Annotated in this window: 49 protein-coding genes and 1 pseudogene (1 of these 50 running past the window's edge); 21 read left to right on the top strand and 29 right to left on the bottom strand. The window is 62.0% G+C overall.

The annotated features are described in order from the left end of the window. The 7 genes from EYW45_RS15380 to EYW45_RS15350 form a co-directional block, all read right to left on the bottom strand. On the bottom strand, positions 1–639 hold the 5' portion of the coding sequence (locus EYW45_RS15380; RefSeq protein ID WP_161136326.1) for a branched-chain amino acid ABC transporter substrate-binding protein. Its footprint begins 516 nt before the window's first position; the window shows 639 of its 1,155 coding nt (coding positions 1–639); the start codon lies at positions 637–639; its stop codon lies beyond the left edge, outside the window. Between the two features lie 285 nt (positions 640–924). After that, positions 925–1,251, bottom strand: a complete 327-nt coding sequence (locus tag EYW45_RS15375) for a YegP family protein (protein ID WP_161136325.1) — start codon at positions 1,249–1,251, stop codon at positions 925–927. Positions 1,252–1,413: 162 nt separating this feature from the next. Beyond that, positions 1,414–2,124, bottom strand: coding sequence for a ribonuclease activity regulator RraA (locus EYW45_RS15370; RefSeq protein WP_161136324.1), 711 nt, complete (start codon positions 2,122–2,124; stop codon positions 1,414–1,416). Positions 2,125–2,287: 163 nt separating this feature from the next. Beyond that, the gene (araD, locus tag EYW45_RS15365; RefSeq protein ID WP_161136323.1) at positions 2,288–4,027 is read right to left on the bottom strand and encodes an L-arabinonate dehydratase; all 1,740 of its coding nucleotides are present in this window, start codon (positions 4,025–4,027) and stop codon (positions 2,288–2,290) included. A 9-nt stretch (positions 4,028–4,036) separates the two neighbouring features. Further along, the gene (locus EYW45_RS15360; RefSeq protein WP_407924938.1) at positions 4,037–4,885 is read right to left on the bottom strand and encodes an ABC transporter permease; all 849 of its coding nucleotides are present in this window, start codon (positions 4,883–4,885) and stop codon (positions 4,037–4,039) included. 17 nt (positions 4,886–4,902) lie between these two features. After that, complete coding sequence (locus tag EYW45_RS15355; RefSeq protein ID WP_161136321.1) at positions 4,903–5,673, bottom strand: ABC transporter ATP-binding protein; 771 nt, start codon at positions 5,671–5,673, stop codon at positions 4,903–4,905. Between the two features lie 25 nt (positions 5,674–5,698). After that, on the bottom strand, positions 5,699–6,712 hold the full coding sequence (locus tag EYW45_RS15350; RefSeq protein WP_161136320.1) for an ABC transporter substrate-binding protein: 1,014 nt from the start codon (positions 6,710–6,712) through the stop codon (positions 5,699–5,701). A 167-nt stretch (positions 6,713–6,879) separates the two neighbouring features. Here EYW45_RS15350 and EYW45_RS15345 point away from each other — a divergent pair, with 167 nt between their 5' ends. After that, positions 6,880–7,566, top strand: coding sequence for a GntR family transcriptional regulator (locus tag EYW45_RS15345; RefSeq protein WP_161136319.1), 687 nt, complete (start codon positions 6,880–6,882; stop codon positions 7,564–7,566). On the opposite strand, the gene EYW45_RS15340 is transcribed toward EYW45_RS15345, so the two are convergent. From EYW45_RS15340 to EYW45_RS15310, 7 genes are all read right to left on the bottom strand, one after another. Continuing rightward, positions 7,563–8,846 (bottom strand): TRAP transporter large permease, encoded by a 1,284-nt coding sequence (locus tag EYW45_RS15340; RefSeq protein ID WP_161136318.1) that lies wholly within the window; start codon positions 8,844–8,846, stop codon positions 7,563–7,565. The genes EYW45_RS15345 and EYW45_RS15340 overlap by 4 nt on opposite strands. Continuing rightward, a complete protein-coding gene (locus EYW45_RS15335) occupies positions 8,837–9,409 on the bottom strand; it encodes a TRAP transporter small permease (protein ID WP_407924928.1) in 573 nt (190 codons plus the stop codon). The genes EYW45_RS15340 and EYW45_RS15335 overlap by 10 nt, the downstream gene beginning before the upstream one ends. Positions 9,410–9,419: 10 nt before the next feature. Next, entirely contained in the window at positions 9,420–10,394 is a 975-nt protein-coding gene (locus EYW45_RS15330; protein ID WP_161136317.1) for a TRAP transporter substrate-binding protein, read from the bottom strand. 175 nt (positions 10,395–10,569) lie between these two features. Next, complete coding sequence (locus tag EYW45_RS15325; RefSeq protein ID WP_235939121.1) at positions 10,570–11,430, bottom strand: SMP-30/gluconolactonase/LRE family protein; 861 nt, start codon at positions 11,428–11,430, stop codon at positions 10,570–10,572. 74 nt (positions 11,431–11,504) lie between these two features. Beyond that, the gene (locus EYW45_RS15320) at positions 11,505–12,341 is read right to left on the bottom strand and encodes an NAD-dependent epimerase/dehydratase family protein (protein ID WP_161136315.1); all 837 of its coding nucleotides are present in this window, start codon (positions 12,339–12,341) and stop codon (positions 11,505–11,507) included. A gap of 289 nt (positions 12,342–12,630) precedes the next feature. Beyond that, the gene (locus EYW45_RS15315) at positions 12,631–13,518 is read right to left on the bottom strand and encodes a fructose bisphosphate aldolase (protein ID WP_161136314.1); all 888 of its coding nucleotides are present in this window, start codon (positions 13,516–13,518) and stop codon (positions 12,631–12,633) included. Between the two features lie 419 nt (positions 13,519–13,937). After that, on the bottom strand, positions 13,938–14,636 hold the full coding sequence (locus tag EYW45_RS15310; protein ID WP_161136313.1) for a glutathione S-transferase family protein: 699 nt from the start codon (positions 14,634–14,636) through the stop codon (positions 13,938–13,940). Between the two features lie 105 nt (positions 14,637–14,741). Between EYW45_RS15310 and EYW45_RS15305 the strand changes: the two genes are divergently transcribed. From EYW45_RS15305 to EYW45_RS15295, 3 genes are all read left to right on the top strand, one after another. Then, positions 14,742–19,052: a DEAD/DEAH box helicase gene (locus tag EYW45_RS15305; protein ID WP_161136312.1), complete on the top strand. Its 4,311-nt coding sequence runs from the start codon at positions 14,742–14,744 to the stop codon at positions 19,050–19,052. A gap of 96 nt (positions 19,053–19,148) precedes the next feature. After that, the gene (locus EYW45_RS15300; protein WP_161136311.1) at positions 19,149–20,081 is read left to right on the top strand and encodes an aldo/keto reductase; all 933 of its coding nucleotides are present in this window, start codon (positions 19,149–19,151) and stop codon (positions 20,079–20,081) included. 4 nt (positions 20,082–20,085) lie between these two features. Further along, on the top strand, positions 20,086–21,447 hold the full coding sequence (locus EYW45_RS15295; RefSeq protein ID WP_161136310.1) for an NTP/NDP exchange transporter: 1,362 nt from the start codon (positions 20,086–20,088) through the stop codon (positions 21,445–21,447). On the opposite strand, the gene fusA is transcribed toward EYW45_RS15295, so the two are convergent. The 8 genes from fusA to EYW45_RS15255 all read right to left on the bottom strand — a co-directional run bounded on the left by fusA (position 21,428) and on the right by EYW45_RS15255 (position 30,850). Further along, positions 21,428–23,533 (bottom strand): elongation factor G, encoded by a 2,106-nt coding sequence (fusA, locus tag EYW45_RS15290; protein WP_161136309.1) that lies wholly within the window; start codon positions 23,531–23,533, stop codon positions 21,428–21,430. The two genes, EYW45_RS15295 and fusA, sit on opposite strands and share 20 nt — an antisense overlap. A 231-nt stretch (positions 23,534–23,764) precedes the next feature. After that, on the bottom strand, positions 23,765–24,760 hold the full coding sequence (gene denD, locus EYW45_RS15285) for a D-erythronate dehydrogenase (protein WP_161136308.1): 996 nt from the start codon (positions 24,758–24,760) through the stop codon (positions 23,765–23,767). Positions 24,761–24,772: 12 nt separating this feature from the next. Next, positions 24,773–26,077 (bottom strand): MFS transporter, encoded by a 1,305-nt coding sequence (locus EYW45_RS15280; RefSeq protein ID WP_161136307.1) that lies wholly within the window; start codon positions 26,075–26,077, stop codon positions 24,773–24,775. A gap of 126 nt (positions 26,078–26,203) precedes the next feature. Continuing rightward, on the bottom strand, positions 26,204–26,992 hold the full coding sequence (otnI, locus tag EYW45_RS15275) for a 2-oxo-tetronate isomerase (RefSeq protein ID WP_161136306.1): 789 nt from the start codon (positions 26,990–26,992) through the stop codon (positions 26,204–26,206). 117 nt (positions 26,993–27,109) lie between these two features. Next, a complete protein-coding gene (locus EYW45_RS15270) occupies positions 27,110–27,763 on the bottom strand; it encodes a class II aldolase/adducin family protein (RefSeq protein ID WP_161137047.1) in 654 nt (217 codons plus the stop codon). A 14-nt stretch (positions 27,764–27,777) separates the two neighbouring features. Continuing rightward, positions 27,778–29,100, bottom strand: a complete 1,323-nt coding sequence (gene otnK, locus EYW45_RS15265; RefSeq protein ID WP_161136305.1) for a 3-oxo-tetronate kinase — start codon at positions 29,098–29,100, stop codon at positions 27,778–27,780. Next, on the bottom strand, positions 29,097–30,023 hold the full coding sequence (ltnD, locus tag EYW45_RS15260; protein WP_161136304.1) for an L-threonate dehydrogenase: 927 nt from the start codon (positions 30,021–30,023) through the stop codon (positions 29,097–29,099). The genes otnK and ltnD overlap by 4 nt, the downstream gene beginning before the upstream one ends. Continuing rightward, complete coding sequence (locus EYW45_RS15255) at positions 30,020–30,850, bottom strand: FadR/GntR family transcriptional regulator (protein WP_161136303.1); 831 nt, start codon at positions 30,848–30,850, stop codon at positions 30,020–30,022. The genes ltnD and EYW45_RS15255 overlap by 4 nt, the downstream gene beginning before the upstream one ends. Positions 30,851–31,028: 178 nt before the next feature. Here EYW45_RS15255 and EYW45_RS15250 point away from each other — a divergent pair, with 178 nt between their 5' ends. Together EYW45_RS15250 and EYW45_RS15245 are read left to right on the top strand one after the other, a co-directional pair. Then, entirely contained in the window at positions 31,029–31,595 is a 567-nt protein-coding gene (locus EYW45_RS15250) for a helix-turn-helix domain-containing protein (RefSeq protein ID WP_161136302.1), read from the top strand. A gap of 76 nt (positions 31,596–31,671) precedes the next feature. Beyond that, complete coding sequence (locus EYW45_RS15245; RefSeq protein ID WP_235939089.1) at positions 31,672–32,223, top strand: GNAT family N-acetyltransferase; 552 nt, start codon at positions 31,672–31,674, stop codon at positions 32,221–32,223. A gap of 157 nt (positions 32,224–32,380) precedes the next feature. Here EYW45_RS15245 and EYW45_RS15240 read toward each other — a convergent pair whose 3' ends face one another. Beyond that, on the bottom strand, positions 32,381–33,586 hold the full coding sequence (locus EYW45_RS15240) for a DesA family fatty acid desaturase (protein ID WP_161136301.1): 1,206 nt from the start codon (positions 33,584–33,586) through the stop codon (positions 32,381–32,383). Positions 33,587–33,680: 94 nt separating this feature from the next. After that, positions 33,681–34,472 (bottom strand): dioxygenase family protein, encoded by a 792-nt coding sequence (locus EYW45_RS15235; protein WP_161136300.1) that lies wholly within the window; start codon positions 34,470–34,472, stop codon positions 33,681–33,683. 174 nt (positions 34,473–34,646) lie between these two features. Between EYW45_RS15235 and EYW45_RS15230 the strand changes: the two genes are divergently transcribed. Further along, complete coding sequence (locus EYW45_RS15230) at positions 34,647–35,546, top strand: LysR family transcriptional regulator (RefSeq protein WP_161136299.1); 900 nt, start codon at positions 34,647–34,649, stop codon at positions 35,544–35,546. A gap of 266 nt (positions 35,547–35,812) precedes the next feature. Here the strand turns inward: EYW45_RS15230 and EYW45_RS15225 are convergent, their stop codons facing one another. Beyond that, positions 35,813–37,141, bottom strand: coding sequence for an MFS transporter (locus EYW45_RS15225; RefSeq protein WP_161136298.1), 1,329 nt, complete (start codon positions 37,139–37,141; stop codon positions 35,813–35,815). Between the two features lie 164 nt (positions 37,142–37,305). Between EYW45_RS15225 and cyoA the strand changes: the two genes are divergently transcribed. From cyoA to EYW45_RS15165, 12 genes and pseudogenes are all read left to right on the top strand, one after another. After that, positions 37,306–38,376: a ubiquinol oxidase subunit II gene (gene cyoA / locus EYW45_RS15220; RefSeq protein WP_161136297.1), complete on the top strand. Its 1,071-nt coding sequence runs from the start codon at positions 37,306–37,308 to the stop codon at positions 38,374–38,376. A 51-nt stretch (positions 38,377–38,427) separates the two neighbouring features. Then, complete coding sequence (cyoB, locus tag EYW45_RS15215) at positions 38,428–40,431, top strand: cytochrome o ubiquinol oxidase subunit I (RefSeq protein ID WP_161136296.1); 2,004 nt, start codon at positions 38,428–38,430, stop codon at positions 40,429–40,431. Further along, positions 40,424–41,065, top strand: a complete 642-nt coding sequence (gene cyoC / locus EYW45_RS15210; protein WP_161136295.1) for a cytochrome o ubiquinol oxidase subunit III — start codon at positions 40,424–40,426, stop codon at positions 41,063–41,065. The genes cyoB and cyoC overlap by 8 nt, the downstream gene beginning before the upstream one ends. Beyond that, a complete protein-coding gene (cyoD, locus tag EYW45_RS15205) occupies positions 41,062–41,508 on the top strand; it encodes a cytochrome o ubiquinol oxidase subunit IV (RefSeq protein ID WP_161136294.1) in 447 nt (148 codons plus the stop codon). Before cyoC ends, cyoD begins: the two co-directional genes overlap by 4 nt. A gap of 79 nt (positions 41,509–41,587) precedes the next feature. Then, positions 41,588–42,634, top strand: coding sequence for an SURF1 family protein (locus EYW45_RS15200; RefSeq protein WP_161136293.1), 1,047 nt, complete (start codon positions 41,588–41,590; stop codon positions 42,632–42,634). A gap of 12 nt (positions 42,635–42,646) precedes the next feature. Beyond that, complete coding sequence (locus EYW45_RS15195; protein WP_161136292.1) at positions 42,647–43,999, top strand: ATP-binding protein; 1,353 nt, start codon at positions 42,647–42,649, stop codon at positions 43,997–43,999. Continuing rightward, positions 43,992–44,576, top strand: coding sequence for a response regulator transcription factor (locus EYW45_RS15190; protein WP_161136291.1), 585 nt, complete (start codon positions 43,992–43,994; stop codon positions 44,574–44,576). The genes EYW45_RS15195 and EYW45_RS15190 overlap by 8 nt, the downstream gene beginning before the upstream one ends. Before the next feature lie 84 nt (positions 44,577–44,660). Next, complete coding sequence (locus EYW45_RS15185) at positions 44,661–47,177, top strand: membrane-bound PQQ-dependent dehydrogenase, glucose/quinate/shikimate family (RefSeq protein ID WP_161136290.1); 2,517 nt, start codon at positions 44,661–44,663, stop codon at positions 47,175–47,177. 272 nt (positions 47,178–47,449) lie between these two features. Then, positions 47,450–48,285, top strand: a pseudogene (locus EYW45_RS15180) (aldo/keto reductase). A 298-nt stretch (positions 48,286–48,583) separates the two neighbouring features. After that, positions 48,584–50,392, top strand: coding sequence for an ABC transporter ATP-binding protein (locus EYW45_RS15175; protein WP_161136289.1), 1,809 nt, complete (start codon positions 48,584–48,586; stop codon positions 50,390–50,392). Between the two features lie 469 nt (positions 50,393–50,861). Further along, complete coding sequence (locus tag EYW45_RS15170) at positions 50,862–51,767, top strand: EamA family transporter (RefSeq protein ID WP_161136288.1); 906 nt, start codon at positions 50,862–50,864, stop codon at positions 51,765–51,767. Between the two features lie 421 nt (positions 51,768–52,188). Continuing rightward, entirely contained in the window at positions 52,189–52,833 is a 645-nt protein-coding gene (locus EYW45_RS15165) for a LysE family translocator (RefSeq protein WP_161136287.1), read from the top strand. 298 nt (positions 52,834–53,131) lie between these two features. On the opposite strand, the gene tam is transcribed toward EYW45_RS15165, so the two are convergent. Both tam and EYW45_RS15155 read right to left on the bottom strand, forming a co-directional pair. Next, entirely contained in the window at positions 53,132–53,902 is a 771-nt protein-coding gene (gene tam, locus EYW45_RS15160; RefSeq protein ID WP_161136286.1) for a trans-aconitate 2-methyltransferase, read from the bottom strand. 33 nt (positions 53,903–53,935) lie between these two features. After that, complete coding sequence (locus EYW45_RS15155; RefSeq protein ID WP_161136285.1) at positions 53,936–55,297, bottom strand: MATE family efflux transporter; 1,362 nt, start codon at positions 55,295–55,297, stop codon at positions 53,936–53,938. A 192-nt stretch (positions 55,298–55,489) separates the two neighbouring features. Between EYW45_RS15155 and EYW45_RS15150 the strand changes: the two genes are divergently transcribed. Continuing rightward, positions 55,490–55,945 (top strand): MarR family winged helix-turn-helix transcriptional regulator, encoded by a 456-nt coding sequence (locus EYW45_RS15150; protein ID WP_161136284.1) that lies wholly within the window; start codon positions 55,490–55,492, stop codon positions 55,943–55,945. Positions 55,946–56,037: 92 nt separating this feature from the next. On the opposite strand, the gene EYW45_RS15145 is transcribed toward EYW45_RS15150, so the two are convergent. Then, positions 56,038–56,679 (bottom strand): glutathione S-transferase family protein, encoded by a 642-nt coding sequence (locus tag EYW45_RS15145; protein WP_161136283.1) that lies wholly within the window; start codon positions 56,677–56,679, stop codon positions 56,038–56,040. Beyond that, positions 56,679–57,275 carry a biotin transporter BioY gene (locus tag EYW45_RS15140; protein WP_161136282.1) on the bottom strand — a complete coding sequence of 199 codons (597 nt, stop codon included), beginning with the start codon at positions 57,273–57,275 and terminating at the stop codon, positions 56,679–56,681. The genes EYW45_RS15145 and EYW45_RS15140 overlap by 1 nt, the downstream gene beginning before the upstream one ends. 53 nt (positions 57,276–57,328) lie before the next feature. Between EYW45_RS15140 and EYW45_RS24545 the strand changes: the two genes are divergently transcribed. Beyond that, positions 57,329–57,671: hypothetical protein (locus EYW45_RS24545; RefSeq protein WP_235939088.1), on the top strand; the 343-nt coding region annotated here is incomplete at its 3' end.

The following is a 57,671-nucleotide window of genomic DNA, read 5'->3' as shown; positions in this document are numbered from 1 at the left end:
CGAGGTGAAGTCGTTGGCCTTGTCGGTGGTGTACTCCCGGCGCACCACCTGACCGCCGGCCGCCTTGACCGCCTTCTCGACTTCGTCGGCCAGGCCCTGGCCATACGCCGTACGGTCGTCGATCAGCGCGACCTTCTTGCCCTTGAGCTTTTCGACGATGAACTTGCCGACGGCAGCGCCTTGCTGCGTGTCGCTCGTCATCATGCGGAAAGTGGTTTCATAGCCCTGCTGCGTGTACTCGGGCGAGGTCGCCATCGAGATCTGCGGCAGTCCGGCATCGTGATAGACGCGCGATGCGGGAATGGTGGTGCCCGAGTTGAAATGCCCCAGGATGCCGACGACACCTTCATCCACCAACTGCTGCGCCACCTGCACGCCGGTGCGCGGATCGGCCTGATCGTCTTTGGAAACCAGGATGAATTTGGCCGTGCTGCTTCCGACCTTGATGCCCTTCTTGTTGGCTTCTTCGATTGCCAGCGTGAGCCCGTTCTGCATGTCTTCGCCGTAATGCGACTGCGGGCCGGTCAACGGCGCGGCGTAGCCGAAACGGATGTCCTCAGCGTGCGCGGGCGCGAAGGCGAGCGCGACCGCAGCGGTGCATCCAACGGCCACACTTTGAATGATGTTCTTGGACTTCATGACTACCCTCCGAGGCAATGGAAAAAGCGTGATGTTTTTCTGTATGAGCGACGCTTCTGACGCCGCTTGCAACCCTGCAACATCGTCGATGGATGATGTTGCATCTGGCACTGTCAGATGGGCGCAAAGCCGCACCACGCCTGACTGTGGGGCGGATTATAGGCATGAAGTGGGACAGGAATCGCTAGGGGTTTACCCAAGGGTTTTACCTTTCTGACACACGGGTGCAACTGCAGCATTCGATGCAGAAAAAACCCCTATCGCACCGCTCTTACGCGATGCTTACTAGCCTTCCTTGGTGGGGGCATTCACGGCCGCGGTTTTCACCGCCGCGATGCCTTTATCGCGTGCCGCGGCAGAGGGATACATCTCACTGCGCCCCAGCGACTCACCATTGCTTGCCGTGAGCGTGAAGTACATCGAGCCATCCTTGGCTGTCGATTTTTTGAACCGTTCTTCGTGCGCGGCATGTTGCTGCACCGAAGCAATGCCGCCTTGCGCGGATTGCTTGGTGGTGTAGCGCTCACTCGTCAGAACGGTTTCGTGATTGCCTGCTTTGAGATTGAACATGTACTGCGTACCGCTCTGCTTCAAGACGAAATATCCACTCATGGAAATTGCTCCTTTAAGCTGCGTGACACGCGCGCATGCGAGTGCATGCGGCAGTGGCGACATCGGGCGTCGCTCACCGGGCACCATACCGCATTTCTTACCTCGTCGGTCGCACGTTTATCGGCGCGGTGCTGGTCGAGAACATGCGCATCGATCGTACCGTCACCTGCCGCGCTGCTTGCGCCAGGCTGTGAAATCCGTGAGCGTTTGTGGATCGGTGGCGGGATAAAGGCCGACGATCGAGCGGCCACCATCCACTTGCTCGGTGACGAAATCTTCAAACACCGTCATCTCGAAGGCCTCAACCGCAATCTCGTCGGCGAGATGAGCCGGCAGCACGATCACGCCTTCGGCGTCGCCCACGATCACGTCGCCCGGAAACACGGGTGCATCGCCGCAACCGATCGGCACATTGATGTCGATGGCCTGATGCAACGTGAGATTGGTGGGTGGCGATGGCCGGTGATGATAGGCCGGCATCGCCATCTCGCCGATCTCATGCGAATCGCGAAAGCCGCCGTCCGTGACCACGCCCGCCACACCTCGCCGCATCAACCGCGTGACCAGAATGCCGCCCGCCGAGGCAGCTCGCGCATCCTTGCGGCTGTCGATCACCAGCACGGCGCCCGGCGGGCAATCCTCCACGGCCTTGCGCTGAGGGTGGGCGGGATTGCGAAACACCTCCAGCCCATTGAGATCCTCGCGCGCCGGCATATAGCGCAACGTGAACGCCTCACCCACCATATTGCCGCGCGGCGCACCGACGGGTGCCACGTCCTGAATAAATTGATTGCGCAGGCCACGCTTGAAAAGGCAGGTGGTCAACGTGGCCACACTCACATGCAGCAATTTTTCGCGGGTATCGTCTTTCACTGATCGGTTCGCTTCTAAGAGATTGAGAGCATGCTCTCGAAAGGTTTTGCGGAGGCGTTGATGCCAGGGTTGGCTTTCGCGCTGACTTTGGCTTTGACGTTGGCTTTGGCCTTCGCTCAGGCCTAGGCTTTCGGCGTCGGCCTGCCGCTCACCGCCGCCGGGATCAAAAGATATCCGGTTCGCCCACTGGCGCGCCGAAATCGGTCTTCAGGAAGTCGAAGTCGCAGCCTTTATGGGCTTGTTCGATGTGCTTGGAAAACATCCAACCATAACCGCGCTCGAAGCGCGCCGGTGGCGCTTGCCAGGCCGCACGCCGCCGCGCCAGTTCCGCTTCGGGCACATCGATGTTTATCGTGCGCGCATTCACGTCCAGGCTGATGATGTCGCCATTCTCCACAAGCGCCAGCGGACCGCCCACATACGATTCGGGTGACACGTGCAGAATGCAGGCACCATAACTCGTGCCGCTCATGCGGGCGTCCGAGATGCGCACCATATCGCGGATGCCCTGCTTCACCAGTTTCTTCGGGATCGGCAGCATGCCCCACTCCGGCATGCCCGGCCCGCCTTGCGGACCGGCATTGCGCAGGATAAGCACATGATCCGGCGTGACGTCGAGGTCTTCGCGATCGATCGCGGCCTTCATCGACGGATAATCGTCAAACACCAATGCAGGACCGCTGTGCTTCAGAAAGCGCGGCTCGCATGCACCTGGCTTCATCACGCAACCTTCCGGCGCGAGGTTGCCGCGCAGCACCGCCAGCGACCCTTCGGCATATACCGGTCGGTCCAGCGGCCGGATCACGTCGTCGTTAAATACTGCGGCCGATGCGATGTTCTCGCCGAGTGTGCGGCCCGTAACCGTCATAGCGTCCAGGTGCAGATGGTCCTTGATGCGCGTCATCAACGCGGGCAAGCCGCCTGCATAGAAAAAGTCCTCCATCAGATACTTGTCGCCGCTTGGCCGCACATTGGCGATCACGGGCACGAGACGGCTGAAGCGCTCGAAATCGTCCAGGCCGATATCGGCATTGGCGCGCCGCGCCTGCCCGATCACGTGAATGATCGCGTTGGTCGAACAGCCCATCGACATCGCCACCGCGATGGCATTCTCGAACGCCTCGCGCGTCTGAATGTCGGCGGGCTTCAAATCCTCCCACACCATCTCGACGATGCGGCGGCCCGACTCGGAGCACATCCGGATGTGATTGGCGTCCGGCGCGGGAATCGAGGATGCGCCCGGCAAGGTCATCCCCAGCGCTTCGGCGATGGCCGTCATCGTGCTGGCCGTGCCCATCGTCATGCAGGTGCCGTGGCTGCGCGCAATGCCCGCCTGGATGCCGATCCACTGGGGCTCGCTGATCACCCCGGCACGCCGGTCGTCCCAATACTTCCAGGCGTCCGAACCCGATCCCAAGGTGTTGCCCTGCCAATTGCCGCGCAACATCGGGCCGGCCGGAATGTAGATCGCCGGCACACCCGCACTGGTGGCGCCCATCAGCAACCCCGGCGTGGTTTTATCGCAGCCACCCATCAACACCGCGCCATCGACCGGATGCGAGCGGATCAGCTCTTCGGTTTCCATCGCCAGCATATTGCGATAGAGCATGGTGGTCGGCTTGACGTATTGCTCGGCCAATGAGATCGCCGGCAATTCGATCGGAAAGCCGCCCGCCTGCCATACGCCGCGTTTGACGTCTTCCACACGTTGCTTGAAATGCGTATGACAGGGATTGATATCGGACCAGGTATTGATGATCGCGATCACCGGCTTGCCGGCCCATTCTTCGGGCGCGTAGCCCATCTGCATCGCACGCGATCGGTGGCCGAAGCCGCGCAGATCGTCAGGGGCGAACCAGCGCGCGCTGCGCAGCGATTCCGGGGTTTTTCTCGGTGTTGTCATGTCTCTCTCTTATCCTTGCATGCCCCAACGGCGTACGGTTTTTTTCTCGATCGTGCGAAACACCAGATTTTCGACGACCAGTCCGATCACGATAACGGTTAGCAAGCCCGCAAACACAGCGGGAATATCGAGCAGGTTGCGGTTCTCGAAGATGAACCATCCCAACCCGCCCTGCCCCGAGGCCACGCCGAATACGAGTTCGGCGGCGATCAACGTGCGCCAGGCAAACGCCCAACCGATCTTCAGTCCCGTCAGAATCGACGGAAACGCCGCCGGCACGAGAATGCGGCGCACATACGCGAAACCGGTGAGCTCGTAGTTGCGGCCCACCATGCGCAGCGTATGCGACACACTCAGAAACCCAGCATGCGTGTTCAACGCCACGGCCCACAGTACCGAGTGCACCAGCGTAAACACCAGGCTTGCCGTGCCCAGACCGAACCAGATCAAGGCCAGCGGCAGTAACGCAATGGCCGGCAGCGGGTTGAACATGGCGGTCATCGTCTCGAGAAAGTCGGTCCCGATGCGCGTGGTGATGGCCAACATCGTCAACAATCCCGCCAGCACCAGGCCGACGAAATAGCCGAGCAACAGCACCTTGATCGACGTCCAGGCGCGCGTGAGCAACACGCCGTCGCCGATGCGTTCGATCAGCGTCTTGATCGTCTCGCTCAGCGTGGGAAACGTAAGCGGATTATCGAGGATGCGCGCATACACTTCCCATGCCACGGCGAGCACGATGATGATGAGCGTTTTTCGCACGAACGCATTGTTCCAGGCACGCTCGAGCGCGCCGAGCTCGCGTACGACGACGGCCCGTTCGCCGGCGGCGGCACGATCGCCGGCCACATCGCGCATCGTGATGGTTGCTTGCGTCATACCGTGGTCTCCGGATGCGGATCGTTGAACAGCAAATCGTGAATGCGCTTCTCGAGTTCGGCAGCCTCGCCGTTCTCGGCCGACACGCGATCGACATCGTTGACCTCGGCCTTTACCTGGCCCGGATGGGGCGAGAGCAGCAGGATGCGGTTCCCGATGCGAATGGCTTCGGCAATGGAGTGCGTGACGAAGAGTACGGTGAATCGCGTGTCTTCCCACAGCCGCAGCAGTTCATCCTGCATGTGGCGACGCGTGAGCGCATCGAGTGCGGCAAAGGGCTCGTCCATCAACAGGATGTCCGGCTCCATCGCCATGCCGCGGGCAATGGCCACCCGTTGCTTCATGCCGCCAGACAACGTGTGCGTGTAGCTGTCGGCAAACTTGGTCAGGTTGACCTTTTCGATGTATGCGCGCGCCTTTTCTTCGGCTTCCCGGCGTGCAAGCTTGCGCGCCACGGAGAGCGGAAACATCACGTTCTCGACGACCGTTTTCCACGGCAGCAATTGATCGAACTCCTGAAACACCATCATGCGATCTGCGCCCGGCCGCTTCACCGTTCGTCCTTTGATCCGGATCTCGCCTTCCTCCGGCGTGAGATAACCGCCCACGGCCTTCAGCAGGGTCGACTTGCCGCAGCCCGAGGGCCCGAGCAGCACGAAACGATCGCCGGTTTCAACCTGGAAACTCACGCGATCGGTGGCCGTAATCAGGCTTGACGGCGTCTTGTAGCGCAGCGTCACGCCGTCCACATCCAATAAATGCGTCATGGCACCTCCTTGTGCGGTCGGGCGATCAGTTGCCGTTCAAGCTGGCGGCGACCGGCAGGAAATACTCGGTCCAGGCGCGCGGCTCGGTTTTGAGGATGCCCACCTTGTGCATATGCGCGGCAAACTGCATGCTGCCCGCAGGCGCCGTCTGGAAATTCATCATGCCCGGCTGCTTCATCATCGCCATCAGATCGTCGATGCTGGTGCGGTCGCCGCTGAGTTCCTTGTACATTTCAACCGATTCGCGCGTGTGGGTTTTCACATACTCGACTGCTTCCTTGGAGGCGGCGATCACGGCGTCGATCGTCTTCGGATTGTCCTTGGCGAACGCTGTGGTGGTGAACAATGTCGACTGCGACAATCCGCCTTTGATGATGTCGGCTGAACTCAACACGATGTGCGCCCCCGGAATGTTCTTCAGCTCCTGAAAGTCGAACGGCGGCGCCGAAAAATGACTGGCCACTTCATGCTTGGGGTTGGACAAAGCGCCCGCGGCGTCAGGGTGCCCAAGTTGGACCGTGTTGGGATCGAGCTTGCCCCACTGGCCAGTGCCAAACGCTTGTTCGGAGGCCATTTGCAAAAGTATGGCTTGCGTGGAAATGCGCACGGTAGGCACCGCGATCTTGTCCGTGGGCTGGAAATCCTTGAGGGTCTTGATGCGCGCCTCGCGGCTGATCAACACGACTGGCTGCGCCGAGTTGGTCACGATGCCTTTTACGCCACCTCGCGTGCGGTCCCATAGCAATAGCAGATTGCCCAGCCCGCTATTGACGATGTCGACGTTGTTCGAGAGCAAGGCATCGGTGGCCGCGCCCCCGCCCGAGAACATCCGCCATTGCACCGTCAGATTAGGCAAACCCAGTGCGGCCGCCTGCTTTTCGATCAATTTTTGCTTTTCCATCACGATGGCCGGCAGATAGAGAATGCTCGGTTGCTTGGTGATCGTGATCTCGGTTTTTTCGGCGGCGTGTGCGGCCCCACCGAATGCGGCGCTGAGCGTGAGTGCGAACACGGTCGCGCGCAAGGTGCTTTTGAACATTGGTTTGTCTCCGATGCCGGCGTCTGATGCACCGGTCTGATTGGCTTGTGAGCGGCGGATCGAACGTCTGCCTGCTTGCGTCAAATACTAAAACATTAGTATTTCATAAGCAAGGAAATGCGGTACGCTTGCATCCTCAGCGCGTGCGCCATGCCATCCCCTTGCCTATGAACGCTCCTATTGCCCTCGATCGTCTGCGCCAAGTCGCCCCGCAGCTCTATGAACTGCTGCGCGACAGGATCGTGAGCTTGAGCTTGCCGCCAGGCACCGCCCTCGCCCGGACCGAACTGGCCGCGCAATTCGGTGTTAGTCAGACGCCGGTGCGCGACGCACTGATGCGCCTGCAGGAAGAAGGCTTGGTGGATGTGTTTCCGCAGGCTGCAACGCGGGTGAGCAAGATCGATATGACCAAGGCGGTTCAGGCGCATTTTCTGCGCCGCGCGATCGAGCTCGAAATCGTGCGCGACTTGGCGGCCCCCGAGAACGCCGTCACCGCCGATCTGATCGTGCGGCTGCGCCGCATCCTGGAGGACCAAACGCGCCTGGCGGCCGCAGCCGATTACCTGGCTTTCTCGGACGCCGACCACGCGTTCCATCGTGAACTGTATCGTGCCGCGGGGATGGGCGAACTGCTGCAGCTCCTGCAAAGCCGCAGCGGTCACATCGAACGGCTGCGCCGCCTGCACCTGCCCACGCCAGGCAAAATGCAGCAAGTGATCGACGACCACTTGCGCATCGTTGAGGCGATCGCGGCGCGGCAAACGGATGTCGCGCAGGCCAGCCTGCGCGCACATTTGTCGGGCACGCTATCCCAGGTCGACGAGATTCGCGCGCGGCATCCGGATTACTTCTAGTTGAGCAGCACGCTGGGCAGCCACATCGAGAACGCCGGCACGTAGGTGACGAGCGCCAGCGCGGCAATCAACGCACCGTAAAACGGCCAGATCGTTCGCATCACCGTTCCCACCGATACCTGGCCGATGGCGCATCCGATGAATTGCGTCGTGCCCACCGGCGGCGTGTTCAATCCCAGCGCGCAGTTCAGCAGGATGACGATGCCGAACTGCACCGGACTCATGCCGTACTGCATGCAGATCGGCAAGAAGATCGGCGTGCAGATGAGGATGGTTGCCGCCATGTCCAGGAACGTGCCCAGCAGAAACAGGATGACGTTGACCATCAGAAAGATGGCCCAGGGATCGGTGGAAATCGCCGCCATCATCTCGCCCGTCTTTTCGGCCACGCCATAAAAACTGATGAGATAGCCGAAGGTGGCCGAGATGCCGATGAGCAGCAGCACGATGCCGGTGGTCTTGACGGCCTTGGCCGCCGCGCGCACGAATTGATCGAATGTGAGCGAGCGGTAGATGAACACCGTCAGCGCCAGCGCATACAGCACCGCCACCGCCGCCGATTCCGTCGCCGTAAACACGCCGCTCAGGATGCCTGCAATGATGAGCACTACCACGAACAACCCCGGCAATGCCGCCGCCAGTGAACGGCCGACGATCGCCCACCCCGGAAACGTGCCGGAAGGATAGCCGCGGCTGCGTGCCACCAGATAGGCCGCCGCCAGATTGCACACGGTAAGAATCAGCGCCGGGATCACGCCGGCTGCGATGAGCGCGGCGATCGATACCTTGCCACCCGCCGCCAGCGTGTAGATGATGATGTTGTGGCTCGTCGGCATCAGCGCGCCCACAAGTGCGGCATGCGTGGTGACGTTGACGGCGTAATCCGCGTCGTAACCCTCGCGCTTCATCATGGGGATCATCACCGACCCCATTGCCGAGACGTCGGCCACGGGCGAACCCGACACGCCGCCGAAAAGTGTGCACGCCACCACGTTGGACATGCCCAGGCCGCCGCGCACGTGGCCCACGAGCGATTTGGCGAAGGTGACGATACGATCGGCAATGCCGCCATAGAGCATCAGTTCGCCGGTGAAGATGAAAAACGGAATCGCCAGAAACGAGAAGGCATTCATTCCCGACGTCATCTGCTGGAACGCCACGGCGATCGGCAGATCTTCGTACATGATCGCGCCGATGGCCGAGAGCCCGATGGCGAACGCCACCGGCACGCCGATGATCAGAAAGGCCATGAAGCCTACGGAAAGGATGGTCAGTGCCATGCGGGAACCACCTTTTGATGACGGAGGATGGCCACGATGTGCTCGATCGAGAAAATGACGATCAACACACCGGACAACGCAGCGGGGGCATACTTCCAGCCTTCCGAGATGCCCAGATTGGGCATGGCGTACTCGTGCACCGATTCGGCCAGCACCGCGCAGTTCCACGCCATCAACGCGCCGAAGATCAAAACGAGCAGATGGATCAGGATCTGCATGCGGCGTTGCGCCGATTCATGCAGCGCGGCGATGACGACTTCGAAGCCGATGTGCCCTGCGTCGCGCACACCGACGGCCGCGCCCAGCATGGTCACGTACAGCACGAGCAACAACGACAGGCTTTCCGCCCACGTGGGGGTGTTGTTCAGGACATGGCGCCCAAAAATCTGAAACGCCACTGCTGCGATCAGCAACACGAGCCCCGCCACGCTGATCCACATGCACAAGCGGGCCAGCACGGCGCAGGCCGCGGTAAAACCGTTGAGAAAGCGGCTGGTCGCCCAGCGCCCAGGATCAAGCTGCCCGGTCACGGGCGAAACAGGCGGTGTCGAATGTGCAAGCATGACTAACCTCTCACGGCATGGCCTGAATGCGTTCGACCAGGGACTTCATCTCCGGCGTAGTCACGAACCGCGCATACACCGGCTGCATGGCCGCCTGGAACGTGGCCTTGTCTGGTTGCACCACCTGTGCGCCACCCTTCTCCACCGTTTGCCGCGATTTCGTTTCGCGCTCGGCCCACTGCTTGCGCATGAAGGGCACAGACTCTTTGGCCGCCGTACGAATGATTTTCTGATCCTCGGCAGAAAGCTTGTCCCACTGACGTTTTGAATACACCAGGATTTCCGGCGTCATCGTGTGCTCGGTCAGCGAATAGAACTTGGCGACTTCGTAGTGATGCGCGCTTTCGTAGCTGGGAAAGTTGTTCTCGGCCGCATCCACCAATCCGGTCTTGAGCGAGGTGTACACCTCACCCATGCTCATCGGCGTGGCATTGCCCCCCATCGCCTCGACCATCGCAACCGACAGGTCCGATTGCTGCACGCGAATTTTCAATCCCTTCACGTCGGCCAGCGTTTGCACCGGCTTGTTGCGGGTGTACATCGAGCGCGCGCCGCTGTCGTACCACGCGAGGCCTACGAAACCGGCCTTCTCGCAAGACCGCAGGATCTCTTCGCCCACCTCGCTATCGAGCACCCGGTGCAGATGATCGGTCGACTTGAACAGGAACGGTAGCGACGGCACACGGGTGGTCTGGCAGATATTGTGCATGGCCGCGCTGCTTACGCGCGCCATCGCCAGTGCGCCCAGCTTGACCTGTTCCAGGCTATCGTTTTCAGAGCCCAGTGCGCTGCCGGCGAACACCTTGATGGTGGTCTTGCCGCCCGTCCGCTCCTTGACCAGATCGGCCATGTAGCGCACGGCGGTGACCGTGGGGTAATCGTCGGGATGGATGTCGGCAGATCGGAGTTCCGCCGCCTGAGCAACAGGAACGAGCAACGTGGCGAGCACCGCCACTGCGAGACGGGATGGTGTGAAGCGCAGCATGTCTACCTCCGGGCAACGTCTTTTAAAGGCGTTTATTGTTGTGAGCGCTTGGGGCGCCGAATAACTGGGGTACTACATCGAATGCGTGGACGGCGTCGTGCGTGATGCGGCGTAGCGGGTCGATGGTGCGGGTGTGTCGATCGTCGATGCGTGGGGTGCGCGATGCGGCCAGGCGCTAGCCGGCGAAGGCAGGCTCCTCCAGACCGATCACGCCGGGATACAGGGCAAACACAGCGCCATCCAGGCTTTCCGGCGCATGGCTCGGCAAGCGGATCGACGTAATGAACAAGGTATCGAGATTGGGCCCGCCAAACGCGCACATGGCCGGCTTGGCGACCGGCACCGCAATGCTGCGATCGTGTTGGCCGTCGGGCAGAAAGCGATGCACCATGCCGGCATCGTTGCCACAGATCCAGTAGCCGCCCTCGGCATCGACGGCCGCGCCGTCCGGCCGCCCGGGATATGCCGTCATGTCGATGAACAGCCGGGGCGAATGCGGGGTGCCGGTGATCGTGTCGTACGTATAGGCCCATACGGCCTGCCGCGATGGATGCGAATCGGACACGTACATCGTGCGCCCATCGGGGCTGAACGCCATGCCGTTGGGCACGATGTAATCGCGCAGGATCGGTGCCGACAAGCCCCGCTCGTCGAAGCGGTACAGGCACCCGGCAGCCTGGCCCGCGCTCATGTCCTGCACCATGGTGCCGGCCCAGAACCGTCCCTGCCGATCGCAGCGGCCGTCGTTGAACCGCATATCGGGCGCGGCGTGGGTCACTGCGGCCAGGCGCTTCGGCATCACCGCACCGCCATCCTGCGCCAAAGGAGACGGCAGATAAAAGATGCCGGTTTCCATGGCCAGCAACCACCCGCCATCGCAGATCGCCATGCAGCCGGCCATCTCGGGCAAGGTCCAATGACGCGCGACACCCGTTGCTGAATCGAACCGCCACAGCGTTTTCCCGGGGATATCGGTCCAATAGAGCGCGGCCTCACGCGCATGCCACACCGGGCTTTCGCCGACGCCGCAACGCATGTCGCCAACCCGATGCGCCGGTTTCGCCGCGGCGTTGCCAGGCGTGGACCCGCTTTCGAGATCGGGTGCGAGGTTCATGATGTGAAGGGCCCGGCTTTGACGAATGCGCCGCCCTGGAACTTTCCAGCGATGTCGTCGGCAGCCAGCGGGGGTTGGCTTTCCACTTTGGCGCGAAATTGCTCGGACGACTCTTGCGGGTCGAATCCCAGGTGCGCGGCACGGCTGTTGTCCCACCACGACTCGCGGTTTGCCGACGCGCCATACACGATGGTGTGGCCTACGTTTGGCACAAACAGCGACTGTACGACCAACTGCGTCAGGTCGTCGTAGCCCAGCCAGGTAATCAGCATGCGGCGGTCGCGCGCTTCGGGAAACGACGAACCGATTCGCAGGCAGACCGTTTCGATGCCATAGCGATCGAAGTAAAAGCGCGAGAGATTCTCGCCGAACGCCTTGCTGATCCCGTAATAACCATCCGGGCGCAGCGGCACGTCGGTATCGATCGTCTGCCCCTGCGGATAAAAGCCGATGGTGTGATTGGAGCTGGCAAACACCACGCGCTTCACACCCTGCTTGCGCGCCGCTTCGTAGAGGTTGTAAACGCCCTGGATGTTGGCCGGCAGGATTTCATCGAACGGCCGCTCCACCGAAACGCCGCCCAGATGCACGATGGCATCCACCCCCTGCACCAATCTGTCGACACCGTCGGCATCGGCCAGGTCGCAGACGATCGCTTCTTCGTGTGCTGCAGTCGGCCCGAGATCGTTGATGTCCGATAACCGCAGGATGTCGGCGTATGGCCGCAGGCGTTCCCGCAGTACGCGACCGAGGTTGCCGCTCGCGCCGGTCAGCAGTAACCGATGACAATGCCTGCTGGAGTCGTTCGATGAGATATTCGCAATCGGCGCCATGTTTTCCGTCTGTTGTCATACAACTGAACGGAGTATATGGATCGCCTGATTTCATCGTCAAGCGCCGTTTTCTAGGGGCTTTCCCTCGCCTTTCAGCAAGCCGTCAGTATCGCCGTAAGCTTGGCGTAACATGGCTTTCAGCCCGATCGGTAGGATGCGGAACGCACCCGATCAACGCACATGGAAAAGGGCCGCTTGCGCGGCCCTTCGATATCCTGACTGCTCTAGTTGTCGTACGACAAGACATGACTATCAGGGCGTGGCAGCGACAGACGCTGCCCCGTGATACTCAGGTGATCGACGCCCGATAGATGCCTTCGATGCTGCCGTCGAGCGCCTTGTTGAACCCGTCGTCCGAATGTTGGGCGGTCAAGCCTTCGGTGAGTGCACGGCTGAAGCTGGCGATCACGCCAGGGTTGCGCGACAGACGCGCATTGGCGTCGTCACGCTCATAGCCGCCGGAAAGCGCCACCACACGCACCACACGCGGATGGTCGACCAGTTCCTGGAACGCGCCATCCACGTTGGGCAACGTCAGCTTGAGCATCACGCTCACGCCTTCGGGCAACGCATCCAGACGCTTGAGGAAACCCGCTTTCAGCATCTCTTCGATCTTGGTCTTTTCGGGTGCCTTGATCGAGACTTCCGGTTCCAGAATCGGCATCGCGCCGGCATTGAAAATCTGCACACCGTATTCGAACTGTTGATCCAGCACGGCATCGATGCCGGCTTGATTGGCTTCGTTCACCACCGAGCGCATCTTCGTGCCGAAGATACCCTTGGCTACCGCACGCTTGAGCAAATCGTCCAGACCGGTGATCGGCTTCATCAACTGCACGCCGTTGGCTTCCGCTTCCAGGCCTTTGTCGACCTTCAGGAACGGCACCACCTTCTTGACTTCCCACAGGTAGGCAGGCGCTTCCTTGCCTTCGAACTGACGGTCCATCGTTTGCTCGAACAGGATGGCGCCGAGCACGCGCTTGCCGTCGAAGGCGGGGCTGGCCACGATACGATTGCGCATCGCGTGGACGAGATCGAACATTTCAGCATCGCCGTTATAGGCAGACTCTTCGATACCGTACAGCTTCAACGCCTTCGGCGTACTGCCGCCGCTCTGGTCCAGTGCGGCGATAAAGCCCTGGCCTTCGGCGACTTTGGCGAGTTGTTCTTGGTTCATGCATTGGCTCCTGATTGAAAAAACGAGTGGGGAGCGGTGCTACTGATGACAGGGCCGTCCCGACGCGTGGCGCCAAGCTTACCGTGGTCCACAGAAAAACCAAACTCCAACCGTGTCAGAGCGTAACGGCCGCGGCGTAAGCCGTAAGCATGAAGCAGCGCAACACGCCTCGCACGGCGCCCGCTGTCATGGTGCCCGCCATCCGCACTTTGACGTCGCCGGCAGCGCGAAACGCCCTGCCGCGCAACCATGGCTTAGCCTCTATGGGCGAGAAAATAGCCGGATTTTTATCGCCAAATCGCAGTGTGGCGGCAACAGACGCGCACATCTGGACGCCGCAGCCCCGATGGGGCCGGGCGGCGCGTCGATCCGGTCCCAAGCAGGAACCTCTTACGTGCGCGTGCGCGCAGCGACCGCGTTCAGGCATTCTGCTTGGCGGTCACCCGGAAGTCATGCGTGATAATGCCGACTGAAAGCACATCGGCCTCATGCGATGCCTCGGTGGTGGTTTCGTCCAGCGCGGCCGCGTACCACGCCTGCATGCTGTCCAGCGCCAGGATGCGGGCCGCGTACGCATCGCCCTCGGCGCCCACGCTCAATCCGTAGGTTTGCAGGCGAAACACCACTGGCGCAAAAAAAGCGTCGACCGCAGTGAACGTATCGCCCGCCAGGAATGGGCCGCCGAAGGTGTCCAGCCCTTCGCGCCACAAGCTCCCGATGCGCGCCAACTCGCGGCCGAGCGCGGCGGGCGTGTCGTTCAGCGCGACGCGCACGCCGCAGCTCATCGCACACTGATTGCGCAAGGTGGTAAAGCCCGAATGCATTTCAGCTGCCGCGCAACGCGCCCAGGCGCGTGCCGTTCGGTCGGCAGGCCACACGGCCGGATGCGACTCGGCCACGTATTCGACGATGGCCAGCGAATCCCAGACGGTCACGTCGCCATCGCGCAGGACGGGCACGCGACGGGTGGGCGAGGCTTGCAGAAAAGCCGCCGACTCGAACGCCGGTCCAAACGGAAACAACCTTTCGTTGAACGGAATCGCCAGCATCTTCAACAATACCCACGGCCGCAACGACCACGACGAATAATTTTTGTTGGCGATGATCAGGTCGTACATGCGCGCGTCCTTGCAAGAAAGCGATGATTGAGGCCAAGGATCTTATTACATTACAGGCGCGCGGCTTGCCGTTGTTTGCCGCACGCCCATCCCCATATTCGACCTATGACCCCCTTGCGCGCAACGGACGCCTCCTGGGCCGACTTCCACCCGGCAGTCGCAGCCTGGCTCAGCCGCGCGTTCCCGCGCCCCACGCCGGCCCAGGCGCAAGCGTGGCCGCTGATCCGCGCGGGCCGATCCACGCTGATCGCCGCCCCCACGGGATCCGGTAAAACGCTGACCGCCTTCATGGCCGCTATCGACGAACTCGTGCGCGCGGCATTGGCGAGCGACGACGGGCTGCCGGACACGACCACCGTGGTGTATGTGTCGCCGCTCAAAGCGCTGTCCAACGATATCCAGGTCAACCTTGAAACACCGCTTGCGGGTATCGGCGAGGCCCTCGCCGACATGGGCTTGCGCGACCCCGGCATCCGCACTGCCGTGCGAACCGGCGACACGCCGCAAAGCGCGCGGCAGGCGATGCGCAAGCGCCCGCCCCATATCCTGGTCACCACGCCGGAGTCGCTGTATGTGCTGCTGGGATCGGATAGCGGCCGCGCCATGCTCGCGCACGTGCGCACCGTGATCGTCGACGAAATTCATGCGGTCGCCGCCAGCAAACGGGGCAGCCATCTGGCGTTGAGTCTCGCGCGGCTGGACGCCTTGTGCGACCGTGCACCCACGCGCGTGGGCCTGTCGGCCACGCAAAAGCCACTGGACGCAGTGGCGCGGTTTCTCGTCGGCACCGGTCGCGACTGTGCCATTGTGGATGTGGGTCATGTGCGCGAGCGCGATCTGGCGATCGAATTGCCGCCGGTCCCGCTCGAAGCGGTGATGCCCAACGAGGTGTGGGAGCGGGTCTACGACCGCATGGCCGAATTGACCGTCATGCACCGCACTACCCTCGTCTTCGTCAATACCCGCCGCATGGCGGAGCGGCTGGCGCGCCATCTGGCCGACCGTCTGGGACCTGAGGGCGTGGCCGCCCATCACGGCAGTCTCGCCAAGGAATACCGCCTGGATGCCGAACAGCGGCTCAAACGGGGCGACCTTCGGGTGCTCGTGGCCACGGCGTCGCTGGAGCTCGGCATCGACATCGGCGACGTCGAACTCGTGTGCCAGGTGGGGTCGCCGCGCAGCATTGCCGCGTTCCTGCAGCGCGTGGGGCGCTCGGGTCACCATGTGGGCGGCACGCCCAAGGGACGGCTCTTTCCCACGTCGCGCGACGATCTGCTCGAATGCACCGCGCTGCTCGACTGCATCCGTCGCGACGAACTCGATGTGCTGCGTATCCCCGTGGCACCGCTCGATGTGCTGGCTCAACATATCGTCGCCGAGGTCGCCAGCCGCGAATGGCACGAAGATGCGCTTTTCCGGTGCGTGCGAGCGGCTGCGCCGTTTGCCGCGCTGCCGCGCGAGAAATTCGATGGCGTGCTGCGGATGCTGGCGGAAGGTCACACGGGCCGCAACGGCGTGCGCGGCTCGTACATCCACCGGGATAGCGTTTCCGGCATGGTGCGTGGCAAACGCAATGGCAAGCTCACGGCAGTGACCTCGGGCGGCACGATCCCGGACAACGCCGACTTCACCGTGCTGATGGAGCCGCAAGGACTCACGGTGGGCACGGTGAACGAAGACTTTGCCGTGGAAAGCCTGGCGGGCGATGTGTTCCAGCTCGGCAACACGGCCTATCGCATTCTGAAGATCGAGGGCGGCAAGGTTCGCGTGGAAGATGCGCAAGGCGCCGCACCCAATATCCCGTTCTGGCTGGGCGAGGCGCCCGGCCGCAGCGATGCCTTGTCGGCGGGCGTATCGCGATTGCTCGAAACGTTGGACCGATGTCTAGCCGCCGATCGCGACACCGCCATGGCTTGGCTCGTCGACGAGGTGCGCACCGGCGAGCCCGCCGCGCTGCAGATCGTCGATTACCTGAGCCGCACCCGTGCAGCCCTCGGTGCCCTGCCCTCGCAGAACACATTGATCATGGAACGTTTTTTCGACGAAACGGGCGGCACGCAGTTGGTGTTGCACCTGCCTTTCGGCAGCCGCGTCAATCGCGCGTGGGGCTTGGCGCTGCGCAAGCGCTTCTGCCGCAAGTTCAACGTCGAATTGCAGGCCGCCGCCACGGAAGACGCCGTCGTGCTGTCGCTCTCGCAATCCCACAGTTTTGCGCTGGACGAGGTGTGGCGTTATCTGCATGCGAACAGTGCCGAGCGGGTGTTGATCCAGGCGGTGCTCGATGCGCCGATGTTCAATTTGCGCTGGCGCTGGAACGCGACCACCGCACTGGCCTTGCCGCGCTACGCCGGCGGCCGCAAAGTCGCGCCGCAACTGCAACGCATGAAGAGCGACGATCTGCTCGCGGCCGTCTTTCCCGACCAAGCGGCCTGCCTGGAAAATGTGGTGGGCGAACGCGAATTGCCCGATCACCCCCTGGTCGAACAAACGCTGGACGATTGTCTGCATGACGCCATGGACAGCACGACATGGCTGGCGATACTGCGCCGGATCGACGCGGGCGACGTGCGGTTGATCGCACGCGACCTGACCGCGCCGTCGCCGCTCGCCATGGAGATTCTCAACGCCCGTCCCTACGCGTTTCTCGACGACGCGCCTTTGGAGGAGCGGCGCACGCAAGCCGTTGCCAATCGACGTTGGCGCACGGCCGATTCAGCCGACGACTTGGGCGCATTGAACGCTGATGCGATTGCGAGCGTGGCCGACGAGGCGTGGCCGCAGGCGCGCGACACCGACGAGCTGCATGAGGCCTTGATGGGGTTGGCTGCGATCACGGTTGACGAAGCCAGCGTCGCGCCCGAATGGCTTGAGGGCTTGCAACAGCTTGCCGAGCAACGGCGTGCCACGCGGGTGGGCGACCTGTGGGTCGCGGTCGAACGCGTGCCGCTGTGGCAGGCGCTGCGGCCCGATACGCCGATGACGCCGGCACTGACCGTACCCGCCTCGCACCGGGCGCCATGGACCCGTGACGATGCGCTCATCGAGGTACTGCGCGCACGGTTGACCGGCTTTGGCCCGCAAACGGTCACCGCCATTGCGCAGCCCCTAGGGTTATCAGACGCGGAGGTGACCACAGCATTGCAGCGGCTCGAGGTCGACGGCTATGTCATGCGAGGCCGCTTCACCCCCGGCGTGCACGATGAAGAATGGTGCGAGCGTCATTTGCTCGCGCGCATCCATCGCTACACGATCCGGCATCTGCGGCGCGAAATCGAGCCCGTTACGCTGCAGGACTTCATGCGTTTCCTCTTCGACTGGCAGCATGTGAACCCCGCTGCGCGCCTGCAAGGCGCCGACACCTTGCCGCTCGTCATCGCGCAACTCGAGGGTTATGAAGCGCCCGCTGGGGCCTGGGAAGCACAACTGTTGCGCACGCGGGTGACCGACTACGCCGAGCCTTGGCTGGACGATCTGTGCCGCGCGGGCAAAGTGATCTGGACGCGTCTCGGACGACAAGCCCGTTCCGGCACGGGCCCCGTTCGCGCCACCCCGATCGCACTTCTGCCGCGGCGCCATCTGGCGCCCTGGCAGGCCTTGCCCACTCGAGGCGACGCCCCCGCGATAACGCCGCGCGCCCAGCGCGTATTCGACGTGCTCACGCGCGAAGGCGCGCTCTTCTTCGATGAAATTCTCGACGCCGTACCCATGCTCGGTACCGAACTGGAAGAGGCGCTTGGCGAACTCGTCGCACTCGGCTGGATCAACACCGATAGTTTTGCCGGCCTGCGGGCGTTGATCCTGCCTGCGGGCAAGCGCTCCCGACCGGGTAAATTTCGGCGCCGCGGCGGCGCGCCCGCGCCCAGCATCGATGACGCCGGTCGCTGGGCGGTCGTACGCCGTCCCCCGTCAGGCGACGATGGCGTGGCGGCTACGGTGTCGAACCGGCGGCCGGCAACCGACCCCAAGGCGCTGGAACACATCGTTCACGTGCTGCTGCGTCGCTACGGCGTCGTCTTCTGGCGGATGCTGGCGCGCGAACCGGACTGGTTGCCACCCTGGCGCGAGCTCTTGCCGGTTCTGCACCGGCTCGAGGCGCGCGGCGAGATCCGGGGCGGGCGTTTTGTGGCGGGGCTTTCCGGCGAACAATTTGCGCTGCCGCAAGCGATTCCACTGTTGCGTGAAATCCGGCGTCAGCCTAAAGACGACAGCTTCGTGCGCGTATCCGGCGTCGATCCGCTCAACCTGATCGGTACGTTGTTACCTGGGGACAAAGTGCCTGCGCTTACCGCCAATCGCCTGGTGTATCTGGACGGCGTGCCAGTGGGCACCCTGGTGGCCGATGACGTTCACATGCTCATGCCGCTCGCGCCTGAACAGCTTCAACGGGCACGGGAATTGTTGTTGGGCCTGCGTTAACGTACTCTGCGGGTACCGGTTCACGATCGAGCGCCGGGTCTCGCTTGCCGCGCGTGCGGCTGCCTCCCCTCGTCTCATTGCGTCAAGGAGTAAGCCGTGCCCTCACGCCGCCAGTTCCTCAATGCCGCCGCCGTCTCCGCTGGCGGTCTGATGTTGTCCTCACCCACCGCTTTCAGCTTCGCCGCTTCGGCCGATGCTGCAGAAGGTCCGATGGCCACCCGCCCCATTCCGCGCACCAGCGAACGCTTGCCGGTGATCGGCATGGGCAGCTCGGGGAGTTTCGAAGTGGGCGATAGCGCTGCCGATCGCGATCCCCTGCGCGACGTGCTGAAGCGGTTCTTTGCCGGTGGTGCCACGTTGATCGACACCGCGCCGAGCTACGGCCGTGCGGAGAACGTGATCGGCGATCTCTTGGCCGAAGGCGGCTGGCGCGAGAGGACATTTCTGGCCACCAAACTCGGCGCCACCGGCCGCGATGCAGGCCAGGCCCAGTTTGCTGAATCCCTGCGCAAGCTCAAGACGGACAAAGTCGAGCTGCTGCAAGTGCATAATCTGGTCGACTGGAAAACGCAGCTGGCCTTGATCGACGATCTCAAAAGGCAGGGCAAGGCACGCTACTCCGGCATCACCCATTACACCGAAAGCGGCCAGGATGCCCTGGCCGAAGCGGTGCAGGCCACCAAGCCCGACTTTCTGCAGATCAACTACTCGGTGATCTCGCGCGGTGCAGAGCAGCGCTTGTTTCCCATGGCGCAGGACCTGGGCGTGGCGGTGCTGATCAATCGTGCGTTCGATGATGGGCGGTTGTTTTCGCAAGTCAAAGGCCGTGAACTGCCGCCGTGGGCAGCCGACGCCGGCATCACGTCATGGGCACAGGCTTTCCTGAAGTTCGCGTTGAGCCATCCGGCCGTCACGGCCGTGATTCCCGCGACCGGCAAGCCGGATCGTCAAAGCGACAACCTGCTCGCCGGCCACGGCCCCACGCTTACGGCTGCGCAACGGCAATCGTTGATCGACATGTTCGCTTAACGCCATGGCTCGCAACCCAGACGATCGCCGATCCGCGCTGGCGCGGCTGCTCAATGTCGACAGCAGAGAATTGCCTGCCGTGCTGGCGGGCCTTTTGCTGTTTTTCCTGCTTTTCACCGGCTACTTCATGCTGCGGCCGGTGCGCGAAACGATGGGTGTCGCAGGCGGCGTCGATAATCTTCAGTGGCTCTTCAGCGCGACCTTTGTGGCCACGCTGGTTGTGCTGCCCTTGTTCGGCTGGGTCGCCTCGCGCGTCGCGCGCAACCGTATCCTGCCCTGGACTTACACGTTCTTCGTGGTCAATCTGCTGGCGTTTGCGGCGGGTTTCATCGCCCGCCCCGAGAGCGTGTGGGCGGGCCGCATTTTCTATGTCTGGCTATCGGTATTCAATATGCTCGCCATTTCCGTGGCCTGGAGCGTGCTGGCCGATGTGTTCGAAAGCCATCAGGCCAAGCGGCTTTTCGCATTGATGGCGGGCGGTGCCAGCCTGGGCGGCCTGGCGGGCCCCATCCTCGGCACGCTGCTCGTTGCGCCATTGGGCCACGCCGGATTGCTGGCGCTCTCTGCCGTCTTTCTGGCGGCTGCCGCATTCGCCGGCAGTTGGCTGCAGCAGTGGCGGCAACGCCAACCGATGCTGGCGGGCGAAGTGCAGGATGAACGATCGCGGCCGCTGGGCGGCAATCCCTTTGCCGGTGCCACGGCCGTCTTCAAGTCGCCTTATCTTCTCGCCATTTCGCTTTTCGTGATCCTGCTGGCAAGCGCCAATACCTTCCTGTATTTCGAACAAGCGCGGCTTGTGGCCGAAACGTTCCCCAGCCGCACCCAGCAAACCCAGGTGTTCGGTGTGATCGATCTCGTGGTGCAGAGCCTGGCGATTCTGACGCAGCTCTTTTTCACAGGCCGCATCGCACAGCGACTGGGCGTGGGTGTATTACTGGTGGCCGTGCCGCTGGTTGTGGCGGTCGGCTTTTTGTGGCTGGCGCTGGCGCCCGTATTTGCGGTATTCGTGGTGGTGATGGTGGTGCGCCGCGCGGGCGAGTATGCCCTGGTGCGGCCCGGGCGCGAAATGCTTTACACCGTGATTCCGCCCGAGCAAAAGTACAAAGCCAAGAACTTCATCGACACGGTGGTCTACCGTGGCGGCGACGCGATCAGCGGCTGGGTCAAGCGCCTCCTGGATGGGGTGGGCGATCATCCCGCGCTGGCCATGTTCATCGGCGCCATCCTGGCCCTGGTCTGGGCGCTGACCGGCGTCTGGCTGGGCCGCAAGCAAGCTGCCAACGAAGCGACGCTGGGACAGCAGCACACGGGCAATGCGGCAACCGCCGCATCGCCCCATCCTCCCACTATTTCTCGCGCGCCTTGACCACCACGTCGGCCACGTGGCTGGGCGCCTCGGCGTAATGCTTGAACTCCATGGTGTATGTGGCGCGGCCTTGCGTGAGTGAGCGTAGCGACGTCGAATAGCCGAACATTTCTGCCAGCGGCACTTCGGCCCGCACCAGCTTGCCCCCGCCCCCGGCGATGTCTTCCATGCCTTGCACCATGCCGCGGCGCGACGACAGATCGCCCATGACGTTGCCCATGAAGTCTTCAGGCGTTTCCACTTCCACGGCCATCATCGGCTCGAGCAGGATCGGTTTGGCCCGTCGCATGCCTTCCTTGAAGGCCATCGAACCTGCCATGCGAAAGGCATTTTCGTTGGAATCGACGTCGTGATAAGAGCCGAAGAAGAGCGTCGCTTTCACGTCCACCACGGGGTAGCCGCCCAGCACGCCTGCGTTCAAGGCCTCCTGAATGCCTTTATCGACCGCAGGAATGTACTCGCGCGGCACCACGCCACCTTTGATCGCATCGACGAATTCGTAGCCTTTGCCGGCCGGCTGTGGCTCGAGCTTGAGCACCGCATGACCGTACTGGCCGCGTCCGCCCGACTGCTTGACGAACTTGCCCTCCACTTCCTCCACCGTCTGTTTGATCGTTTCGCGATAGGCCACCTGCGGCTTGCCCACCGAGGCTTCCACGCCGAACTCGCGTTTCATGCGGTCGACCAGAATCTCCAGGTGCAACTCGCCCATGCCTGAAATGATCGTCTGCCCCGATTCTTCATCCGTTTTCACGCGAAATGAGGGATCCTCCTGTGCGAGGCGGCTGAGGGCCACGCCCATCTTTTCCTGATCGGCCTTCGTGCGCGGCTCCACCGCCTGTGAGATCACCGGCTCGGGAAAAATCATGCGCTCGAGAATGATGATGTGATCGGGGTCGCACAGCGTGTCGCCCGTGGTGGCGTCTTTCAATCCAACCGCGGCAGCGATATCGCCGGCGCGCACTTCCTTGATTTCGCGCCGCTCATTGGCATGCATCTGCACGATGCGGCCCAGCCGCTCTTTCTTGCCCTTGACCGGGTTGTAGACGGAGTCGCCCGTGTTGACCACACCGGAATACACCCGGAAGAAAATCAGCTGGCCGACGAAGGGGTCCGTCATGATCTTGAACGCCAGGGCCGAAAACGGTTCGGTGTCGATGGCATGGCGCTCGGCGTGCTCGTCGTCCTCCGTGTGGCCCGGGATCGCGGGCACATCCACCGGCGACGGCAGGTAGTCGACCACCGCATCGAGCATCGCCTGCACGCCCTTGTTCTTGAATGCGCTGCCGCACAGCATCGGCACGATCTCGTTGGCGATCGTGCGCTTGCGAAGCGCCCACTTGATTTCTTCCTCGGTCAGCGCCTCGCCGCCCAGGTACTTCTCGAGCAGCTCCTCGCTTGCCTCGGCGGCCGCCTCGACCATCTTGTCATGCCACTCCTGCGCCACCGGCAGCAGATCGGGCGAAATGTCCTCGTACTGAAATTTCACGCCCTGGCTCGCGTCGTCCCACACGATGGACTTCATCTTCACGAGATCGACCACGCCTTGAAAATGATCCTCGGCGCCCACGGGGATCTGGATCGGTATCGCCACCCCTTTCAGACGCTCCGCGATCTGGCGTTGCACGCGAAAAAAATCCGCACCCACCCGATCCATCTTGTTGACGAAAGCGATACGCGGCACCTTGTACTTATTGGCCTGGCGCCAGACGGTTTCCGATTGGGGCTGCACGCCGCCCACGGAGTCATAAACCATACAGGCGCCGTCGAGCACCCGCATCGAACGTTCGACTTCGATCGTGAAGTCCACGTGACCCGGCGTATCGATGATGTTGATGCGGTGCTCGGGATACGTGCCGCCCATCCCCTTCCAGAACGCCGTGGTGGCGGCAGAGGTAATAGTGATCCCGCGTTCCTGCTCCTGCTCCATCCAATCCATCGTGGCCGCACCGTCATGCACCTCGCCGATTTTGTGGCTCACCCCGGTGTAGAACAAAATGCGTTCCGTGGTGGTGGTCTTGCCGGCGTCGATGTGGGCGCTGATGCCGATATTGCGATAGCGCTCGATGGGTGTCTTCCGGGCCATGAGGATCTCCTTGAGTGGCCTGCAGGGTGGGGAAAGAATGTGAGTGCCACGATACTCCCACTGCCGCCGCATCCCTACCGAATCCTGCTCGGCGGTAGGGTTTTCACAGGGCGTGCCCATGAAAAATCGCCCGGCATGGAGATGCCGGGCGATGCTGAAAGATTGGGCGGCCGCGTTTTCAGCGGCCGCTCAGGCGTGCGCGATCAAAGGCGCAGCCGAGTGCGCCCGAACTTACTGCGCCTTGATGGCTTGCGGGTTGTCTTGCATGTACTGGCGCACCACACTGCGGAAATCCGCATCGGGCTTCAGGCCCAGCTTGAGGCTGCGGCCTTGCTCGAAGCGCGCGGGCCAGCCGCCCACGATGGCCGCCACGGCGGCGTTGGGCTCGAAGGAAACCAGCGCGCGCGCGGCCTCGCCGCCTTCGGCCTGCAACGCGTCCAGCATCTCCTGCACGCTTACCGTCAAGGCAGGCAGATTCAATGCCGTACGACCACCGAAGTCTTCACGGCTGGCTTCGAATACCGCAATCAACCCGTCGATGGTCGATGCGGGCGATGCCAGGGCAACCTGCGTGTCGGCCGATACCGGGCACACCGATGCGACGCCGGCCAGCGGCTCGCGCAGAATGCCGGACAAAAAGCTCGACGCCGCACCGTTGGGACGGCCCGGACGCACCGACACCGTCATCAAGCGCGCCGTGCGGCCATCGATGTGACCCTTGCGGGTGTAATCGGCCACCAGCTGCTCGATGATGAACTTGTGAATGCCGTACGACGATTGCGGCGTGGGCAAGGTGTTGTCGCCTACGACGTCGGGCAACGGCACGGCAGCATCGCTGCCGAATACCGCCACCGAGCTGGCGAATACGAACCGAGCCGGGGTGCCGCCGGCCGCCGTGTGAGCGCGCAAGGCATCCAGCAAGGCGCGCGACGTGTCCAGGTTGGAACGCAAGCCCAGATCGAAGTCCGACTCGCATTCGGCCGAAACGGCCGAGGCAAGATGGAACACGCCGTCGAACCCTTCGCGGCCCAATTCGGCGGCCTGCTCAAGCAACGCACCGGTGCGGCCTTGAATGCGGGCGTCGGCTGCCAGATCGGCGGGCGGCGCGACCAGATCGGCCAACACGATGGTGTCGATAGCCTTGCCCGCCAACGTCTTGCGCGCCAGCAACGTACGGGCCAGACGGGCCCCGAGGAAACCGGCACCGCCGGTGATGAGTAGCTTCATGGAAATATCCTTTTAACGATTGACCAGCTTGGCCGGCGTGAGCCAGATCAGCAACGCGCCGATGGCCAGCACCACCGAAAGCACATACATGCCCGACTCCGTGCTTTGTGTCAGGTCCTTCAGGTAACCGATGACGTAAGGGCTTACGAAACCTGCCAGATTACCCACCGAGTTGATGAGGGCGATGCCGACTGCGGCCGCCGCACCGGACATGAATGCCGTCGGCAACGACCAGAAGAGCGGCGAGCACGTCAGCACACCGGCGGCCGCAATCGACAACGCGATCACCGATACCGTGGTGTTGTCCGAAAACGAGGCCACAGCCGCAAAGCCGACCGTGCCCATCAACGCGGGGATGATCAAGTGCCAGCGGCGTTCGCGATGCTTGTCCGAACTGCGGCCGATCACGTTCATCGCGATCACGGCGCACCCGAACGGAATGGCGCTGAACAGCCCGATGTTCAGATTCCCCACGATACCCGTGGTCTTGATCAGCGTTGGCATCCAGAACGTGAGCGCGTATTGGCCCATCACGATGCAGAAGTAGATCGCGCACATGGCCCACACGCGGCCGCTCTTGAGCAGATCGCGGAAACCGGTGGTCGAATCCGTGTGTTTTTGATCGGTCACGATCTCGGCTTCGAGCAACTGCTTTTCGTTTTCGTCGAGCCACGCCGCATCGCGGATGCCGTTGCGCAGAATGAAGAGCACCATGATGCCGACGATGACTGCCGGAATCGCTTCGATCACAAACATCCACTGCCAGCCTTCCAGGCCATGCGTGCCATCGAAGGTGTCCATGATCCAGCCCGACAACGGGTTGCCGAAAATGCCGGCGACCGGAATCGCCGACATGAACAATGCCACGATGCGCGCACGGCGATGCGCGGGATACCAATACGTGAGGTACAGGATGATGCCGGGATAAAACCCAGCCTCGGCTGCGCCCAACAGGAAACGCGCGATATAGAACTGCGTTGGCGTCTCGACGAACATGAACAACCCCGAGATGATGCCCCAGGTGATCATGATCCGGGCGATCCACACCCGAGCACCCACGCGATGCAGGATGGCATTGCTGGGCACTTCAAAAATGAAATAGCCAAGAAAGAAAATGCCGGCGCCCAGGCCGAACACCGTTTCTGAAAACCCAAGATCCTGCGACATTTGCAGCTTGGCAAAGCCGACGTTGACCCGGTCAAGGTAAGCCACCACGTAGCACAGCATGATGAACGGCACGATGCGCCAGAACACTTTTTTGTAAGCGCGTTCCAGCGGCGCATTGGTCGAGGCGACCGCCGCATTCGATGTAGACATCAATATCTCCAACTTCATTTATTGAAAACGCGCCTCATGCTGGACGCTTGGGTGTGTGAAGCCCGGTGGCAGGGCCATAAGGAAACGGCCCGATCAAGGGCCATAGGTCAAAGCAAAAAGAAATCGTTAGCGGCGGTACGGCTTGAACCAGCCGAGACCTTCCGACGTACCGGCCTTGGGGCGGTATTCGCCACCCACATGCCCGTCAAAACCCAGTTCGTCCAGGAGGGCAAACAGATAGGGATGATTGAGCTCCCCCAGATCCGGTTCGTGACGCTCGGGCACACCGGCGATCTGAATGTGGCCTACCCGTCCGGTGGGGATGTATTGACGCAGCTTCATCGCCACGTCGCCTTCGACGATCTGGCAGTGATACAGATCCATCTGCACCTTGAGGTTGCTCGCCCCCACCGCATCGATCACGGCGTGCGCCTGGTCCTGTCGGTTCAGGAAGAAGTTCGGAATGTCGCGGGTATTGATCGGTTCGATCAGCACGTCGATGCCGGCCGTCGCAGCCTGCTCGGCGGCCCACGCAAGATTCTTCAGGTACACGTCCTGCATCGCCGCGCGATCGCCGCCGGCCGGCACCAGTCCCGCCATCACGTGCACGCGCGGGCTCTTCAGCGCTTCGGCATACGGCAAGGCCAGCGCCGTGAAATTGCGGCGAAATTCGTCCTCACGTCCTGGCAGACTGGCCAACCCGCGTTCACCGGCGTTCCAATCGCCCGGCGGCGCGTTGAACAGCACCTGGCTGAGATCGTTGTCGGCCAGACGCTGGGCCAGTTCGGCCCGGTCGAAGTCGTAGGGAAACAAGTATTCGACCGCGGCAAACCCATCCGCCGACGCGGCCGCAAAGCGGTCGAAGAAGGCGTGCTCGGTGTACATCATGGTCAAGTTGGCGGCAAAACGCGGCATGGTTGCAGTGTCCTGAAAACGGTATGAAAGGTATCTGGTCGCGGCTGGCGCCATGTTCATCGCAAGCGATGCTGTCGGGCGCTCAAAGCCAACGTGTTCAATCGTCGCGGGCGAGGCCTACCAGCGCGCGCCGAACGTCGTGCGCAGCTCATCGATCTGCGCGTCCGACAACGGCGCCGGTTGCGCGGTCAGCCACAAGCGTGCGGTTTCTTCCAGTTCTTCGAGCGTGGCCATCGCCGCGGCCGGCGTGCTTTGCCACACATTCGGACCCAAGCGATCGAGCATCACGGCGCGAATGGGAGCGCCGTTCGCCTGCGCTTGGATGATCGTGTCGGCCACCAGATCCGCCACGCGCGCATCGCCCGGCTTGTGATACGGAATCAACGGCACGTGCCCCACCTTCATGACGAAGTACGGCGTGATCGGCGGCACGATGTCGGACGTGCGCCACACGCCCTTGAGCGTGAGCGCCACCAGATGCGTGCTGTGGGTGTGGATCACGCAGCGCGCATCGGCGTCCGCACCGTAGATGCGTCGATGCAGGGCCAGCGTCTTGCTGGCACGGTCGCCGCTCAGTTGCGTGCCATCGGCGCCCACATGCGAGATGCGCGCGGGCTCGAGATAACCCATGCACGCATCGGTCGGTGTAATCAAAAAGCTGCCATCCTCGAGGCGCACGCTGATGTTGCCCGCCGTGGCGTGCACATAGCCGCGCTCGAAAAGCGACCGCCCTACCCGGCATATTTCGTCGCGCGCGGCCGCTTCCGGCATGAACGCGGTGCTGCTCATGCGATCACCCCGAAGGCCTTGGTGAAGAAATCGTCGGTACCGAAATTGCCCGACTTCAAGGCGATATGCAGGGAGCCGGCCGGCGCCGCTGCGCTGTGCGCATGGCACCAGGGCACGCCCGGATCGATCTGCGTACCGATCTGCATCTGATCGATATCCAGCGCCTGCACGCAGGCACCCGACGTTTCGCCGCCCGCGACGAGCAACTGGCCCACGCCGCGTTCGACCAGCCCGCGCGCAATCCTGGCGATCGTCTGCTCGACGAGCGCCCCAGCCTCGCCCACACCCAGCTTGCCCTGTACCGCCTTGACGTCCGTGGCATCCGCAGTCGAATACAGCAATACGGGGCCTTGCGCGAGCAACGGCTCGGCCCAGGCCAAGGCAGCCGCCGCCACATCGACGCCGGCCGCAATGCGCAGGGGGTCGATCGCCAATGCCTGACCGCCCCGGCGAATGAAATCCAGCACCTGGCGGTTGGTGGCCAGCGAGCAACTTCCGGACACGATCGCCTGCATGCCACTGCCGCGCGGCAATTGCGCGGCCTGGTCGTTGGCCTGGAGTCCCCAGTTTTGCGGCAGGCCGATGGCCACACCGGAGCCCGCCGTCAAGAGTGGCAAATCGCCCAATGCCGGGCCCACGCGCAGCAAATCTTCGTTGGACACGGCATCAAGTATTGCCAGCGATACGCCCTCTTCTCGCAACGCGGCGATCCGCGCGCGCACGGCATCGGCGCCCTGCGCCACGGTGCGATAGTCGATCAGGCCCACGCGGCGTTTGCACTGCGCCTGCAGCACCCGCACCAGGTTGGGATCGGTCATCGGCGTGAGCGGATGGTTCTGCATGCCCGATTCGTGCAGCAGCACATCGCCCACAAACAAATGGCCTTTGAAAACGGTACGACCGTTCTCCGGAAACGCCGGCGTCGCGATCGTGAAGTCCGTATCCAACGCGTCCATCAGGGCCTCGGCCACCGGGCCGATATTGCCAGCCGCCGTGCTATCGAACGTCGAGCAATATTTGAAGTAAAGCTGTTCTGCGCCTTGGCTTTGCAGCCAGCGCAGCGCCTGAAGCGACTGCGCGATCGCATCGGCTGCCGGCTCCGTGCGCGACTTCAACGCCACCACGATGGCATCGGCGTCCACGGCCGCCGCATCGTCGGGCACGCCGATGGTCTGCACCACGCGCATGCCGCTGCGCACAAGATTGTTTGCCAGATCGGTGGCACCCGTAAAGTCGTCGGCAATACATCCGAGCTTTACGGCGCCGCCGATGCGAGCTGGGCCGGCCACGCCGGTCGATTGCGTCACGCCCGCGCTCATGCTTGCTCCTTCTTGGCAGGCAACTCGATACCGGCCAAGCCAGCATAGAACTTGATCACCGCCGAGTCGTCTTCACCACCATGGCCGGCCGCGGACGTCGCCAGATAGAGTTGATGCGCCGTGGCCGCCAACGGCAACGGAAAGGCCAGCTTACGCGCCGCGTCCAGCACGATGCCCAGGTCCTTCACGAAGATATTCACGGCCGACAGCGGGGTGTAGTCGCCTTCCAGAATGTGCGGCACACGATTCTGGAACATCCAGCTCATGCCAGCCGAATTGCAAATCACCTCATACAGCGCTTCAGGATCGGCACCCGCACGCATGCCCAGCGCCATGCCTTCGCAGGCGGCGGCGATATGCACCCCGGCCAGATGCTGGTTGACCATCTTCACCGTCGATCCCACGCCAGCGCGATCGCCCAGGCGATAGATCTTGCCTGCGTAGGCCTCCAGCACGTTGCCGGCGGCAGCAAAAGCTTCAGGCTTGCCCGAGGCCATCACCGTCATCTGGCCTTCAGCGGCCTTCTTGGCCCCCCCCGACACCGGACCGTCGATCAGGAAAATGCCTTTCTCGGCCAAACGCGCTTCCCACACCGGCGGCAACGTGGGATCCACCGTTGCGGCCGTCACGACCACCGAGCCCGGCTTCAAATGCCCGATCAGCCCATCAGTGCCGAACAGCACGTCTTCGGTCTGCGCGGCATTGACCACCAGGATCAGGGCCACATCGCATTCGCGGCCCAATTCGGCCAGCGTGGATGTGGCATGACCGCCCTCGGCGGCGAATTGCTCACGGGCTTCGGCGCGCGTGTCCAAGCCCCACGTGGTGACACCGGCGCGCACAGCCGATCGCGCGGCCCCCATACCCATCGAACCCAAGCCGACGACGCCAAGCACGCGCGCGGCACTCTGAGACTGACTCATCGCTTACTACCTCTTTCTGTGGGATTGCGCCGCGCCAACGCGGCGTGCGACGCAGCGGCATCGGTTGCCGCTGCGGCGTGAGGCGGCACCATGCCGCCCGCGACCAGACGCCGCGCCGCCTGCACCATGTGCTCGGTTGCCGCGGCACGCGCGGCAACAGGGTCGCCGGCCTCGATCGCAATGAAAATGGCGTCATGCTCGGCCCGCACTTGATCTGCGAACCCGGCATGACGTTCTTCGTTGTCCCGCGTCACACGCACCGCGTCCCGCAGGTACTGCTCAAGAAAGCCCAGCAACAGCGTGAACTGCGGATTGCCGCTGGCTTGCGCGATGCTGCGGTGAAAGGCGAGATCTTCATTGACACCATCGCCACCGGCAGCGGTAGCGAGATCGATCGCATCGCGCGCCTGGCGGATCGCCATGATGTCCGGCCGCCGTGCCCGCACAGCCGCCAAGGCAGCGATTTCGCCTTCGAGTGCGCGGCGTACTTCCACCACCTGCACCACCGACGCCATGGAGCCCAGCACCGTCGGATCGAACGCCAGCGGTTGCGACGCCGGCTCGGCCGACACGAACACACCAGAGCCTTGCCGAGAAATCAGCAGCGACCGCGACTTGAGTTGGCTCACTGCCTCGCGCACCACCGTGCGAGATACGCCGTGGATGCGCACCAACTCGGGTTCGGTCGGCAGTCGTTCGCCTGGGGCGAGCTTGCCCGTCTCGATTTGCTCTGCCAATAGCGAAGCCAATCGATCCGACAGGCGCTCCGGGACCAATCGCAAAGACGGTGAAGCACTGACAGCGCTTTCATAATCTGATGTCGTCATATTGTCATAGTATGAATTTTCATCAGGGTTTGAACCTAGGTATTTACCCTAGTAACGCCAACCTCATGTTGTTTTGCGCGCTGTCAGCAAAGAAGGTCCGACCAGAACGACCAACGCGGGCCCTTGAAATCGCCGCTCAACGCTTTTGCGCGACTCAGATTTCCACTATAGTATCTGTATGGACACTTTAATTGACGACACGGGGAGCCAACTGGCTCAACGCATCAAACTCGAACGCGATGCGCGCGGATGGTCGCTCGCGGATCTGGCCGAGCGGGCGTCGGTGTCAAAAGCCACCATCAGCAAGATCGAACGCGAAGAGGCCAGTCCTACGGCCACGATTCTCGTACGCATCGCGGCGGCATTCGATCTCACGCTGGCAGGCCTGCTCTTGCGTGCCGAAGGCGGCCACAATCGACTCGCGCGCGCTACCGACCAGCCCACCTGGCAAGATCCCGCGACCGGTTACGTGCGTACCCAGGTTTTCAATCGACCCGATCATCCCGTCGAAATCGTGCGCGTCGAACTGCCACCCGGCCAGCACGTGGCCATGCCCGCATCGTCGTATGCCCACATACGCCAGGTGGTGTGGGTGCAGAACGGCGTGCTGACGATCAGCGAAGGCGGCGACCAGCACGAACTCCATGCAGGCGATTGCCTGGGCTTCGGTCCGCCCGGCGACGTCGTGCTCGCCAACCACGCGGCAGCACCCTGCTTTTACGTCGTCGCCTTGGCCCGCCACTGACAGGATGGGCAATGCACGGCGCAACTGCCCTCGCATCGACTCGTGTCGATGCCATACCCACCCTCAACACCCGCCCATGACCATGCCGACTGCCATCGAGATCAAACCCCTTTCAACGTCACCCGCCGTCATCGCCGCGCTGCGCGACATCCTTATCGAGGTCGTGGCGCACGGCGGCTCGGTCAGCTTCATGCATCCGTTGAGCCCCGACGACGCGACGGCGTTCTGGACGCAATCGCTTGCGGCGGCAGCGCGCAGCGAGCGCATGTTGCTGGGTGCCTGGGATGGCGACGTTCTGGCCGGCACCGTCACGCTGATCCTCGACTGCCCGCCCAATCAGCCGCACCGCGCCGAGATCGCGAAACTGATGGTGCCCCTCGGCTACCGTGGCCGGGGCATCGCGGCCGCGCTCATGCGTGCGGCCGAATCACTGGCCGTCGATCACCATCGCACCCTGCTGGTGCTGGATACCGCCGAAGAAGACGGTGCCGCGCCGCTTTACGAGAAAATCGGATTTACCTACGCCGGCAGCATTCCCGACTATGCACTCAAGCCGCATGGCGGGCTATGCGGCACCCGCATCTACTGGAAACGCACGGCCGCCATCGCGCCCCTTTCGGTGCGCTAACCCCTTCGACGCGCGCTGGCAGGCACCGGCGCAACAAAACGCGCGCCGGACAGTGATCGTCGGGCGCGCGTTTTAGGGATACGGATGGTGGCGACATCGATAGGCGAGCCATTGATCACTCGCCGGTCCCCAAGCGTCGTCGGGACGATTCTTCAGTTCACGTCGTATACAGCCGCAGACGCTGCGCGAAACCGGCCAGTTCCTGCACATGGCTACGCTCGGCCTGGGCGCACCAGGCTTGCAAACGATGCAGCAACTGCTCGCTGCTGTCTGCCGTGCTTTCCCAGATGCGCGCCAACGCAGCGCGCATTTCGATCACATGCGCCAACGTGGGTGACGCCGCAGCCACGCGCTGCAACTGCGCACGTTGTTCGCCGTTCAGCAAACTTTCCTGCCACAGCAACCAGCGGCGCGATGCAAATGCACGCCAGGCCGGCAGTTCGGCCCGGGTGTGCGGCTGCAGGTTGCGCCACTCACGGCCGGCGATGCGCTTAAGCAATTGAGCGTACTTGGCCATGATCTCGTGGCGATGCAACAGCACGGCCTCAAGGCTGCGATCGTCCAGCACACCAGCTTCATGCGCGGCCTTCAGTTTGCGCGCGGGCGCCTTGCGGCGCACGGTGGCCAAACGCAGCACTTCCATGCTGCGGATATACATCCAGCCCAAATCGAATTCATACCACTTGCTGGAAAACTTGGCCGACGTGCCGTGTGCATGATGATTGTTGTGCAGCTCTTCGCCCCCGATCAGAATACCGATCGGGAAAAGATTGGTGCTGGCGTCGGCGCTCGAGAAATTGCGATAGCCCACATGATGCCCGAGGCCATTGATCACGCCGGCCGCCCAGAACGGAATCCAGGCCATCTGGATGGCCCACACCGTCACGCCCAATGCGCCGAACAGCGCCACGTCGATACCCAGCATGAGCGTGATGCCCAGACCGCGATGGCGTGTGTAGACGTTCTTTTCCAACCAATCATTGGGCGTACCGCGGCCATAGCGATCGAGCGTGACTTGATCGGTGGCCGATGCGCGGTAAAGCTGTGCGCCCTTCCACAATACGGTTGACGCACCATGCACCAGCGGCGAGTGTGGATCTTCCTCACCCTCGCATTTCGCGTGGTGCTTGCGGTGCACGGCCACCCATTCGCGCGTCACGATCCCGGTCGTCAGCCACAACCAGAAGCGGAAAAAGTGCGAAATGATCGGGTGGAAATCCACACCCCGATGGGTTTGACTGCGGTGCAGGAACAGCGTCGTCGACAGGATCGTGATGTGCGTGACGATGAACGTAAAGCCCACGACTTGCCACACACTCGCGTCCGCCAGTCCCTGCGCCACGAATTCGATAACAGCTTGCATAAGGTCGCTTGAAATCCGGGAGATTAAAGCCAAGAGGCCCGCAGTTTAATCGTCCCGCGCCCACACCGCCATCGGGCGAACACCAACCTTTGGCTCAATGTTGTGCCGAGGAGCCAAAAACGTACGAATCCATCGACAAGATGCCATAGGTGATGCCGCCGTCGAGCACCTGCACCGGGGCTTCGGTGCCCGCTGCGCCCGCAGCCACCAGCAGCGGCAGGAAATGCTCGGTGGTGGGGTGCGCCCGTTTGGCGTGCGGTGCGAGGTCAAGCGTGCGGCGCAGCCGATCATGATCGCCCGCGACCACCGTGTCGCGCACCCACCCGGCGAATTCGCGCGCATATACCGCATCTTCCGTGACAGGGCCGCGAAACTCGTACAGATTGTGGGTCAGACTGCCCGAACCCACGATCAACACGCCCTCCTCGCGCAGTGGCGCTAAAGCCGCCCCGAATGCGTAGGCGGTGTCGGCATCCAGCCCGGCCGGCATCGACACCTGAAACACCGGCACCTCGCCATCGGGGAACAGATAACGCACGGGCACCCAGGCGCCGTGATCCAGGCCACGACGTTCGTCGGCCGACACCTGCCAGCCCGCAGCGTTCAACACCTCGATCACGCGGGTGGCCAGCGCCGGTGCGCCTGGTACGGGGTATTGGATGTCGTACAGCTCGCGGGGAAACCCGCCGAAATCGTGAATGGTCTCGGGCCGCGCCGTCGTCCCCACGCGGATGTGTGGCGTCGTCCAGTGCGGCGACACCACCAGTACGGCCTTCGGCCGGGGCAACTGCTGTCCCAAAGCGGCCAGTTGGGGACCAAGCAAGCCAGGTTCAACGGAAAACGTCGGCGCGCCGTGCGAGATGAAGAGAGCGGGAAACGAAGTCATGGTCATGTCCTCTAAGGAGGTGATTCACGGGCGCAGCGCCCGCTTCATGGAATGACCCCAGTCTAGCTGTCAACATTAACGAGATAAATATGCCAAACTGGCACTTACTATCCCAATTTACAAGCCAATGGCTGAAGCTGGATTGAGAGCAGGTTGCGGAGAGAGGCTCCCCATATGGACAAGTTCTTGCAGATGCGCACCTACGTGCACGTGGTCGATGCCGGAAGCTTCATCGGCGCAACGCGCGCGCTGGAGATGTCCAAGGCGGCCGTGTCGCGGCATGTGGGCGATCTTGAAGCCCGATTGGGTGTGCGCCTGCTCAATCGCACCACTCGCCGCCTGTCGATGACCGAAGACGGTGAGGTGTTTTACCTGCGCTGCAAGGCACTCCTGGGCGAACTCGACGCTGCCGAAGCGGAAATCACCTCGCGCACCGGCGAGGCCGTGGGCCTCATCAAAGTGAGCGCACCCGTGAGCTTCGGCATCCTGCATCTGGCCGACGCCTGGGCGGCATTCAGTGAGCGCCATCCCAACGTCACGTTTGACGTCACCCTGTCGGATCGTGTCTCGGACCTGGTCGATGAAGGCTACGACCTCGCCGTCCGGATCACCAAGCTCGAAAATTCGAGTCTGATTGCCCGCAAGCTTTCATCCACCCGCGTGGTGCTGTGTGCGTCGCCCGAATACCTGGCACGCGCCGGTACGCCACAACATCCGCACGATCTGAGTGCGCATGCCGTCATCGCCTACAGCTACTGGGCGGCGCGCGACGAATGGGGGTTCGACGGGCCGGACGGCCGCGTCACCGTCATCACCCATCCGAAGCTTCGCACGAACAATGGCGACACCTGCCGGGCTGCCGCGCTACATCACCAGGGCATCATTCTGCAGCCAACGTTCATCGTGGGCGACGATCTCGCCGCGGGAACGCTTGTCGAAATCTGTCCGGACTATCGTTCCATCGAGATCGGCATCTATGCCGTGTACGGCAGCCGCAAGCATGTTTCGCCCAAGGTGCGACTGCTGATCGACTTTCTGGTCGAACGCTTCGCCACGCCGCGGTGGCCGCAGTAAGCCGTATAGACGCCTGCTCTGGAAACGGCACCGACGGTCGCGATCGCACTGCGGTCGGGCTGGCCAAGCCGCCGCCAGTGACGAAGCCTACGCGGAAGCCCACTCCGAAGCCCGTGAAGTCGCCCGCAAAGTAGCCCGTGTTGACGCCCGTGAAGTCGCCCGTGAAGCAACGAAATAGAAAAAGGCCAGGTTGCCCTGGCCTTTTCAAAGCTGCGATCCAACGGACCGCATCGACTCACGCCCGCAGGCGCTTTCGCAGTTGACAATCAGTCGCGCGTTTCGAGCACACGGTTGATGCGCAACGCGATCAGCGTGCAGGCCGCGCCCGACAGCAGATAGGCGCTGACGTACACCAGACCGAAGTTGGCCGACAGGCCCAACACCACCACCGGCGCGAAAGCAGCACCCACCAGCCATGCGAAGTCGGAGGTGAGCGCGGCGCCCGTGTAGCGGAACTTCTTGGAGAAGTTGGCCGTGACCGTGCCTGAAGCCTGACCATACGACACACCCAGCAGCGCGAAGCCCAGGATGATGAACGTGTCTTGCCCGGTGGGGCCGCCATCGAGCAGCCAGGGCGCGACCACGGCGAAGATGGCGATCAGCACAGCCAGCGAGCCCAGGGTCGTGCGGCGACCGATGCGATCGGCGAGCCAACCCGAGAAAATGGTCGCGGCGATGCCGACGAATGCGCCGATCACCTGAACGATCAGAACGTCGTTGACCGACTGCGTGGAGCTCAATTTGATCCACGACAACGGAAACACCGTCACCAGGTGGAACAGCGCGTAGCTGGCCAGTGCGGCAAATGCGCCGATGAAGATGTTGTAACCCTGGCCACGCAGCATCTCATGCACGGGCACGGGTTGCAGCTCACCCTCTTCCATCAGCGTCGTGTACTCATGGGTTACGACCAGACGCAGGCGGGCGAAGAGCGCCACCACGTTGATGGCGAAGGCGCAGAAGAACGGATAACGCCAGCCCCATTCGAGGAAGTCTTTCGAGCTCAGGCTGACGTGGAGGTAATAAAACAACGCACTGGCGATCAGGAAACCGATCGGGGCACCCAACTGACCCAACATCGCGAACCAACCGCGACGGCCTTGAGGGGCATTCAGGTTCAAGAGCGACGGCAGCCCGTCCCACGAGCCGCCGAAGGCGATGCCCTGGAGAATCCGGAAGAAGGCGAGCAGGATGATCGAGTAGCTGCCCAGCGTGGCGTAGCCCGGCAGGAACGCCATGCCGCAGGTTGCGGTGCCCAGCAGGAACAGCGCGCCGGTGAGCTTGGTGCCCCGGCCCCAGCGCCGCTGGATGGCCATGAAGATGGCCGTGCCAAAGGGGCGCGCAATGAATGCCAGCGAAAACAGGGCGAATGCCCACAAAGTGCCTTCCAGCGGTTCTTCGAAAGGGAAGAACACGGCCGGGAACACCAGGACGCAGGCGATACCGAATACGAAAAAGTCGAAATACTCGGACGCGCGCCCGATGACGACGCCGATGGCGATCTCACCTGGTGCCACTTTGGAGTGGGAGGCGGTGATTTCTCGCACGTCGCGTTCGGCGGCGCTTGAAGACGGCTCGTTATGTGTTGGAGTCATGCTGGACATTGTGCTTGCTCGTAAATCGGGGTATTTTTTGCAGATCGTAAGGATCGCATTAGTCGGCCGCCGCCGCCATAGGACAAAATGTCCAATTCCCGCAGCTCGCCGCTGGCAGTACATTTTGCATCCTTTTCCTCGGCCACGCTCAAGCTTCTTCCGGCATGCCTTCCTCTAAGATACTTCGCGGACTACTCGCACTCCCCGTCCTCGCCCTGTTGTCGGGCTGCAACGCGGTAGTCATGTCCCCCTCCGGCGACATCGCCGCCCAGCAACGTGACCTGATCATCTGGTCGGTCATCCTGATGCTGATCGTCATCATTCCAGTCATTGTGATGACGTTCCTGTTCGCGTGGAAGTATCGCGCGAGTGCGAACGCCAAGTATGACCCGGAATGGCACCACTCCACCATGCTTGAGTTGTTGATCTGGACGATTCCGCTCCTCATCATCATCGCACTGGGCGCCCTGACCTGGGTCAGCACCCACCAACTCGACCCCTATCGCCCCCTGGACCGTATCGGTGCCGGCCGCGACGTGCCGGCCGAAACGCAGCCGCTGGTGGTCGAAGTCGTGGCGCTGGATTGGAAGTGGCTGTTCCTGTATCCGGAACAGGGCATTGCTTCGGTCAACGAAATGGCAGCTCCCGTGGATCGCCCGATTCAGTTCAAGCTGACTGCGTCCACCGTGATGAATTCGTTCTTCATCCCCGCCTTGGCCGGTCAGATCTACGCCATGCCGGGCATGGAGACCAAGCTGCACGCCGTCATCAACAAGCCAGGCGAGTTCGAAGGTTTCTCGGCCAATTACAGCGGTGCCGGTTTCTCCTGGATGCGCTTCAAGTTCCATGGCGTCACCAATGAAGGGTTCGATGACTGGGTCAAGAAGGTCAAGACGAACGGCACCGCGCTCAATCGCGACGCGTATCTGAAACTTGAAAAGCCCAGCGAGCGTGAGCCCGTACGCCACTACGCCACCGTTGCCAACGGCCTGTACGACGCGATTTTGAATCGCTGCGTCGAAGCCAACCGCATGTGCATGAAAGACGTGATGGCCATCGATGCGCAGGGCGGCCTCGGCATTCCCGGCGCCTTCAATGTGGCTTCGCTGGACGAAGCGACGCGTAAACGCCTGGGCCTGCAAGACCAGCCCGTGCGCACCTACGTCGGCGCCATGTGCGGCCCCAGCGACCCGGCGTTTGCCGCGCCGGCGACGCTCACCAATCAGACGCTGTGACGGCTCGCCCGGCACACCATTCACCACGCGCCTTCGGCCACGGTACAAAAGATGTTTGAGAACCTCGACCTAACCAAGCTTATATTCGGCCGCCTCAGCTGGGAGGCGATCCCCTATCACGAACCCATTCTGCTGGTGACCTTCGCGGCCGTCGTGCTGGGTGGCCTCGTGCTCGTGGGTGCCCTCACCTATTTCCGCGTCTGGGGTTACCTCTGGCGAGAGTGGTTCACCAGTATCGACCACAAGAAAATCGGGATCATGTACATGATCCTCGGCATCATCATGCTGCTGCGCGGCTTTGCCGATGCGCTCATGATGCGCGCCCAGCAAGCAATGGCTTTCGGCGATAACGCCGGGTTCCTGCCGCCGCACCACTACGATCAGGTGTTCACCGCCCACGGCGTGATCATGATCTTCTTCGTGGCCATGCCGCTGGTAACCGGGTTGATGAACTACATCGTGCCGCTGCAGATCGGCGCGCGCGACGTGGCCTTCCCTTTCCTGAACAACTTCAGCTTCTGGATGACCACCAGCGGCGCCGTGCTCGTCATGGCTTCGTTGTTTGTGGGCGAGTTCGCCAAGACCGGCTGGCTGGCCTATCCGCCTTTGTCGGGGATCTTGCATAGTCCAGATGTGGGGGTCGACTATTACATATGGTCGCTGCAGATTGCGGGGGTCGGCACACTGCTGTCCGGGATCAATTTGCTTGTCACGATCGTCAAAATGCGCGCGCCCGGCATGGGCCTGATGAAGATGCCCATCTTCACCTGGACCTCGCTTTGCACCAACGTGCTGATCGTTGCCGCGTTCCCGATCCTGACCGCTGTTCTGGCCCTGTTGTCGCTCGACCGCTACATCGGCACGAACTTCTTCACGAACGACTTCGGCGGCAACGCCATGATGTACGTGAACCTGATCTGGATCTGGGGTCACCCCGAGGTCTACATCCTGATCCTGCCCGCGTTCGGCGTGTTCTCAGAGATCGTTTCCACGTTCAGCAGCAAGCGCCTGTTCGGTTACGCCTCGATGGTCTACGCCACGATCGTGATTACCGTGCTGTCGTACCTCGTGTGGCTGCATCACTTCTTCACCATGGGTTCGGGGGCCAGCGTCAACTCGTTCTTCGGGATCACGACGATGATCATCTCGATCCCGACCGGCGCGAAGATTTTCAACTGGCTCTTCACGATGTACCGCGGCCGGATCCGCTTCGAAGTGCCGATGCTCTGGACCGTGGGCTTCATGTTCACCTTCGTGATCGGTGGCATGACCGGCGTGATGCTCGCCATCCCGCCCGCCGACTTCGTCCTGCACAACAGCCTCTTCCTGATCGCTCACTTCCACAACGTCATCATCGGCGGCGTGCTGTTCGGCATGATGGCCGGTATCAACTACTGGTTCCCGAAAGCCTTCGGCTACAAGCTCGACGCGTTCTGGGGCAAGTGCTCGTTCTGGTTCTGGCAGATCGGTTTCTGGGTAGCCTTCGGTCCCGTGTACATCCTGGGCTTCATGGGTGTCACCCGCCGCGTCAGCCACTTTGAAGATCCGTCGCTGCAGATCTGGTTCCAGATCGCTGCTTTCGGCGCCGTTCTGATTGCCTTGGGCATCGCCAGCTTCTTGATCCAGTTGGTGGTGAGCTTCATGCGCCGCGACCAGTTGCGCGACCACACCGGCGACCCCTGGAACGGCCGTACGCTGGAATGGTCGACGTCGTCGCCCCCGCCTTCGTACAACTTTGCGTTCACGCCCCAGATCCATGACGGCGACGCGTGGTACCAGATGAAGCAGCGCGGCTACGAGCGTCCCCTCAAGGGCTTCCTGCCGATCCATATGCCGAAGAACACCTCGGCCGGCATCATCATCGCCGGGATCAGCACGGTGTTGGGCTTTGGGTTGATCTGGCACATGTGGGCCCTGGCGGTCGTGGCGTTCATCGTCCTGATCGGCGTGTCCATCGGCCACACCTTCAACTACAAGCGCGACTTCTACATTCCTGCCGACGAAGTGACCCGCGTCGAAGGCGAACGCACCAGCCTGCTTGCAAAACATGTCTAATACCACCGCTCTCACCCACCCCGGCGACGTAGACGCGCCGGATAACCTCCGCTTCTACGTACCCGAAGAGCATCACCCGCAAAACGGGACGTTGCTGGGCTTCTGGCTGTACCTGATGAGCGATTGCCTCATCTTTGCCGCCCTCTTCGCTGTCTATGGCGTGATCGGCCGCAACTACGCGGCAGGTCCGTCGGGCGCCGATTTGTTCGATCTGAAGCTCGTCGCCATCAACACGGCATTCCTGCTGTTCTCCTCGATCACGTATGGCTTCGCCATGCTCGAGATGAACAAGAACCGCGTGAACACCACGCTGATCTGGCTCGGCATCACCGGCCTCTTCGGTCTGGCGTTCCTGGGTCTGGAAATGTATGAGTTCTATCACCTGATCCACGAGGGTGCCACGCCCCAGCGCAGCGGCTTCCTGTCGGCCTTCTTCATCCTGGTCGGCACGCACGGATTGCACGTCACGTTCGGCGTGATCTGGCTGGTCACCCTGATGGTCCAGGTCAAGCAACGCGGTCTCATCGGCGAAAACAAACGTCGCCTGATGTGCCTGTCGATGTTCTGGCACTTCCTGGACGTGGTCTGGATCGGCGTCTTTACCTTCGTTTATCTGATGGGAGTGCTGGCATGAGCTCGCATACCGAAAACATCACCCACTCCGGTCACGAGATCGGTCACGGCGACGTGTCGGCAGAGGGCACGCACGGCCACGGCGGTCATGACGACCATCACGACGACAACGTCGCGCATGGCACGATGTCCGACTATGTAAAAGGCTTTGTGCTGTCGATCATCCTGACGGCCATTCCCTTCTGGCTCGTCATGGGCGACGTGTTCGACAACACGAACACCACTGCCCTGGTGATCATGGGCTTCGCCGTCGTGCAGATCGTCGTGCACATGGTTTACTTCCTGCACATGAACTTCAAGTCGGAAGGCGGCTGGAACATGCTGGCCCTGATCTTCACCATCGTCATTGTGGTGATCACGTTGGCAGGTTCGATCTGGGTGATGTATCACCTGAACGCCAACATGATGCCGGCCATGATGCATGACATGAAGAACATGCCTTAAGCGTCACGCAGGCTTTTACGCAACACCCCGCAGCGGGCCGGTCTTCCCGGCCCGTTGTCACGTCCAGGTGCCCAGAAACATGACCGCCCCTACCCCATCGCAGCCCCCCCGCGGCAATCGGCCCGCCACAACGAATGCCGGCGATCCGCTCGAACGCGGCCCCCGTTCCCGCTTCACGCTCGCCATACTCGCCGTGCTCGCATTGGCCGCCTTCGCCGGCTTCGTTTCGCTGGGCACGTGGCAGGTTGAACGCCGGGCCTGGAAGCTCGACCTGATCGAACGCGTCAACGCACGCGTTGCGGCCCCTGCTGTACCGGCGCCTGCCGCCGCGCAATGGCCGAGCATCAATGCCGACGACAACGCGTACCAACATGTGGACGTGACCGGAACGTTTCAGCACGATCGCGAGACGCTGGTTCAGGCCGTCACGGATCTGGGCAGTGGCTTCTGGGTACTGACGCCGTTGCAACGCACCGACGGCACCACCGTGCTGATCAATCGCGGCTTCGTCCCGTCGGATAAGCGCGATCCCGCCAGCCGCAGCGATACCGCCCCGAGCGGGACCACGACCGTCACGGGGTTGCTGCGGGTAACTGAGCCCGGCGGCGGCTTCCTGCGCAAGAACGATCCTGCTGCCGACAAGTGGTACTCACGCGATGTGGCAGCCATCGCGCAGGCACGCGGCCTGACCCAAACGGCCCCCTACTTCATCGATGCCGATGCCGCACCCCGGCAAGGCGGCGCGGGATTTGGACGCCAACTGGCGCCGGCGGGCCGCAATTCCCCCTTTGGCCGATCGTCCGAGGGCACCACCGACTCGGCCACCGATCCCGCGTCATCCGCTCCGGTCGCTGTCCCGCCCAGCGCCCCCGCCGGGGCATCCAGGCCCCCTGCCGGATTCGCCGCCGGCGCCGCGCTGGCACCTGCGGCAGCCGCCCAGGAACCGGCCTGGCCTGTGGGTGGACTGACCGTCATCTCCTTTCCCAACAGCCATCTCGTCTATGCCATCACCTGGTATGGACTGGCCTTGATGGTCGCCTTGGCGACGTGGTATGTGGCCCGAACCGAACGGCGCCTGCGCCGCCGCCACGCTCAATCCCAGGTTCAGACTACACTTCGCTCTTAGGAGAAAGTGAAGATGCCAAGCCCCGTAGAGGCCGCTGCCCTCGGGGCGGGCCTTTCCCACGCCGCGGCGCATGCCGCCCCCAAGGACGCGACCGGCCGCAAGAACATGCAGCAGTTGATTCAACTGCGCTGGATTGCCGTGCTCGGCCAGATCGCGACCATCTTCCTGGTGCACTTCGGCTTTGGCATTCGCCTTCCCCTGCACTACATGCTGATGGTGCTCGGCGGCCTGGTCATCTGCAATATTGCCGGCCTGCTGCGCCTGCGCGTGCGGCGCGAAGTCTCCAACGGTGAGCTCTTCGTGGCCCTCCTGGTAGATGTGGGCACCCTTACGCTTCAGCTCTACCTGAGCGGCGGCGCCACCAATCCCTTCGTTTTTCTCTTCCTGCTGCAAGTCACGCTGGGTGCCGTGCTCCTCAAGCCCTGGTCGACGTGCATCATCGTCCTGGTCACTGTCGCGTGCTTCGCGGCCCTGGCGCTGTTCGCCGTACCGCTACCGTTGCCGCTCGATCACGACGAGGGACTGAGCAGCCCCTACATCCAGGGCATGCTGATCTGCTTCGCGCTGAACGCCGCGCTGTTGGTGATTTTCATTACCCGCATTACGCGCAACCTGCGCGCACGCGACACCCGACTGGCCGCTCTGCGGCAACGCGCGGCCGAAGAAGAACATATCGTGCGCATGGGCCTGTTGGCCTCCGGTGCCGCGCACGAACTCGGCACGCCTTTGGCTACGCTGGCCGTGATCCTGGGCGACTGGCGGCGCATGGCGCCCTTCACCGACGATCCGGAACTGCTGCAGGAAGTCGAGGAAATGCAGATTCAGATCCTGCGTTGCAAATCCATCGTGACCGGTATTTTGCTGGCCTCTGGCGAAGCACGCGGCGAGGCGCCCGTGGCCACCACCGTCAACACGTTCATCGACGATCTCGTGGCGGATTGGCGCGCCACGCGCGCCGTCAGCCGATTCGCCTACCGCAATTATTTCGGCGAAGACCTGCGCATCGTGTCGGATTCGGCGCTCAAGCAAATGATTCACAACGTCCTGGATAATGCACTTGAGGCTTCCCCGCATTGGGTGGGCCTGGAGGTCACGCACGAGGACGACGACACGCTGCAGCTCACGGTGACCGATGCCGGCCCCGGATTCGAAGCGCAGATGCTGGAGCGTCTGGGCAAACCCTATCAATCGAGCAAGGGACGCCCCGGCGGCGGGCTGGGACTGTTCCTCGTCTTCAACGTCGCACGCACATTGGGCGGCAGTGTCAGGGCAGAAAATCGGCCTGAAGGCGGGGCGATGGTCACGCTGACCTTGCCGTTGGCCGCGATCGAGCTCGAAGAAGAAGAGAAAGATGTCGATGAATGAAGCCCCCACCGATCTGTACGAATCGAGTGCGGAAAACTTGGAAGACGAACGGATTCTGCTGATCGTGGAAGATGACGCCGCGTTCGCGCGCACGCTTGCGCGCTCGTTTGAGCGACGCGGCTACACCGTGCTGCACGCCACCAGCCTCGAGAACACGGCCGAACTGCTGCAAGGCGAGCAAACGCCGGGTTATGCGGTCGTCGATCTGAAACTCAAGGGTGACGCTTCGGGGCTCGCCTGTGTGCAACTGCTGCATGCGCACGACGATCAAATGTTGATCGTCGTCCTGACCGGCTTCGCCAGCATTGCGACCGCCGTCGAAGCGATCAAGTTGGGTGCCTGTCATTATCTGGCCAAGCCCTCCAATACCGACGACATCGAAGCCGCATTCGATCGCGCCACGGGCGACGTCGAAGTCGAGCTGACCGAACGCACCACCTCCATCAAGACGTTGGAGTGGGAGAAAATCCACGAAACGCTGGCGGCCACGGGCTTCAATATTTCCGAAACGGCCCGCCGTTTGGGCATGCATCGCCGTACCCTCGCGCGCAAACTGGGCAAACAACAAGTCAAATGAAAATGCCCGCGCAGGCAGACTGACAATCAGGACAACGACAGCCTACCTATGCCAAGATAGATTTTTTAGGCGAGGGGTTGGAACATGCTGGCGCGCATATCAGGTGTGGTGCTGCTTATTCTGGGTGTGGTGATTCTCGGTCTCGGGATTCAGCTGGCCACCGAAGAAGGCAGTCTTTTTTACTTGTTCATGGCCGCCGGCCTGCTGTTGTCGGGTTACCTGATCACCCGGCGCAGGCGCTCGGGTCTGGCGGTCTATGCGGTGCTGCTGTTGGCCACGCTAGTGTGGTCGCTGTGGGAAATCGGCCTCGATAAATGGCAGTTCATTCCCCGCGGCGCATTGCTGGCCGTGCTGGGGTTGTGGCTTACCCTGCCATTCGTTGCACGTCGTACGCGTGACGCACGCAAATCCACCGAAGCCAGCCCGCTGTGGCGCGGCAGCCATGGCCTGCTTGCCGCCACGATGGCGCTCCTCATCGTCTTCACCATCGGCATCAGCTTCTACGATCCGTTCCCGCAAAAAGGTGAGTTACCGCCTGCACAGGTTGCGACCGCCGCGCCCGCTGTGCCCGGCACGCCGGCACCGCCCGCCGATGACTGGGTGGCCTACGGGGGCAATAATCTCGGTCAACGTTACTCTGCCTTGAAGGACATCGATCTCAACAGCGTCAAGAAACTGAAGCTGGCCTGGGAATACCACACGGGCGACACTCGCGATCCCAAGGTCGATGCCAAGGAATACACGTTCGAAGCCACGCCGTTGAAGGTCAACGGCATGCTCTACCTCTGCACCCCGCACAACCGCATCGTGGCCCTCGACCCGGCCACTGGCAAGGAACGCTGGCGCTTCGACCCCGTGGTGCCTGCCGACGCCATGCTGCAACATCAAACCTGCCGCGGCGTGTCGTATCACGATGACCAGGCTACGGCATCCGCTGGCCATGCCGCGGCTGCACCGGTCGCGACGCGTGCTGATGCGTTGGCAACGCCGGCCACCGCCACGTCCGCAATGACTGCTCCGGCAGCACCTTCAGCTTCTGTGGTCAACACCGCCGCGTCAGCCGACTGCAGCCGCCGCATCATCGCCGCCACCACCGATGCGCGTTTGTTCGCGCTGGACGCCAACACCGGCAAGCTGTGCGAAGGTTTCGGCGACAAGGGCTACATCAATCTGCTCGAGGGCATGCCCAACATCAAGAAGTCGAGCTACATGCAGACCTCGCCACCCACCGTCACGCGCGACCTCGCCATCGTGGGCGGCTCCATCATCGACAACGCGTACGTCGACAATCCCTCCGGCGTCACGCGTGCCTACGACGTGCGCACCGGCCAGATCGTCTGGAAATTCGACGCCGCCAAGCCCAACGAGAACAAGCCTTTGGCTCCCGGTGAAACCTACGTTGCCAATTCGCCGACGAGCTGGACCATCTTCGCAGCCGACGAGGCCCTGGGCCTGGTGTACGTTCCGCTGGGCAACAAATCGCCCGATCAGTTGGGCGTGAACCGCACCCCCGAAGACGAAATCTATACCGATACGATTGTCGCGCTGGACCTCGCCACCGGTGCACCCCGCTGGCACTTTCAAACCTCCCACCACGATCTGTGGGATCGCGACAATCCTTCCCAGCCGTCACTGCTCGACCTGACGGTCGGCGGCGCGCAAGTGCCCGCAATGGTGTTGCCCACCAAGGGCGGCAACCTGTTCGTGCTCGATCGCCGCACCGGCAAGCCCGTGCTGCCGGTCGAAGAAGTCAACGTGTCCACCATCACGGATATCCCTGGCGAGAAACCGTCGCCCACGCAGCCCGTGTCGTCCGTGAACTTCATTCCGCCGGTATTGAAGGAATCGGATATGTGGGGCACCACCCCCATCGATCAGTTGATGTGTCGCATCACCTTCAAGCAACATCGCTATGACGGCAACCCCTGGACGCCGCCCACGATTGCCGGCTCGCTGGTCTACCCCGGCAACATCGGCGTGTTCAACTGGGGCAGCGTGGCGGTCGACCCCGTGCGCCAGGTGATGATCGGCATGCCGGTGCGCTTGTCCTACCTGTACAACTTCGTCGAACGGCCCGATTACAAGGACAATCCGGATACCCGGATGGTAACGAAGCCCGATACCCCCAAGTTCAACGAAAACTTCGGTGCACGTTTCGCCGTCAACATTCAGAACTTCCGGTCCAAGCTTGGGTTGCCTTGCCAGGCGCCGCCCTGGGGCACGATGGCTGCCGTCGACCTGAACACGGGCAAAACCGTATGGACGCGCCGCAACGGCACGGTCAAAGATCAGAACACCTCATTCCTGCCCTTCCCGTTCCCGATTCCCCTGCCGATGGGCATCGTCAGCCACGGCGGCATGCTGATGACCGCAGGAGGGGTGTCGTTTGCCGGTGCCACGCTCGACAACTATCTGCGAGCATATAACGTCAGCACGGGCGAAGAAGTCTGGAAGGCTCGGTTACCGGCCGGTGGCCAGGCCACGCCCATGACTTACCGCGGCGCCAATGGGAAGCAGTATGTGGTGATTGCCGCCGGCGGGCACGGTTCGATCGGCACCACGCCGGGCGATTCGGTATTGGCCTACACGCTGGAAGACTGAACGTTATATCCAGGTCGTTAGCGATTCACACCGCGTCGCCGATGACCTACAGTGCGTGATCGATGATCTGAAGGAAAGACGGGCACCGCGGTGCCCGTCTGCGTTCAAGCCGGTAGCGGATCGCGCGCCAGGCTTTGCGTAGGGCTCGAGCCAGAACCGACGCAGGCAGACTATTTGCGGGCAAACACACGCTCAGCGACCGGTCGTCCACGTTGCAAGCCCGTATGCCGGGCGGCCGCTCCGCTCTCACTACTTTTCAATGAAGGCCATACATGTCGAAAGCTCCCCTGCTTACCCTGAACGACGGCGTCGAAATTCCACAAATCGGATTGGGGGTGTGGCAACTCTCTGACGATGAAGCGTACGCCTCATCCAAAGCGGCACTGGCCGCCGGCTACCGTCACATCGACACCGCCATGATCTACGGCAACGAAGCCGGTGTGGGCCGCGCCGTGGCCGACAGTGAATTGCCGCGTGAAGAGATCTTCATCACCACCAAACTCTGGAACGCCGACCAAGGTTACGACAGCACCTGCGTGCGTTCGATGCCAGCATGAAAAAGCTGGGGCTGGAAAAACTCGATCTCTATCTCATTCACTGGCCAGTCCCCAAGAAGGATGCATACGTCGACACGTGGCGCGCCTTTGTGAAACTGCGTGAAGAGGGACGGATTCGCTCCATCGGTGTCTCAAACTTCAACGTTCCGCATCTGGAACGCATCATCGACGCCACCGGTGTGGTGCCATCGGTCAATCAGATCGAGATCCACCCCGACTTTCCGCAAAGCGACGTGGGCGAATGGTGCCGGGGCCAGGGCATCGCCACAGAGTCGTGGAGCCCGCTGGGCCAGGGCGGCGAATTGCTCAAGCAACCCATCATCAAGCAGATCGCAGACGCGCACGGCAAAACGCCGGCGCACGTCATTCTGCGCTGGCACCTGCAAAGCCGCCACATCGTGATTCCACGCTCGAAGAACGCGGCGCGAATCGCCGCCAACATCGATGTGTTTACGTTTGAACTTACGCCAGCGGAGATGAAGGCACTGGCCACGATTCCCGCGACTGGCCGCCTGGGCCCCGATCCCGACAAGATGGATATGGGTGCCTGAGTGCCATCCAGGGGCGTGAAAACGCCCTGGTGCTGCCGACTCGCGGCAGCCGCGCAGCAGTGAGCCCGGCATCGCGGTAGTCCCGCTGGGCTGTACTTTGGTGGTCCGTCATATCCAGCCGCTCGGCGTCGTATATCATACGCAGGCAGTTCCCGGCGCAGCCCGCTGCCTTTAGCGGCATCCTCACCAGTGTCACCCCTCGTGCGATCAGGGGTCGACCGGTCGCCTGCCCTCTCCTTCACGTCCACTTACTTCACGTCCGATAAGCCGGCTGCATCGATGCAGCCGCACGCAGTCCATGGCACGCAATAAACTCGACTTTCGCGGTCAAGCGTTCAAGAACGTTCTTGGCTTTACCTTCCGGCATTGGCGCCATCAGCCTTGGCGTATCGGCCTCATTCTGCTGCTCGCATTGCTCTCGGCGGCTGCAGACGTGATGACGCCCCTGTTCGCCGGCCGACTGGTCGACGCCGTCGCTTCGGGTGCCGCCTCCGAGGCGATCGTCTGGCATGCCGCACTCACCGCCTTCTGGACGTTGGCTGCCCTGGGCCTTGGCGCCACGATCATGCGCCAGTTCATCTTTTTGAACCTGACCAGCATGACGCTGAAAATGATGAGCGAAATCGCCGCCGGTGCGTTTCACCGCGTGCAACGGTTCTCGTCCGATTGGCACGCCAATAGCTTTGCAGGCTCCACCGTACGCAAGATCACCCGCGGCATGTGGTCGCTCGATTTGCTGAACGACACCTTGCTCATCGCCCTGTTTCCCTCCGTGGTCATGCTGGGCGGTGCCACAGTGCTGCTGGGATTGCACTGGCCGCTCATGGGTGCGGTCGTAGGCGTGGGCTCGGTGATCTACATCGCTGTCACCGTCATGCTGTCGCTGGGTTATGTGGCACCCGCGGCGCGCCTGGGCAATGCATGGGACACGCGCATGGGTGGATCACTGGCCGATGCGGTCAGCTGCAACCCGGTCGTCAAAGCTTTCGGTGCCGAGACGCGTGAAGAATCGCGCCTGGCATGGGTCATCAACAAATGGAGCCGCCGTACCCGCCGCACCTGGATCCGCGGCACCATCAACGGTGGCGTGCAAGGCGCCATGCTGGTGATCATGCAGGTCGCCATCCTCGGCGTGGCACTGCTCCTGTGGGTGCGCGGCGAAGCCACGGTGGGCGACATCACGTTCGCGCTCACGATGTTCTTCGTGCTGCAAGGCTATCTTCGCGACGTGGGTCAGCACATCCGCAACCTGCAACGCTCGGTCAACGACATGGAAGAACTGGTCGCGCTGGAACGTCAACCGCTGGGCGTGGCTGACGTGCCAAACGCGCCTCGCATCGCCATTGCCCATGGCGAGATCGCCTTCGCCCATGTCGACTTCAAGTATGGCGCGCACGCCACGCCGCTCTATAACGATTTCTCGGTGCGCATTGCCGCCGGCGAGCGCGTCGGGTTGGTCGGGCATTCGGGCTCCGGCAAGACCACATTCATCAAACTGATTCAGCGCTTGTACGACGTCGATCAGGGGGTCATCACGATCGATGGTCAGAACATCGCTGCCGTACAGCAAGCCTCGCTGCGCAGCCAGATCGCCATCGTGCAGCAAGAACCCGTCCTCTTTCACCGCACTCTGGCTGAGAACATCGCCTATGCCCGCCCGGGCGCAAGCCGCGCACAGATTGAACAGGCAGCACGCCTGGCCAGCGCCCATGACTTCATCATGAACCTGCCACGGGGCTACGAAACGCTGGTGGGTGAACGCGGCGTCAAGCTGTCGGGTGGCGAACGCCAACGCGTCGCCATTGCCCGCGCGTTCCTCGCCGATGCGCCCATCCTGATCTTCGACGAAGCCACCTCGAGCCTGGATAGCGAAAGCGAAGCCCTGATCCAGGAGGCCATGGAACGACTGATGAAGGGACGCACCACGCTTGTCATCGCGCATCGCTTGTCCACCGTGCGCGAACTCGATCGCCTGCTCGTATTCGAACGTGGCCGCATCGTCGAAGAGGGCAGCCACACGGTCTTGGTGGGCAAGGCGAACGGCATCTACCGGCGTCAGTTCGAACGTCAGGCGATGGATCTGGCGCAAGGCATGGAGATGGCGTGATCGCTTCAGTTCACGCCGGATGCGCGCAGCGCGTGGCCTTGCAGGGTTATGCTTGCAACGCCCTTCCTTGCGCACGTCCTTATTTCGGTCTTGTGCCCGGTGAAACGACACGTCCAGTGCCTCGGCCCGCGTCGAATGACTTCTTATTCTGTTTCCCAACTCTGTCACGCCTGTCTGCGTCCCGCTTGCTTGAGCGGTTCCGCATGTCTTCGGCGTCTCGAAGGTCTGCGGTATTTTTGATGTCTGCGGTATTTCTGATGTTTGCTGCCGGCCCGACGTCTGCTGTATTCCAAATGTCCACGCAATCGCGGATGTCTGTGATCGCGGATGTCTACGGTATCTCTGATGTCTGCGGGACCTCGGATGTCTGATTTGCCCTGTCTGCAATGCGTGTCACGCTTGCGGATTGCGTCGCGTTCTTCCGCGTTGCCATCCGATTGCTGTTCGCCCAATCGCGAGGAAAATAGCCGTGCGTAAATCGGCGAACGCCTCAGTTGCCGCCGTCGCCACGCTCGCGGGCGTGTGCGCCAATATTTTGATGGGTGCGTCGTCCTTGTACTGGCGCGAGCTCGGCGACCTGGGCCCCGCCGCCATCGTTTGCTACCGCGTCTTACTCTCCTTGCCCACACTGCTGATTGCCATGGCAGCCTACGGCCAACTCTCGCGTTTACGCAGCAAGATCGACCTCAAGGTGCTCGGCATACACCTCGCTGCCGCCGGCCTCATCGTCATCAACTGGACCACGTTTATCTGGTCGGCGATTCATGGTCATGTGGTTGAAAGCGGCCTGGGCTACCTGATCGCTCCCTGCGTGGCGATCGGCGTGGGCGTCGGCTTCTTTGGCGACAAACTCGACCGCGTGCGTGCCGCTGCCCTCGCCATTATTGCGGGCGCCGTCGTCTTGCTCATCGTCCGCAGCGGCGAACTCAACCACGGCGTTTATCTCGCGATCGGCGGCAGTTGGGGCATCTATGCATGCCTGAAAAAGCTCACGCGGCTGGATGCGCTGAGCGGACTGCTGGTCGAGACGGTGTTTCTGTCAATCGGCTGCATCGTGCTGTTGATGGTGTCGCCCGTTACGCTCCTCATCCCCGAAAACTTCGCCTATCACTCATGGGTCATGTTGATTCTCGCCGGCGTGGCATCGGTGTTTCCGCTGGTGCTGTTTGCCTACGCTGCCGGAAAATTGTCGCTCTCCGTGATGGGCCTGCTGCAATTCGTGCTGCCCACCACGCAGTTTGCGATTGCACTATTGGTGTATCGGCAAGACGTCTCGCACAATTCGGTGATCGCCTTCGGGCTGATCTGGCTGGCCTTGTTTTCGATCGTGGCGCGACCATTCTTTCGCGGCAAAACGCACCCTCAGGCTCGTTGAGGTGCCGTCGAACAGAATGACGGGGATATCGTCGCAACCGTAACGTTGCGGCGCACCCTCGGACAGGAGGCCATCGGCAAACGTGTTTGGAAAGTCGACATCTCACCTAATCGATCGAAAGCCTCTTCTTATCGCGCGATCTACCGACGTGCCCAACCACCTAGGCCACCCTTCTCTCATATACTGGCGAAGGCAGGCACCCGTCATAGACTGGAAATTCAGGTGTCCTTTTCGAATTGGAAATGCAGGCTTCCATTTTGAACCCGTAAACGCCCGGGCGCATGCTGTACTGCGACACCCAGGCACTTGTTCTGATTGAGAGCCGGCCAAGCTTCATTCACCCTGAGTCGCTTGGCGGATGCACGGCCCCGTTACCCCGCATCGCCAAAACGCCCTTCGTCCGACTTTCAACGACTCGATCATGACCGACCTGATCACGCTCTCTCCTAACCTTATTCTGGCCTACACCGCTTACGTCATCGGCACGGCAAGCCCTGGCCCCAGCAACATGGCCATCATGAGCGTGGCGATGAACGCGGGTCGCGCATCTGCCCTGACGCTTGCCGCCGGCGTGATCGTGGGCTCGCTTACCTGGGGATGGCTGGCCGCCTTCGGCCTGGCGACGGTGCTGGCAACCTGGTCTCAAGCGCTGATCGTGCTTAAAGTGGTCGGCGGGCTATACCTGCTGTGGCTCGGCTTCAAGGCTGCGCGCTCGGCGCTCCGGAAAGGTGATCTGTCACCGCAAAACGGCGCGCTCGCACAAAGCAGTCGCGCGGCCCTGTTCACCCGCGGCGCGGCCATGCATCTCACCAATCCCAAAGCCATCTTCGTGTGGCTCTCGATCGTGTCCATGGCCTTGCCGGCCGGTGCCGCGCCGGGCCAGGCCCTGCCGATCGTCATCGGTTGCAACCTGCTAGGGCTCTGCGTCTTCGGGGGCTACGCCATCCTGTTCTCCACGCCGCTTGCGCGACGCATCTACCGCGCCATCAGGCGCGGCTTCGAGGGCACCGTCGCCGTGTTCTTCAGCTATGCCGGATTGAAGATGTTGTTTTCGAAGTTATCGTGAACCAATACTTGTCACAGCAACCGATGTACGGCTGCATCTGACTCAGGGCTGCAACCGATATACGGCTGCATGTGATTTAGGGCTGCAAACGATTTAGTGCGGCATTTGATTTGAGCAGCATCTGACTCAGGCAGCATCTGACTCAGGCAGCGTCTGAATTAGGCAGCGTCTGATTCAGGCAGCATTTGTTTTAGGCGGCGTCTGGTTGGCGGCCACATCTGGATCGTTTTGTGACTGCCCGGTTAGGGACAAACATCGTCGCACGTGCAGTCAAGCTAGCCAGCGCACCTGACACACGTCATCGAGTCGCCACGTAAAACAACCGCGGAAACGGCAGGATGACGGTGCCGTCTGGGAGTGCGGGATAAGCGTGCGCGATCAAGGCTTCATATCGATTGAGAAAAGCCGCACGTTCCGCGTCGTTCAACGGCGCGAGAAACGGTCGCAGTGCCGACCCTTTAAACCATTCCACGACTGCGGCCGCCCCACCCTTCAACGGATGGTGATAAACGGTGCGCCACACATTGACGTCCGCGCCTCGATCGGTAAGAAGCTGGTAGTACCACGCCGCGCTGCGGCGGCTTTCGCGGGACTGGGAGGCGTTCGTGAGCTTGTGCGCCCACGCCGAGTCGGACGCTACATCGCGCATCAGACGATGCGCCGGCTCATCCAGATTATCCGGTGTTTGCACGGCAAGACTTCCACCGGGCGCCAGCTTGTCCAACAGCATCGGCAACAGCGCGGCGTGATCCGGCACCCATTGAAGCGCCGCATTGGCGAGGATGACGTCGTACCCGCCGCCACTGCGCCAAGCGGCAATGTCGTCCACCTCGAAGGTCACCTGCGGCAGCCGCTTGCGCGCTGCGTCGATCATGTCCGACGAGCTGTCCATCCCGACGATCTGCGCCTGCGGATACTGCTGCTGAAGCAGCTCTGTGGAGTTACCGGGGCCGCAGCCGATATCGGCCGCGGTGGCAACACGCGTATTGGGCACCTGCGCAAGCAAGTCCCGAATCGGACGATTCCGTTCGTCCTCGAATTTGCTGTACTGCTTGGCAGACCAGTTCATTCAGCGACTCCTCGATCCACAGTTTGGCACCTATTATCGCGTCGAGGGGCTTACGACGACATGATCTGAACGATGTTGATGCGTGAACCACGTCCCTGACGCGATCGCCCACAGCACGATGAGACCGTACAAGCACGTTGCCACGGCAGCAATGGCGAAGAACGCCACAAGCGAGTTCGACAGCGCCAACACCGCGCCACCCAGCCCAACGGCAACAATCAACCGCACGAAGCCGGCAAGCAACGGCCACTTCAAACGCCCCGCACCTTGCGAGGCAAAATACATCGCAAATCCCATCGCAAAAAAACCATAGAACGGGCCGACGATATGCAGATAGGTCGCGCCAGTATCGAGCATGCTTTCATCCGCACCAAACAGTCGTAACCATGCATACGGCCAAAGGGCTGCCGCGATGCCCAACGCTTCGCCGATCACGAAAGCCATCCCCCCGCCAACGAGCGCAATGCGGCGGGCCCGATCGAACTGCCCGGCGCCGATGTTGGACCCCACCATGGCAACCATTGGCGCACCCAGACCAAATGCGATCGGCATCAGCAAATATTCAAGCCGCACGGCGGTGCCATAACCCGCCAATGCCGCTGTCCCGAGATACCGACCCACTAATGCTGTGGTCAGAGCGATCGACGCATTGGTCAATATAGGATTGATCGCAGCCAACGCACCCACCTGCAAGATGCTGCGCATCGACGTCCAGCGAATCCGACTGCGAACGAGGCGCGCCGGATTTCGTCCGGACCAGCAATACCAACCCAGTATCAACGTGCCGATGCCGTAGTACGTGATCAGCGCCAGCCCGCCGCCGATGACGCCCAGCGCGGGAAATGGCCCCCATCCGAAAATCAGACAAGGCGACAGCGGAATCAATATCAGTGCGCCGCCGCAGATCACAGCGCCGGGCACCGCCATGTTGCCCGTACCCCGAATCACGCTCGCGAAAGCATTCATCAGCCACAGCAATACCACGCCGCCAAACACCACATTCGAGTACGTCAAGGCAGCAGTCAACGCGGCACCCTCAACACCAAGCGCGCGATAGATCGCAGGTCCGAGACTGAGCAGCACCACGGAAAAGAATATGCCCAGCGCCGCATTGATCACCACGGCATGCAGCACCAGCGTATTGGCATCCGCTTGCCGGCCCCCGCCCAAGGTGCGCGCGATCGCCGATGAAATGCCGCCGCCCATCGCACCCTGAGACATGTTCTGCATCAACATCAGTATCGGCACCACCACGGCAACGCCAGCCAGCACGTCAGTACCGAGTTTGGCCAGGAACCACGTCTCAATTAGTCCCGTCGAGGCCTGTGCCAGCATCATCAGCACGTTGGGCCATCCCAGCTTCAGCAGTGTCGTCGCAATCGGTGCCTGCAGCATTGCGCGTAGCCGCGGATGCATCGGTGCAATCTGTTCTGAGGGTATCGATCCAGGCGATGGCATATCAATGCGACTCCGCGCAGGCATATGTATTTGCATATGCACGTATGTGAGCGGTCAATCTAATTGCATATGCACTTACCTGTCAAGGCAAGGTAGACTGAACACGGCGATAACCAAGAGGCGCTGCTGATGCCCCCTTCCACCGTAAAAGATCCGCTCGTATGCAACGGTGCTGCGCTCCGCAAGGCAACGCGACGCATCACACAGCTCTATGACACCGTACTCGCACCCTGCGGGTTGCGCTCGTCGCAACGCTCGATTCTCGTTCACATCGATCGCGCCGGCCAACCTACCATGACGGAACTGGCGTACGCCCTTGTGCTCGATCGCTCAGCCTTGGCTCACAACATCAAGCCGCTCGAACGCGACGGCTATCTGGTACAGCTGCGTGACGCTCACGACGGCCGCAGCCGCAGGCTGGCGCTGACCCAATCAGGCGAAGCGAAACTCGCGGAGGCGAACCGTCTTTGGCGCACGGCGCAAGATCGATTCGAACGGGTATATGGTGCTGAACGCGCTGCGGCACTCAGACAATCACTCGCCGTTATTTTTTCGGACGAATTCGAATCGGCGTTCACTCAATAAGCGAGCGATCGTCGAGAACATGCGGTGGTGTATGGCGACAATTGCGTGTTCCCATGTCCCCTTATCCATCGCCAATCGAGACGCGTAGGCAATCAGGTCAGCATAGGCACGAGATCCGGATCGCCCTTTTTCATTGCGCGCTGATAACCTTCGCGATCACCAATACGCTTCAGATAAGCAAGGATATTGGGATAAGGATGCAAATCAAGCGGCATGAAAATCCGCATGGTCGTGAGCGAAAACACCGTCATGATGTCCGCTGCAGTAAACCGCTGGCCTGCCAGATATGTTGCGCTGCCCAGCCGCGATTCCACCATGCTCAACGCCCGCGACAAGCGTTCACGCGTACTCAACAGCACCGCATCATCAACGGGCAGGTCGAGTCGGCGCAATAGCATGTTGCGCCCCATAACCGCCTGCAAATTGGCATTGGCGAAATGAAACCAATACAGATATGCCGCAAAATCGGGATCTGACGTATCCAATGCCAAACGTCCAGCGCCATACTTATCGATGATGTATTGCACGATGGCACCCGACTCCGCCAGCATCGTACCGTCGTCGATGATAACGGGCGCTGCACCCAATGGATGTAGGGCCTTCAAGGCCGGTGGGGAAAGCATCGTGACCGGATCGCGCACGTGCTTGACCATCGTGTAAGGCACGCCCAGCTCTTCGCACAGCCACAGAATACGTTCTGATTGGGATCTACCCAGATGATGAATGGTAATCATCAGGCCACCGCCACTTTATTGGAACGCGTTGCCGACAACGCGACGAGCACCAAAGCACCCACAAGCGACTTGATCAAGCCACCCACCAAAAATGGCATTACGCCATTCAGCCAGGCCTTCTCGAAGCCGATCGTATAGGCAAGCCACGCGCCACCCACAAACAGGCACAGTGCCGTGCCCAGCAGCATCGCTCCAAACGCGCGTGCAATGCGCGCACCACCCCACCCATTGGCTGCCAACCATCCTAATGTGGCTGCCGCGAGCGGAAATGCGAAGAGATAGCCTGCCGTGGGCCCAGTGAACTTCGCGAGACCTGAACCGCCATTGGCGAGCACTGGAAGACCCAGCGCGCCTGCCGCGAGCCATAACACGACAGTCAACGCGCCCAATCGCCAGCCATACAGCGCGCCGATCAACGTGACCACCAAGGTCTGCAACGTGATCGGAACAGGCACCATTGGAATCGTCAGGTAGGAAGATAGCGTCAACAGCAGCACGCCAATAATGACGGCTGCCGCTTTCACGCTTAGCGAGCGATGATGAAGATAGAGGGGTGCGCCAGCGTTGGCATGGATGTTCAAAGAAGAATGGTGCACAGCGTCTCTCAAGCGAGGTCGGCTGTCGTCTCCAGCCGATGCAGGGTTTGATAATGGCTTTGCATGATAACGCGCTGCAACCGGCTCACATACGTCCCGAGCGCTTGCCGCTCTCTTCTTGCTTCCCGATGGTCATCGCCGACTGGCGCCTCGGCTGGGCTTCAAGCTGCCACTGCGTATTGATCGCGCTGCAAGTTGCCGCTGCACCTCGGCTGGGCTGCCGGTTGCCGATTGCCGCTGCATTTGTGTGGCGCAATGCAAGCCTCGCTTTATGCCGCTGCATTGACGTCGCGCAATGGCAAAACCCCGCTGGATTGCTCCAGCGGGGTTTTGGGAATAAAAGCCTGACGATGACCTACTTTCACAGACGTCCGTCCACTATCATCGGCGCAAAGG

Source organism: Schauerella aestuarii, from assembly GCF_009866805.1.
Lineage (GTDB): Bacteria > Pseudomonadota > Gammaproteobacteria > Burkholderiales > Burkholderiaceae_B > Schauerella > Schauerella aestuarii.
The sequence above is the reverse complement of the archived record's forward strand: the minus strand, read 5'-3'. Positions and strand labels throughout refer to the sequence as shown.

Bases quoted from the DNA above. Each gene is read 5' to 3' on its own strand.
- EYW45_RS15305 (WP_161136312.1), top strand. From the start codon at position 14,742: ATGACCCCCTTGCGCGCAACGGACGCCTCCTGGGCCGACTTCCACCCG.
- EYW45_RS15155 (WP_161136285.1), bottom strand. From the start codon at position 55,297: ATGCTGCAGGCACCGATTGCGACGACACTGCTGAAGCTGGGATGGCCC.
- EYW45_RS15175 (WP_161136289.1), top strand. From the start codon at position 48,584: ATGGCACGCAATAAACTCGACTTTCGCGGTCAAGCGTTCAAGAACGTT.
- EYW45_RS15150 (WP_161136284.1), top strand. From the start codon at position 55,490: ATGCCCCCTTCCACCGTAAAAGATCCGCTCGTATGCAACGGTGCTGCG.
- cyoC (WP_161136295.1), top strand. From the start codon at position 40,424: ATGTCTAATACCACCGCTCTCACCCACCCCGGCGACGTAGACGCGCCG.
- otnI (WP_161136306.1), bottom strand. From the start codon at position 26,992: ATGCCGCGTTTTGCCGCCAACTTGACCATGATGTACACCGAGCACGCC.
- EYW45_RS15165 (WP_161136287.1), top strand. From the start codon at position 52,189: ATGACCGACCTGATCACGCTCTCTCCTAACCTTATTCTGGCCTACACC.
- EYW45_RS15335 (WP_407924928.1), bottom strand. From the start codon at position 9,409: ATGCTTGCACATTCGACACCGCCTGTTTCGCCCGTGACCGGGCAGCTT.
- EYW45_RS15185 (WP_161136290.1), top strand. From the start codon at position 44,661: ATGCTGGCGCGCATATCAGGTGTGGTGCTGCTTATTCTGGGTGTGGTG.
- cyoD (WP_161136294.1), top strand. From the start codon at position 41,062: ATGAGCTCGCATACCGAAAACATCACCCACTCCGGTCACGAGATCGGT.
- cyoA (WP_161136297.1), top strand. From the start codon at position 37,306: ATGCCTTCCTCTAAGATACTTCGCGGACTACTCGCACTCCCCGTCCTC.
- EYW45_RS15240 (WP_161136301.1), bottom strand. From the start codon at position 33,586: ATGCAAGCTGTTATCGAATTCGTGGCGCAGGGACTGGCGGACGCGAGT.
- EYW45_RS15315 (WP_161136314.1), bottom strand. From the start codon at position 13,518: ATGAACCAAGAACAACTCGCCAAAGTCGCCGAAGGCCAGGGCTTTATC.
- araD (WP_161136323.1), bottom strand. From the start codon at position 4,027: ATGACAACACCGAGAAAAACCCCGGAATCGCTGCGCAGCGCGCGCTGG.
- tam (WP_161136286.1), bottom strand. From the start codon at position 53,902: ATGAACTGGTCTGCCAAGCAGTACAGCAAATTCGAGGACGAACGGAAT.
- otnK (WP_161136305.1), bottom strand. From the start codon at position 29,100: ATGAGCGCGGGCGTGACGCAATCGACCGGCGTGGCCGGCCCAGCTCGC.
- EYW45_RS15225 (WP_161136298.1), bottom strand. From the start codon at position 37,141: ATGACTCCAACACATAACGAGCCGTCTTCAAGCGCCGCCGAACGCGAC.
- EYW45_RS15250 (WP_161136302.1), top strand. From the start codon at position 31,029: ATGGACACTTTAATTGACGACACGGGGAGCCAACTGGCTCAACGCATC.
- EYW45_RS15360 (WP_407924938.1), bottom strand. From the start codon at position 4,885: ATGCGCGATGTGGCCGGCGATCGTGCCGCCGCCGGCGAACGGGCCGTC.
- EYW45_RS15230 (WP_161136299.1), top strand. From the start codon at position 34,647: ATGGACAAGTTCTTGCAGATGCGCACCTACGTGCACGTGGTCGATGCC.
- EYW45_RS15330 (WP_161136317.1), bottom strand. From the start codon at position 10,394: ATGCTGCGCTTCACACCATCCCGTCTCGCAGTGGCGGTGCTCGCCACG.
- EYW45_RS15325 (WP_235939121.1), bottom strand. From the start codon at position 11,430: ATGCGTTGCGGCGTCGGCGAAAGCCCGGTGTGGCATGCGCGTGAGGCC.
- EYW45_RS15270 (WP_161137047.1), bottom strand. From the start codon at position 27,763: ATGCCGGAAGCGGCCGCGCGCGACGAAATATGCCGGGTAGGGCGGTCG.
- EYW45_RS15350 (WP_161136320.1), bottom strand. From the start codon at position 6,712: ATGTTCAAAAGCACCTTGCGCGCGACCGTGTTCGCACTCACGCTCAGC.
- ltnD (WP_161136304.1), bottom strand. From the start codon at position 30,023: ATGAGTCAGTCTCAGAGTGCCGCGCGCGTGCTTGGCGTCGTCGGCTTG.
- cyoB (WP_161136296.1), top strand. From the start codon at position 38,428: ATGTTTGAGAACCTCGACCTAACCAAGCTTATATTCGGCCGCCTCAGC.
- EYW45_RS15375 (WP_161136325.1), bottom strand. From the start codon at position 1,251: ATGAGTGGATATTTCGTCTTGAAGCAGAGCGGTACGCAGTACATGTTC.
- EYW45_RS15145 (WP_161136283.1), bottom strand. From the start codon at position 56,679: ATGATTACCATTCATCATCTGGGTAGATCCCAATCAGAACGTATTCTG.
- EYW45_RS15295 (WP_161136310.1), top strand. From the start codon at position 20,086: ATGGCTCGCAACCCAGACGATCGCCGATCCGCGCTGGCGCGGCTGCTC.
- EYW45_RS15200 (WP_161136293.1), top strand. From the start codon at position 41,588: ATGACCGCCCCTACCCCATCGCAGCCCCCCCGCGGCAATCGGCCCGCC.
- EYW45_RS15190 (WP_161136291.1), top strand. From the start codon at position 43,992: ATGAATGAAGCCCCCACCGATCTGTACGAATCGAGTGCGGAAAACTTG.
- denD (WP_161136308.1), bottom strand. From the start codon at position 24,760: ATGAAGCTACTCATCACCGGCGGTGCCGGTTTCCTCGGGGCCCGTCTG.
- EYW45_RS15310 (WP_161136313.1), bottom strand. From the start codon at position 14,636: ATGTACGACCTGATCATCGCCAACAAAAATTATTCGTCGTGGTCGTTG.
- EYW45_RS15340 (WP_161136318.1), bottom strand. From the start codon at position 8,846: ATGGCACTGACCATCCTTTCCGTAGGCTTCATGGCCTTTCTGATCATC.
- EYW45_RS15235 (WP_161136300.1), bottom strand. From the start codon at position 34,472: ATGACTTCGTTTCCCGCTCTCTTCATCTCGCACGGCGCGCCGACGTTT.
- EYW45_RS15320 (WP_161136315.1), bottom strand. From the start codon at position 12,341: ATGGCGCCGATTGCGAATATCTCATCGAACGACTCCAGCAGGCATTGT.
- EYW45_RS15255 (WP_161136303.1), bottom strand. From the start codon at position 30,850: ATGACGACATCAGATTATGAAAGCGCTGTCAGTGCTTCACCGTCTTTG.
- EYW45_RS15355 (WP_161136321.1), bottom strand. From the start codon at position 5,673: ATGACGCATTTATTGGATGTGGACGGCGTGACGCTGCGCTACAAGACG.
- fusA (WP_161136309.1), bottom strand. From the start codon at position 23,533: ATGGCCCGGAAGACACCCATCGAGCGCTATCGCAATATCGGCATCAGC.
- EYW45_RS15195 (WP_161136292.1), top strand. From the start codon at position 42,647: ATGCCAAGCCCCGTAGAGGCCGCTGCCCTCGGGGCGGGCCTTTCCCAC.
- EYW45_RS15245 (WP_235939089.1), top strand. From the start codon at position 31,672: ATGACCATGCCGACTGCCATCGAGATCAAACCCCTTTCAACGTCACCC.
- EYW45_RS15280 (WP_161136307.1), bottom strand. From the start codon at position 26,077: ATGTCTACATCGAATGCGGCGGTCGCCTCGACCAATGCGCCGCTGGAA.
- EYW45_RS15345 (WP_161136319.1), top strand. From the start codon at position 6,880: ATGAACGCTCCTATTGCCCTCGATCGTCTGCGCCAAGTCGCCCCGCAG.